Genomic DNA, 56,464 nt, shown 5'->3' on the forward strand with positions numbered 1-56,464 from the left:
CAGGACGGCCTTGCCCTCCATCACCGGCTTCGAGGCCAGCGGGCCGATATCGCCGAGGCCGAGCACGGCCGTGCCGTTCGAGAGCACGGCGACGAGGTTCTGGCGGATGGTGAGGGTGGCGGCCTCCTGCGGATCCTCGTGGATCGCCATGCAGGCGGCGGCGACGCCAGGAGAATACGCCAGCGCCAGATCGCGCTGGTTGCCAAGCGGCTTCGTCGCCTGGATCTCAAGCTTCCCTGGTCGCGGCAGGCGGTGATAGACGAGCGCTCCGGCCTTCAGATCTTCGGACATAGTATCGGCCATGGCTTCCTCCCAACGCTTTGGTCGTTGATAAATTCGTATTCTTTTATTACGAAAATTGGCACGCCAACAAAATAAAACTCAGTAATACATTTCTATATAATTAGAATTCATTCAAATCTTAGCGTAGTTCCTCAATATTGTTGAAAGTCAGACGCATTATCTTGGATTAGATCCGGATGCTCAGAAGAGGCGTACGCCCCTTCTGAACAATTTCCGTCAAAAATCGACGTTGATTGCGACGCCCTTCGCTATGGCGGCGTCGACTGCAGCCGATGCGACCGCGAGATCCTGAAGGCCCACCCCCGTCCCATCGAACAGGGTGATCTCGTCGTCCCGGCGACGACCTGGATGCGTGCCGTTGATGACAGCTCCGATTTCAGTGATCGCCTCTGCTGTCAGCAGGCCGCTACTGACGGCATGCTGCGCCTCGCCAATCGTAACCGACTGAGCGATCTCGTCGGTGAAGATGCTGGCCTTCCCGAGGAGCTCGGCTTCGACCTCCTGCTTGCCCTTGGTATCGGTGCCCATGCAGGCGAGATGGGTCCCGGGACGGACCTGCGCCGCTTTGAGGATCGGCGAGAAGGACGACGTGATGGTAACGATCACGTCGGCTTGGGCGCCGAGTTCGTCCAGATCGACGGCTTCGAAGGGCAAGCCTTTCTCCGCGGCAACCGCTTCGAGCCGGCTCAGCGCCGCGGGCTCGATGTTCCAGCCGACGATCTTCTCAAAGCGGCGCTGCTCGAGTGCAGCCCTCAGCTGGAAAGTCGATTGATGCCCAGCGCCGATCATGCCGAGGACACGTGCGTCGGATCGCGCAAGATGCTTGATCGAGACCGCCGAAGCCGCCGCCGTGCGCAACGCCGTCAGCAAGTTACCGCCAACCACGGCGCGGCAGCGGCCCGTATCGGCGTCGAACAAGAAGATCGTCGATTGGTGATTGGTCAGACCCTTGTCGAGGTTGCCCGGCCAGAAGCCTCCCGACTTGAGCCCTAGCGCCAGGCTCTCGCGGTCGAAGCCCGACTTGAAGCCGTAGAGCGCATCCGCATGCCCGATGGCCTCGCGGATGACCGGGAAGTTGTAGGCCGATCGCCGCGCCATAGAGGCAAATACCCGCTCGACCGCGACGAAGCATTCGCTGGACGAGACGAGTTCGGCGATCCGGAATTCAGGGACAATGATCATAGGCGTTCCTCGGGCGTGCCGTGCCGGAGCATCATGTCCGACACGGCTTTGAGCGACGACTTAGTAGGCTTTACCGCGGGCCGAGATCGGCCAAAGGGTCTCGACCTTGCCGTCGCGTACGCCGACGTACCAATCGTGGACGTTGCAGGTCGGATCGCAATGACCGGGAACCAGACGGAGCTTCTCGTTGATCTTGAGAACGCCGCCCGTATCCTCGACGACGCCATGCTCGTCCGAACACTTGATATACTTCACGTCGTCGCGACCGAACACGAAAGGCAGCCCGCTATCGACCGACTGTGCCTTGAGACCCGCATCGACCACAGCGAGGTGCTGCTTGGCGTGGCTCATCACCGAGGTGAGCAGAAAGAGGGCGTTCTCCCACTCGCCGCCGTCGATGCGCTTCCCGTCCTTGTCCAGGATGCGCCCGTAATCGGCATCCATGAAGGCGTAGGACCCACACTGAAGCTCGTTGAACACGCCTGAATTCGACTCGAAGTAGTACGAGCCGGTACCGCCGCCCGAGACGAGCTCCGGCTTGAGGTCGATCGCGGTCAGGGCGTCCACCGCATCCCGGACCTGGGCGATAGCGGCGTCGAGCTTGGCCTTGCGGTCTACGTAGCTGTCGATGTGCTGCATGGCGCCCTGGTAGGCCTGCAGGCCGGCGAAGCGGAGCCCTGGAGCCGCGGCGATCGCGCGGGCGATCTCGACCACGGCCTCGGTGGTCTTCACGCCACAGCGGCCGGCGCCGCAATCGATCTCGACGAAGCAGTTGAGCGTCGTCCCATGCTTCTGCGCCGCTGCCGACAACTCGGCGACGTTCAACAGATCATCCACGCAGACGACGATCCGGCCGCCGAATTTGGGCAGCCGAGCGAGGCGGTCGATCTTGGCCGGGTTGCGCACCTGGTTCGAAACGAGGATGTCCTCGATGCCGGCGCGGGCGAAGACCTCGGCCTCGGAGACCTTCTGGCAGCAGACGCCAATCGCGCCGCCGAGCTTCATCTGAAGCTTCAGGACGTCGACCGACTTGTGCATCTTGCCATGGGCGCGGTGGCGCATGCCGTGCGCCTTGGCGTAGGCGCCCATCTTCTCGATGTTGCGTTCCAGTGCGTCCAGATCGAGCACTAGGCACGGCGTCTGGATGTCCGCCTCGTTCATGCCCGGCAGAGCAGGAACATCAAAGCCGACTTCCAAGTCGGCAAGCTTCACGTGAGTATTCATGAAATTCCTCCCTAGTTCCATGGCAATTTGTCGAGGTCGACGTTGCCGCCGGTAATGATCAATCCGACACGTTTCCCGGCGAAGACCTCTGAATTTTTAAGAACTGCGGCCAGCGTGACGGCGCTCGAGGGCTCCATCACGATCTTCAAGCGTTTCCAGATCAGCTTCATTGCGGCGACGATCTCTTCTTCGGAGACCGTCTGGATGTCGGCCACGTGGCTGCGAATGAAGTGCCAGGTCAGTTCCTTCAACGGCACTTTGAGACCGTCAGCGACGGTGTCGGGCGCATCATCAGCGATGATGTGCCCTGCCCTGAAGCTTCTGAATGCGTCGTCGGCCTGCTGCGGCTCGGCAGCAAAAACTTCGACATGCGGGGCCAGATTGGACAACGTCAGGCAGGTGCCGGAGATCATGCCTCCACCACCGATCGGGGCGATGACCGCATCGAGCCCCTCGACCTGTTCGATCAGCTCAGCCGAGCAGGTCGCCTGGCCTGCGATGACGCGGTGGTCGTTGTAAGGATGAACGAACTCGGCACCACTTTCGGCGACCACCTCGGCAAAGACAGCTTCTCGGCTCGATGTAGACGGTTCGCACTCGACGACCCGTGCCCCGTATCCCGCCACTGCGTCCTTCTTCGCCTGCGGCGCGGTCCGCGGCATGACCACCGTGCACGGGATGCCGCGACGACCTGCTGCATAGGACAGACAGCTGCCGTGATTGCCGCTCGAGTGGGTGGCAACTCCTCTCCGAGCCTGCTGCTCCGAGAGGCCGAACACCGCGTTCGAAGCACCACGCGCCTTGAATGCGCCAGCCTTCTGCAGGTTCTCGCACTTGAAGAACAGCTCCGCCCCTGTGAGCTCGTTCAACATTCGCGAGGTCAGAACGGGCGTACGGTGAATGTAGGGAGCGATACGCTCACGCGCCGCCAACATGTCGGCCAAGGTTGGGATGTAGAAGGTTCCTTCGGGCGTCATGCCGCTCTCCTCTGCCCTGCACCAATGCCCCGCCGATAATGATCCTGGGCCGCGGCAACGCCGGATCCGAGTCTGACCGGAAGCCCGAGATCGACGAGGACCATCTCAGCGGTAGCGATGCCGGACAGGGTCATGACCTCAGTCAGGCTGCCCAGATGTCCGATGCGAAACACCTTGCCGGCGACCTCACCGAGCCCAGTGCCGAACGAGACCCCATAGGCATTCAGCGCGTGTGATACGACGAGGTTGGCATCAAAGCCGTTCGGCATACGGATGGCGCTGACAGTGTCCGAATAGAGTTCGGGGCGGGCGGCGCAGAGGCTAAGCCCCCAGGCCGCGACGGCGTTGCGAACGCCCTCGGCGATCCGGAAATGCCGGGCAAAGACGTTGTCGAGCCCCTCTGCGAGCAGCATGTCGCCGGCGACACGCAGCCCGTTCAGCAATCCGACCGGCGGAGTGTATGGATATCCGTTGCCGCGATAGGCTTCGCGCATCGCGCGCAGATCGAAGAAGCTGCGGGGAAGCCGGGCGGTTTCCGTGGCGGCCAAAGCTCGCCGGGACAAGCCCACGATCGCAAGTCCGGGCGGCAGCATGAAGCCCTTCTGGCTCCCGGTGACGGCGACATCGACGCCCCATTCATCCATCCGGAAATCCATACAGCCGACCGAGCTGACCCCGTCGACGAACAGGAAAGCCGGGTGTCCCGCCGCATCAACCGCCCGGCGCAGACCGGCGATGTCGGAGCGGACGCCGGTGGCGGTCTCGTTGTGCGTGGCGAGGACTGCCTTGATCTGATACTGCTGGTCGGCAGCAAGGATCTCTTCGATCCGATCGACGGGAATGCCCTCTCCCCAGGCCTGGGGAACGATCCTCACGTCGAGACCGTGACGCTGGCACATCTCGATCCAGCGTTGGCTGAACCTCCCGTGCAATGTCGCAAGAACCGTGTCGCCGGGCGACAGAACATTGGTGACGGCCGTTTCCCATCCGCCGGTACCGGTCGATGGGAATACGAAGATCTCCGCTTGGGTAGTCTTCAAAACGCGCTGCACGGCCTCCAGCGCTGGGTTCAGGATGTCTCCGAACAAAGCGCTTCGATGGTCGATCGTCGGCATGTCGACCGCCTTGCGGATGACATCCGGAATATTGGTGGGCCCGGGAATGAAGATCGGGTTTTGCGTACTCATTTGCCTGTCCTCGTCGTTACCGAGAGCTAGCACACGTAATCTTCCGGATAAATTTTTTTAGATTCATTATTCATTTTTGCGTTCAGCAGTAATTTTGCTTTATTAACAAAGATTTGTATTTTTTCACAGGCAGAAATCGAATTTCATAGAGAGCTTTTTATTCGCAGCGAAACTGCCTATGGGAGCGGAATGGAAAAGCAAATTCGCCGACGGGGACGTCCCAAAAACATCGTCCCGACACAGCCAGCCGGGGGCATTCAATCTCTCGATCGAGCACTCGATGTGCTGGAAGCTCTCGCCAAGCACGATGGCGTGACGCTCACGGAGCTTTCCGACCATCTGCGGCAATCCACGGCGACGATGCACCGGGTTCTCGCCTCGCTCGAACGACGCCAATACGTCGAGATCAATCCGGAGCGGCAGGAGTGGTTCGTTGGGCCCGAGGCGTTTCGGCTCGGCTCGGCCTTCCTGAGGCACACGAACATCGTCGAACGTAGCCGATCGGTCATGCGGGACCTCGTCGCGAAGACCGGCGAGACTTCCAATTTGGGTGTCGAGCGCGAAGGTGTGGTTTTGTTCGTCAGCCAGATGGAGACCCCGGAAACGATCCGCGCCTTCATTCCTCCCGGTACCAAGTCGCCGCTTCACGCCTCCGGGATCGGGAAGGCGTTGTTGAGTTCCTTCGACGACGCGCGGCTGGACAGGTTCGTCAAGACAGCGCGCTTCACGCGCTTCACCGAACGAACGATCGCCAACCCCGAGCAGCTCCGCGCCGTCGTCGAGCAGATCCGGGTGACGGGGTATGCCCTCGATGACGAAGAGAGGACTGTCGGGATGCGGTGCGTTGCCGCTGCCATCCATGACGCCTCCGGAGAAGCGGTGGCAGGCATTTCGATCTCCGGTCCGACGATCAGGATTCCCGATGCCAAAATCCAACAGATCGGGGCTTGGCTGACCAGCGCCGCAAAGGATGTTTCGCGGCGACTGGGCGCCGCGTAGCAATCCCTCCCGACCAATTGCACTCGCAGAGATCATTGAAGCAGCTCTGCATCACGAGACGGAATAGGTCGCGACCAGGATGTCTCGGAAGCCAACGAACGCAGGATCAACGGCCGTGATTGGGCTGACACCGTGCTGCAGCCGGTGATCATCGACGACGATCGTCTCCATAGGTTGCCGCATCTGGAGCTGTGCCACTGCCGAACCCGTGTCATCGACGATCGTCGTCAGGCCACCCGCGACGTTCTCCCGGCTCACAAGCATCATGACTACCCAGTCGACGCCGTCTCGATGCATGCCTTCGGGTGTCGGCAGACCGTAGTCCTGGCCCGTGACCTCGATGCGAAACTGGTGCAGTTCGATGGCCCAGGCCGACGCCGCAAGGTCGCCACGGCACTCCTCGAAAGCCGGCAAGAAGGCCGTGAGAATCTTCAATGTCAGCGGATCGCTCGCGACATCGGACGTCACAGATGCGAATGGACGGTCGATTCCTCCGTTGAGGTGATTGAACGCCTTGGCTTGGTAATGCGGCCGGTCGGGCTGTCGCTCGATACCGCCGTCGAAGCTTCGGAAGACAGCGTGCCGGCGCCGCCGGTACTCGCCACCATCGCGCATGTACGCGTCTTTCTCGAGCGTCGACCAAGTGCTGGCAAATCGGGGCCAGCCGGATAGCGCGGACGTTCCCAGGCGTTGCTGCATCGCGTCGGGACCGAGATAGACGAAGCCGTCTGCGGCAAGGTTAGCCGCAAGATTGCCATTGTCCGGAAACTCGGTCGGGCGGCGTTGCGTCAGCATCGCGATCCTCGAAGGCGCCGGTAAACTGATGGACCGTTCCGGTCGGAGCCACGTCTACAGGTCGTTTGAAGTTCGGGTTGGCAGCATTCAAGCCGTGCCGCCAACCCCACGCTTTCATTCTTTGAGCGAAGCATTCCTGCTTGGCCGCAAGGATGAGCGCTTTCGCGTTCATGCCTCTCTACTCAGCCGGGACGCCCTTCAATGCGGTGCCAGGCGCGTCCTCAAACGGCCGCTCTGGATGCATGGTGAACGCCATGACTGCACCGAGAACGAGCAGACCAATGGAGCCGGCAAACGGCAGGATCCAATTGCCCGTCACATCGACGATCCAGCCGAAGGTCAGGGGCGAAACGATCGCCGCAAATGCCGAACCGAAGTTCATGAGTCCGCTTGCCGTTCCCGCATATTGCGGCGCGATATCCATCGGGACCGACCATATCGGACCGATGACCAATTCGAGGAAGAAGAAGCCGGCGCTCAGAAGTAGCGCGACGTAAGTGAGATCCCTGGTGAAGAAGACGCCAGCGAGGCTTGCCGCGGCTCCCAACATCCCCACGCAGATGACGTTCCGGCGCGCTCTCTGCAAGTCTCCCGTCTTCTTCAAGATACGGTCCGAGACCACGCCGCCGAGGGTGTCGCCAATGACGCCCGCAAAGAACACACCGGAGGCGAACAGTGCCGAATTCTTGATGTCCAGGCCATAGCCGTCCTTGAAGAACGACGGCAGCCAGTTGAGGTACAACCAGAGCGACCAACCGTAGCAGAAGTATGTAATCGTCACTGGCGCCATGCGAGGCACGAGGCGCCCCCACGGAACTGGATTCTTGGGGCCAGCAGCTTTAGCCTCGCGTACGGGAAGCCGATCAAGATCGTCTTGAGTGATATCCTTATGGTTGCGAGGATCGTCACGATAATAAAAGTACCAGACCGCCACCCATACAAAGCTAAGAACGCCGAGCACTACGAACGCGCCGCGCCAGCCGATATGCATCATCATCACCACGACGAGCGGCGGGGTTACAGCGTTGCCGAAGCGAGCGAATGAATGGGTTATCCCTTGCGCAAAGCCGCGTTGATCCTTGGGCACCCATGATTGCATCGCCCTCGTCGCGGTCGGAAAGGTCGCGCCCTCACCGAAGCCAAGGATGAAGCGGACCAGAAAGAGCGACACCACGCCGCCCACGAAGCCGGTGGCAATGGTCGATGCCGCCCAAACGAGGCCGCAGATGAACAGCGTTCGCCGAGCGCCCCACTTGTCGGCCATCGCGCCGCCGATGATCTGGAAGACCGCATAAGGATAGGCGAATGCGGAGAAGATCAGGCCGAGCTGGGTATTGGTCAATCCCAGTTCGGCTTTAATCGCGGGCGCTGCTGTACCAACATTCACTCTATCTACGTATGTGATAAAGTACATCAGGCATAACAGGAACAGTATCATTCCCGGCGCTGTGACACGACGTGGTATCGTGATCATGTCGTTTCCTCCGATGACAGGATCGCGAAGGCTTCGGTCTTGATGCCAAGCTCGACGCGGATGGATCTCAAGCAGTCAGCCGCTATCGGTCGCCCGGTCGATTGGCCGGGCGCGTCCGATCGATTGTTCTTGCTCTCAGCCGAATTCCAGGCCGGCCGCTCAGTCGTCCCGTCCGCTGCGCAGGCTCGACATCGCCGCGAGGACACCGCCACGCTGGTGGCGCACTCCTGCTGCCCCGAGGCCCATTTCGACGCCTGACAGGGCGCCCATCAAGGTCAACTCGTTGGTCTCACCGAGATGCCCGATGCGGAAGACCTTGTCTGCAAGCTTGCTGAGGCCGGCACCGAGGGACATGTCGAAGTTATCGAGCACGACCTGGCGGAAGGCATCGGCTCCCTTTCCATCAGGCATAAGTACCGCGGTCAGGACAGGTGAGTATTCCGACGGCTCCTCACACAGAACCTCAAGTCCCCAACCCTGAACTGCGGCACGAGTCGCCGCCGCGAGCCGTTGGTGCCGGGCGAAGACCTCGGGCAGACCTTCCTCGAGCAGCATTGCCACTGCTTCGCGGAGGCCATAGAGCAGGTTCGTTGCTGGCGTGTACGGAAAGAAACCGTTCGAGTTGGGCTTCAGCATCTCGGACCAGTCCCAGTAGGAACGGGGCAGCGAGTTCGCCTTCGAAGCAGCGAGGGCCTTAGCCGAAATCGCCGTGAAACCGAGCCCTGGCGGCAGCATGAGGCCCTTCTGAGAGCAACTCACGGTGACGTCGACGCCCCACTCGTCGTGCCGGAGATCGGCAGATCCCAACCCCGATATGCTGTCGACGAGCAGAAGCGCAGGGTGACCGGCGCGGTCGATCGCCTGGCGGATCTCAGCGATGCGGCTGGTCACACCGGTCGAGGTCTCATTATGGACGACCATGACGGCTTTGATCGAGTGCGATCGATCTTCGGCCAACTTCGCTTCCACGATCGACGGATCAGCGCCGCGGCGCCAATCAGTGGCGACAAATTCGGTTTCGATGCCCCAGCGGGCCGCCATTTGCCGCCAGAGGCTCGCGAAATGGCCTGTCTCGAACATCAAGACTTTGTCGCCGCTGTTCAAAGTGTTGACGATCGTTGCTTCCCAAGCGCCGGTGCCCGACGAGGGATAGATCACGACGGGTCCTTGGGTCTGGAAGACAGCTCGACAACCCTCGAGAACCTCTTTGCCGAGCTTTGCAAACTCCGGCCCCCGGTGATCGATAACCGGCATATCCATGGCGCGAAGAACGCGCTCCGGCACCGGACTCGGCCCTGGAATCTGGAGGAAATGGCGTCCGGTACGCTGGCTCACGTGTCTCTCCCTGCTGTGCGCGTCCATTTAGAATTCATAACGCGATCCGCTGCACCACAAAATGCATTCATTTTTTGCGGAGGCAAGAACTATTTTGCGTTAGATATGGCTGTCGACGCGTTTCATGCCCCCTGCTAGGGTCGACGAATGAGCCTAGAAACCGTGCCGGATAATGATGCTTCTCGAACTCCGGACCGCATCGACGCGGGTGGAAGACATTCGAGGCCGGACGCGCGCAGCGACCTGAATTCGAAATCGCTGCACGGCGAGGTCCTCACACGGCTCCGCGACTTCATCGTCGAAGGAAATTTGTCAGCCGGGGCTCGTATTCCGGAGCGCGACTTGTGCGAGCGGTTCGGAATCTCACGAACGCCGCTTCGCGAGGCATTGAAGGTGCTGGCCTCAGAAGGACTGGTCGATTTGCTGCCCAATAGGGGCGCCCGAGTGCGCCACCTCGGGGAGCGCGAGCTCGCGGATCTCTTTGATGTGATGGGTGGTTTGGAGTCTCTCGCGGGCCGATTGGCGTGCGAGCGGATGACAACCGAGGACTACGAAGTCATCGAAAAACTTCATCACGAAATGTATTCATTTTTTATTCGCAAAGACTTACACGGGTATTTCGCAAAAAATCAGGCCATTCACGAAAATATAGTTGCGATTACAAAAAATGATGCATTGATATCGACTTATACTACCTACGCCGGCCGGGTAAGACGCGCTCGATATTCTGCAAACCTTGATGAAGATCGTGACCGCTGGGGTGAAGCCATGCGAGAGCACGAGGAAATTCTTGACGCTTTGCGTCGGCGCGATGGAGCAGGGCTGAGCGACATTCTGTTTCGGCACTTACGCAACAAACACAGGGCAGCGGTGAGCCAGGAAATCACCGATCAATAACGTGTAAGGGTGCCGAAGGCGGCCGGGCTTCTAAGTCAAATCAACCGATCACATCCCGCACCTGCAGGATGCTTCCCACATTCTGCATTCATTATTGCTCTTGGTTCGCAAACCAAGCTTCGATCGTCGGCCGGTTCGTGGCTTACATTTTTGTCGGCGAGGTGCCTCTCGAGAGGACAGGCGAGAGGGCCAACATGAGAGGGATTACGGTAAGCGCCGTAGCCGCCGAGGCTGTCGCCGCCCAAGCTGGACCGAAAGCATCGCCGAGCCGACCGTAAAGAAGCGGAGCCGCAACAGCACTTCCCCCGAGTGTGCAGGTATAGAAGACGGCAAAGGCATGCTCCACACGTCCGCCGGTAGCCAGTTCCGGGACGGTCCCGTAAAGCACGGATGATGTACCATTCAGCATGACGCCCAGTAGAGGCAAAAGGACCAAAGCCGGCGCCAGAGGAAGACTGATAACAGCGAGAATGGTGATCGCGGTGCCGGCTTCGGTGAAGATTACGGTCCGGGTCACCCCAACGCGATCTCCCAGCCAGCCGCAGACTGCTTTGCCGAACGCGCCTCCGAGGAAAACCAGCGACAGAGCCAGTCCGACCGTCGGCAGCGCTGCTCCCTTTTCCTGAAGGAGAAACGGCAGATAGAGCAGAAACGCAGGACGAGCGGAGTTATCGAGCACCCCGATCGCCAGGAGGAGCCCGAAGCCGGTTCTTCCGGTTTGCGAGGCGCCTCCAGGATGATCGTCCCTTGATCGTTCAGGCCTCCTTGGAGATTCCAACGAACGATCATTGGGAAGCAGATACGCTATGATGACGGCCACGATCATGCCTAGCCCAGCAATGATCCAGAGTGCCGACCGCCAATTCCAGATCGTGAGCAGATACCCGATCAGAGGCGGGACACTCGCCTTGCCGATATCTCCGGCGAAATTGTAGGTGCCGAGCGGGCCGCGAGCAGATCGCCCATAAGCACGAGCGATCATGGAGGAAGCCAGCGGATGCTGGGTGCTGCTGCCAATGCCGCCTAGCGCAAGCGCAGCGCACAGACCCACAAGCCCGCCCGAGGCACCGGCGAACGCATAGCCTGTTGCGCTCAGAAGCGTTCCAAGAACGAGAACAGTCCGGATGCCGAGGGACTTTGCAAGCAGGGTCGATGGGACCTGAAAGGCAGCCAGGGCTCCGCTGTAGAGCGTCCGCAGCAATGCCAACGTCGCGTAACCGAGCGCGAATTCATTCTGCCAAACCGGCAGCAGCACATAGATCAGATCGGTGTAGCCGTCGTGAAGCGCGTGGTTGATCCCCACACCGAACAGGACGCGCCTAGGATCCGAGACGGGCGTTTGATCGACGGGGATATTTAGGTCTGAGGCTACCGGCATGGGTGTTCGAGGGCCTTTCGAACACATCATGATGCGTGCAGATGGAGCCGACAAACGACTTTGTTTGGGCCTATATGTGAACCAAACTCACGGATCCGCGGCTGCCAATCCGACGTGGCGAGAGATTCGTAATCCGCTTGGTTTCGTCAGAGCGGCTCCGTGGAGAGAGCCAGTGTTTCGTGGTGTCGGATGGAGTTCGTAGCGACGACCTGGCGTGCGAAAATTGTCTTCAGCGCATCCGGGACACCATGGCTGTCGGGCAGCCGGATCGTCATTGGATCCAGAAAGCGTCCGTTGACGCTCACTTCGTAATGCACGTGCGGCCCCGTCGAGAGGCCGGTCGATCCCATATAGGCGATGACTTGGCCCTGTCGCACGGTCGCGCCTACGTGCACCGAGTGCGAGAGCCGCTGGAGATGGTTGTAGGCCGTCGCGTAGCCGTTGGCGTGCCGGATCTCGATGCGGTTGCCGTAACCGCCGCGCGGGCCCGCGAACACCACTGTGCCATTGCCGGTCGCCATGATCGGCGTCCCGGCCTTGTTGGCCCAGTCGATGCCGTTGTGGAAGCGCGCGTAGTGCAGGATCGGATGGATGCGGGTGCCGAAGGGCGAGGTGATCCGACCTTCGGCGATTGGCATGCGAAGCAGGAACCGGCGCAGCGATCCCCCATCCTCGTTGAAGTAATTCACAGTGCCGGTTTCGGGCTCTTCAAATCTGTAGGCTCGGTGTTTCACCCCATCGATGATGAGCGAAGCATAGAGCAGCTCGGCTTGTCCGCCGGCCTTCTCGGCAGGGCTGACCAGTACTTCCAGCCTGTCGGTTGCCTTGACGGCCCGCTTCATGTCCATGCCGAAGACGAAGATGCTGACGATGCGTTCGGCGACCTCGCGGGGAAGCCCGTTGCGCAAAACGGCCTCATATATGCCGGCGTAGAGGTTGCCGGTACTTTCGTCATCCGCATCACTAGTTAGCTCCGGGCTTCGCGTTGTCCCTGCGGGCGCGGCGACCGGGACGAAGCCACCGGCGTCTCGTTCCGCCGCAATCTCCTCGACGCCGCCCACGCCGTACAATGTGACGCGCGCGAGCTGCGCCGTCGTCGGATCGCCGCCATGGTGCATGAGCAGCAGGCTCATGTGTTGGCCTTCGGGGAGCCCTGTCCGCGCATGTTCACTGAGCGCCGACAGGATCGATCGGACACGCGCGGGATCGGCACCGTTCTTCGCGAGGGCCTCCGCGAGGGTCTGGTCGTGCTGGAGCACGATGTCGCGGGTTTCCGTGAGGCCAGTCCGTGAGGCGGGGTCCGCCTTGGCCAGCGTCGTGACGTTCTCAGGCACAACGCGGACCTCGATGGCACGAAATGGGTTCGGTTCATCGGCGTCCTCGGCCGAGGACGAGACGTCGACCGAGGACGCGCTCAAAGCCATCGACAGAAGGCGTTGCGGGGCAAGCGGTCCCGAACCTCGCGGTTCGGCGATCTTCGTCAGGGCGAGTTCTGCTTCGACGAGCGCCGTCACGCCCTCGTCGCTCATGGCGGGAGCATCGTCCCCGATCGGCTCCTCGCCGAGATCCGAGCGCTTGATGCTGATAGCGGTATCGGAACCATCCTCTTCGGCCTCATCAGCGCTCGGCGTGGGATTGTCCGCGGCGAGCTGGCGTGTGGGATCGAAGGGCGGAATGTCTGCGGTATCGTCGTCGCCGGAGGCGAGACTGGCCACGAGGCGAATGAGCGGCTGCACTCGCACGATCTCACGCGCGCCGACTTGGCGTGCGATGGGCGCGGTGAATTCCTCCTTGTCCGATGCCACGAGCTGCCGCCTCACGAGCCGGTCCCCCCGCTTTCCGTCCTCGCCTGAGTCGTCGGATCCTCCACCGCCTCCGCCAACGCGCACGACCGGTCGCGATGCGATGAGAGCGGTGTCGAAGGACAGGCGAAGCGCGGCAACCATCAGGCCGGAGCCGCAGGCAGCGATCAGCATACTCGCGCATAGCCAGCGAACGTTGAGGCGCCGACGATCAGGCGGAGCCTCGCCGAGAAACAGAGGCTCGAAGCGATTGGCCGGGGCAGATCGCGGCAGGACAGGCCTATCGTCCGTCGATTGGTCTCCCGACCGCAACATGCGCGCTCCCCTATGGCCAAGCTTAGCACTTCGGGGCCGAGTGGGGCCTCAATGAGGCTGCAAACAAGGTCGCGCAAAACCGAGGAAGCATGGATGCCGAGTGCCAGACAGCCGGTGCGACCTCGTCGACGGGCTGGCGTCATGAACGACACACGCGCGCTTCAACGCTCCCGCCAGAGGATGGCGATCAGAAGAAGGTTGGCCAGCGCCAACGCCAGGAGCAGCCACCACAGGGAGTCGCTCCCGGCTCTTGCCAGGAGCACGGCCCCCACCGGCGGAGCCAACGCCTGAGCGGTCAATCCTGATCGTGCAAGGCGTCCAACCAGAACCGGGTATCGATCGGGACCAAACAGGGCGAGAGGCACAGTGCCTCTCGCGATCGAATAGATCCCGTTGCCGGCCCCGTAGCATACCAGCCAAAAGCCGATCCCCGGGACCGCAACCGCCAACAGCCCCAAGCCAACGGCGATCAGGACATAGGCTGCGGTCAGCGTCCAGAGTGGGTGATGACGACCCTTGAGCGACACCTCGACCACCCGAGCCCCGACTTGAGCGGGGCCGATGAGAGCTCCGAAGGAAACGGCCGAGGCAAGCGCGACGCCGCGCCCCTGAAGCAACGTAATGAGGTGGACCGAAATCAAGGACATGATTGATCCGCCGAAGACGAGGACTCCCGCGAACAACAGGAGTCGGCGTCGATCCTGGCGAGAGAGGACAGTGCGGGTCGGCAGTCTGGGACCGTCGCCGCTCGGCTGTATCGGGACCGCTGGGACCAGGAACAGAACCAGTGGAAGTGTGATCGCGAGGTGCAACCCGGCATAGGTCAGGCACGCGCCGCGCCACCCCACATGTGCGATCAAGAAGGCAGATAGAGGCCAGCAGACGGTACTTGCAAAGCCGCCCCATAGTGTCAGCGTGGTGATCGCGGGTCGAGCTTCACTGCCGTAGAGACGGCCGAGCGTTGCGAAGGCCGGATCGTAGAGGCCACAGCCCATCCCTAGTCCCATGAGAAGCCAGCCGGCCAAATAGAATGGCAGGGAGGGCGCCAGACCCAGGACGGTCAGGCCTAGGGACAACAAGAGAGCCGCCGACGCCAAGACTGGACGCCCGCCATGGCGGTGGATGATCTCTCCGATCCGTGGCGACGCGCCGGCCGCCACGAGGAGCCCGAGCGAAAAACCACCGACGAGCCAGGACAAAGGCCAACCTGTGTCTTCAGCGACCGGGCCGGCAATCACAGCCGTCAAGTAAAACGACGATCCCCACGTGCAGATCTCGAAAACGCCAAGTGCCGATACGACGACTTGGCGCCCCGGCCCGTCATGCTGGGTCATCGCCGCGGACAGCTCACCAGAAGAGCCGTATGACCGCATAGCAAAGCGCCGCGATCGCGCCAGCAGCGGGCAGCGTCACGACCCAGGCAATGACGATGTTGCTAGCAACGCCCCATCGCACCGCGGAGGTGCGGCGAGCGGCGCCGACGCCTACGATGGCTCCGGTGATTGTGTGGGTCGTCGAGACTGGCACACCGAGCCACGTGGCTAGAAACAGCGTAAGGGCGCCCCCGCTCTCGGCGCAGAAGCCCTGCATTGGGTTCAGCCGTGTGATCCGCGAACCCATCGTATGAACGATCCGCCAGCCTCCCATCAGCGTGCCGAGTGCCATGGCCGCCTGACACGACAGAACCACCCAGAGCGGCACGTGGAAGTCGCCATCGAGCTGCCCTTGCGAGAAAAGCAAGACGGCGATGATGCCCATCGTTTTCTGGGCATCGTTCCCGCCGTGCCCGAGCGAGTAAAGTGACGCGGAGGCGAATTGCAGCACCCGGAAGGTGCTGTCGACGGCGAATGGTGTTTGTCGAACGAACGCCCATGACACCGCCAGCACGAGAAACATCGCCAATACGAAACCAAGCAAAGGCGACAGAACGATCGCAGCGGCAGTTTTGATGAGACCGTTCCAGACAACGGCTTGAAGTCCTGCTTTCGCGATACCCGCTCCGACCAGCCCTCCAATCAATGCGTGTGAAGAACTCGATGGGATGCCGAGTACCCAAGTGACGACGTTCCAAACGATTGCGCCAATGAGAGCGGCGAAAATCACCGCGGGCGTTACGATACCTGCATCGATGATACCGGTGCCGATAGTAGTGGCAACGTGCAGTCCGAAGAATAAAAACGCTATGAAATTGAAAAACGCCGCCCAGAATACAGCGTAGCGAGGGCGCAGAACACGCGTCGATACGATTGTCGCGATGGAATTGGCTGCGTCGTGCAGACCATTGAGGAAGTCAAATAAGAGCGCGATGCCGATCAGGCCGAAAAGCAGCGGCAAAGCGAGAGTCACAGTCTGCACGGCAGCCCCTCAGACGTTCTCGACGACGATTCCGCTGATCTCGTTTGCGACGTCCTCGAAACGATCGACGACTTTCTCCAGCCCGTCGTAAATCTCGCGGCCAATCATGTAGGCCATCGGGTCGCTGTGGCCCTTCGCCTGGTACAGTGCGCGAAGACCTTGCTCCTGCAATTCGTCGGAACGGCTCTCCACCCTCGTGATCGCTTCGGTAAGTTCGCCGAGCCTGCTCGCATTCGCTCCGATCGCGCTCAGAAGAGGCACGGCCTCCGCGGTCAATCGAGCCGCCTCGACGACTGTGCTGCCCATTTCGCGCATCAACGGCTCGAACGACCGGACATCGTAGAGCGTGACGATTTTCACAACTTTATGCATCTGATCGATAGCATCATCCATCGACTGGATCAGATCTTGGATATCGTTGCGATCAAATGGTGTGATGAAACTGCGCCGGAGAGCCTGCAATACTTCTCGTGTGATCTCGTCGGCTTTATGTTCTTCTGTAATGATGATACTTGCATTGCCTTCGACCGCGTCACCGCCAGTGAGCAGAGCATTCAACGCCTCGGACCCTGCAATCAGCGTAATCGCGTGTTGGGTAAAGAGCTCGAAAAACCCGTCTTCGCGGGGCATAAGCGATCGAAACCATTTGAGCATCGTGTTGTCCTGCGCCCTCGAGTTCTACGGATTCGCAGAATCGATTTCGTCTACTCTGAGCACCGCCGGATTTTCTCTCAAGCGTTCTGCAATGGAAGCCACGGTCTGTTTGGACAGGCGTGTGAAGGACACGGTCACATCCTCTAGCTCCGGATCATCGCCTGGACGCACCACGAACTGGCGGATCCGGGACGACCGTTCGCCCGTCGCTTCCTGCAGCGTGTTGATCGTGATCGACCCGCGTCGAACCGAAAGGCAGAGCTCGTGCGTCTTCATGCGGCCACGCCAATGTTCCTCAAGCGGCTTCACGCCAGCCAAGATGCCGAGGACCAGGATTGTCGTAGCGATCGCTGCAACATAGAGCCCCCCTCCGACCGCAAGGCCGATTGCCGCCACGGCCCACAGACTTGCAGCCGTAGTCAGCCCTTTGACGACCTCGCCGCGGAGCAGGATCGTACCGGCTCCGAGGAAACCGATGCCCGAAACGACTTGCGCAGCGACACGCGACGGATCGAGCACGACCGCTGGTTGGCCAAGCACATCACCAAAGCCGAACGCCGACACCATCATGATGAGGCAGGAGCCGACACAGACCAGCATGTGAGTTCGAAGGCCAGCGGCCCAGAGCAACCGCTCGCGTTCGAAACCGATTGCGCCACCCATGACGGAGGCCAGCGCCAATCGCGTGATCAACTCCACATTTCCCAGCATGGCATCCTTGGCCACTCTGCATTTCCGCGCAGTCGAACGTGAGTAGCGGCATGGTCGAGCACGCCCCGAGCGCTAAGTTAGCATCGTTCACTTAGTCGGCAATGCAACGGAGGTGTCTATGAGGACGATAGCGACGATCGCTCTGCTGATCTCGATGGGTCTGGTAGGGCCGGCCTTCGCCAAGAAGGATAGGCCGGGACCGGACTGGATCCCCGCCGATCAAGTTACTCAGAAGCTCAAGGACGCAGGCTACAGCAGCATCACTGAGTTGGAGGCAGATGACGGCCACTGGGAGGGCGAAGGCGTCAAGAACAGTGTGAAAATGGAGTTCCACGTTGACCCGAAAACCGGGGCGATCACCAAGGAAAAGCCAGACAAAGACTGATGGTGTCAGCCACCTCGGGGCAATTGCCGGCGCGGTGCCGCCGGTATTTCTGCTACCGAAGGCAAAACGCCAAAGACACTGTGCCTTCCTGATCGCGGTTCATCAGCGACGAGAGGCCATCCGCACCTACGCGGTCATGGCGACGTCGGCGGAGGCAGCACTGGAGCGGATGAACTCCGAAGTGCTGACGGAAGCCGCCGTCGTCGTCGTCGGTCAGCTGTCTCGCGACTCAGCGCGCCGCTTGAAGCTCAAACCTGGAGACAAGCTGCTGGTTTGACCGGTTGCTGGGGCGATGAGCCCCAGCCGCTTTCCATTGGCGAGATGTCGGCCCCTCGGTGCCGCGGCTTTCATCATGATGGCGCCGATAGCTGCCATGGCTGGAATAAACGCGAAGCAGACGGTCGTGATGACTACACTCCGTCGACATTCGGCCGACAAGCCTTTGCGTTTTGAGCTGGTCGGTCTGCCGCCATGCGTGGCGCTCGCCGAGCCATAGGGCACCTTACGCAGATCTTGCGGCAATTTATCCAATGCAGCCCGACAAAAGTTGAAATCACTCAATTGTATTTAAGCTTCTCTATGTTGTATATTTTAAATGCCCAAACGGATTTTTGTTGGCTGCAATGAATTAAACGCCGAGCGATTGCGAACTGCAATTCGAGGCTCGCCATGATAATTTTCGTTGACGAAATCAGCGAGAACGTTCCCGCTTGAAGATGCCGAATTGACTTAGGAGGATCGCCGAAATTCGATGATCCTCCCGCGCTGGGGCATTGTTGGTGCGCGCTCGCGACCCTGACGATGGGGACCCATCGGTTGGCAGAGAAGAACGCACCATGCGTGACTGTCGCCGATCAATAGATCGGAACACACCGATCCCAGTAGTTGCTGTAGCGATAGCCGTAGCCGCACCCGCCGCCGATGTAGACGACGCGCCGCGGACCGTAGCCGTAGCCGCCCCATCCTCCAGCATGGCGGAAGCCGCCACCGTGACCGCCGAAATGACCGTGGCCGAAACTTCCACCGAAGTGGCCGCCACCATGGCCGCCGCCGAAGTGACCTCCACCGAAGTGGCCGCCGCCGTGGCCACCGCCGAAGTGCCCACCGAAGGCGGAGGCCCCCGTCGTCGCGGCGGCGCCGAGCGGAACTGCAATTGCAGCAGCGATGAGCAGGGACTTGAACGTCTTATTGATCATAACGCTCTCCAATGTTCAGCCAAGCGGTCTGTCCGATCGGCGAATTGGAGACTTAAAGACTTTCACCAATATTGATGTGCCTCGCCGCACGCGGCCAATTGAAGCTTATCGTTGCCGCGAAATCCGTATTTAATCTGAATTCGGCACCGCGCATTCTGGGCGCAGAGGCTCGCACGCGGCCCGGACTGGCACTTTCCTACTGCGCTTTCGATCGTCTGCTGACGATGGGCCAAGTCCAGTTCTCAAATGGAAGCGGGGCCGGCATTCCTCAGTGATTTTCGAAAGCGCTCCGTTTCGCGGCCGACAGACCGAGCGGCGTCAGTCGTGGAAGCGGATGAACGTTCGCCTCCGGCCTCAAGAGGTCGAGACAATGGCGCTTCATCTGCGCGAAGGTGGGATTGACGACGAGGTTGCGCTGGCGCGGCCTGTCGAAGGAGACCGGAAAATCATCGAGGATGCGGCCCGGGCGCGGGCTCATCACCAGCACCCGGTCTCCAAGGAACAGCGCCTCGTCGATGTCATGCGTCACGAAAAGGACGGTGGTCCGCAGTCGCGTCCAAACATCGAGCAGGAGTTCCTGCATTGTCAGGCGAGTTTGCGCGTCGAGTGCCCCGAACGGCTCGTCCATCAAAAGGACGCGCGGTTGGTTGATGAGCACACGCGCGATCTCGACCCGCTGCTGCATGCCGCCTGAGAGCTCCCCAGGATAGCGATCCCCGAATCCATCGAGGCCGACGAGAGAGAGGTACGTACGCGCTTCCTCGAGCCGCCGATCCTTGGCTACGCCCTTCATCTTCAGGCCAAAGGCGATGTTGTCGAGTACGCTCTTCCAAGGGAACAGCGTGTGCTGCTGGAACACGATGCCGCGCTCCGGGTCCGGCCCAGTGATCTCCTCTTCATCGACGGCGACTCGGCCGCGGCTCAGGGAAAGGTGGCCGGCAAGCGCTCCGAGCAACGTCGACTTTCCGCAGCCCGAGGGCCCAAGCAGGCAGACGAACTGACGACCCGGGATCGTGAGATTGATGTTCTCGACGACGTCGAAAGCGGCCGCGCCCTGCCCCAGGCGGATTACGGCATCGGCGACGGCGATCCGTCCTTCCGCATGAGTGCCGATCATCGTTTGTCTCCCGCGCCCTTCCAGGGTGTCGCGAGGCGGCCGAGCCGCCGCACGACCAAACTCGATCCCATGCCGAGCAGGCCGATCAGCAGCATTCCAACGACGATGTCGTCGTAATTCTGCAGGGTGTAGCTCTCCCAGGTGAAGTAGCCGATGCCGTACTGGCCCGAGATCATCTCGGCGGTCACGAGGCAGAACCAGGCCGTGCCCATGCCGATGGCTGCGCCGGTGATGATGCTCGGTGCCGCACCCGGCAGGATGACCTCTCGCAGGATCGCGACACGCCCGGCACCGAGACTGCGTGCCGCGGCGACGAGCCGAGGGTTGATCCCTTCGACCCCGTGCACCGTGTTCAGGAGGATCGGAAACAGAGCCCCCGTGAAGGTGATGAAGGCCATCGACAGCTCGGAGGACGGGAACATCAGGATGGCCAGGGGGATCCAGGCAACGGCCGGGATGGGCCGCAGCACCTCAAGCGGCGTCAGCAGCAGGTCGGTGGCGAGCCGTGAGCGGCCGATGGCGAGGCCGAGCCCGACACCCGCGAACAAAGCTGCCAGGAAGCCGGAGACGACGCGGGCGAGGCTCGCGCCGAGATGCGCACCGAGTTTCGGCGAGTGAAGGAGGTTCCAAGCCGCCTGCGCCGCCTCGATCGGCGTTGGGACGTTGCGGAAGGTGACGATGCCGAGATCGAGCTTCGATGCCGCCAGCAGCTGCCAGGCGATCAGGGTCAGCCCGATGGCGCTGGCACGAAGCGCAACACGCCGCAGTGGAAGCCTTTCGCCAGCCTGGGCCGCCGCGCGGCGGCTCTGGCTGGTGCGCGGCTCGATCAGCGCGGCGGCCGTGCCGAGAGCGGACGCGCTCATCGCGCACTCACCCGCGCCGAGCCGGCCCGCGCCGCCGCGAAATCGACGACGTCGCCGCCATTCGCCTTTGCGTAACCCTCGGCGTCGCCCTTGAGCAGGAAGGCATTCAGGTGTTTGTCCGCATCGCGGACGAACCAGGCCTGGCTCGCGAACAGCTTGATGCCGCTGTTGCGGTCCTGCGCGTAGACCACGCGGGCGTGACCGCCATCCTTCTCGATCGCCGCCAGGGCCGCCAGCGCCGCCTCGGGCGAGGCATAGTGGCGGACATGATCCTCGCCCTTCACCCAGATCTGGGAGAGCCGGGTGGTATCGGTGATGGGCTGGCCGCTCGTGGCGTCGTTCGCCGTGAGTGGGGTCTGGGCATAGTCCTTCAGACGGGCTTCGTAGTCGACGCCTGCATCCTTGGCCGCCGTGCGGATGAAGCGGTCGTCGACGAAACGGTCGAGATCGATGTCGGAATCGGCCTTCTTCAGCAGCTTCAACGTCTCGAAGGACGTTTTCACGGCCTGGCGGTACTCAGGCTTCCAGGTGATATCGCGAGTCTGCAGCCCGAGAGGACCGTGGAAGAGATAGGCGACCTCGGCCTCGATGCCGGTGACCTTCTCGATCAGCTGCGCGTATTTCTCGGGCTCGGCGGCGATGAGACGGTCGGCCTCGATCGCAGCGCGCAGATAAGCGGTGACGATCTCGGGATATTTCTCGGCATAGGCGGCATCGACCAGCGAGCCGTGGAAGGTCGGGGCGTCGGCCTGTGAGCCGTCGTAGATCTTCCGGGCGAAGCCGCGCCACGGAAACAGCTCCGCGAAGGGCACGAAGTCCGCGTGAGCCTCGATCTTGTTGGAAAGCAGCGCGGATCCTGCCAGCTCAGGCGCCTGGGTGATGATGTTGACGTCGCGGGCCGGGTCCCAGCCCTGCGCCTTCACCGCGCGCAGTAGCAGGCCATGGGCGGTCGAGGCGAAGGGCACGGAGATGGTGCGGCCCTTCAGGTCCGCGAAGGACTGAACGGGGGAGTCGGACGGCACGACGACGCCGTTTCCGCTGCCCTTGATGCTGCCGGAGAGAACGGAGATGAACAGGCTCTGCCGCCCGGCCTTGTTGAAGGCATAGCCGTTCAGCGAACCCGGGAAATCGGCCATGGCGCCGAGATCGAGCTTACCGGCGACCATCTCATTGGTGAGCGGAGCGCCACTCGTGAAGTTACGCCATTGGATGTCGTAGCTCGCATCCTTGTACTTGCCGTCATGTGGCAAGTACTTCTCCAGCAGCTTCAACTCGCGGATCAGCAGGCCGCCGGTCGCGCAGTTGATCGTGGTGTCTTGCGTACCGACGGCGACGCGGATCGTCTCGGCATGCGCTGTACCGATCGCGGTCGCAGTGAGGAGGATGGCGGCAAGATTGCGCGAGAAGGTCACGTCGTAGGCTCCAAGGGAGAGACACGGCCGGCGCGACGGGGAGAGATCCAGCCGGCGCGACGACCAGGTCATTGAATCTGTTGGAAGCTAGAGTTTCGCGAGCAATTAATTGCATTTGGAGTACGCGACGGTTGATCTGCGGCGGATAATGTTGGCGCAGAGAAATTATATCTCCTAATACATGGCAACGAGGGATAATGTCTCTTCGAATGCTGGATATTTGGAATGGCTCCAGACCGGCTGCGCTCCATAATCCGCGCTTGCGACTGCCACGCGGCCAAGCCCGGTCGAGGCGCAGAGATTTTGGCTCCATCATGTCGTCGGCGACGATCGCCCTGCCCGAACGCCGCAGACCGGCGCCCCTGATCGCGAGTGCTCTGTTCCTGAGCGAGACGATCGAGGGCCTCGATGACGGCGCGAGCTTTCTCGATCGCCTGGCGCCAGCGGAGACCGTACGCATCCGCGAAGCGGGCCGATCCATCAGCCTTCGTGCGGGTGAGAGCGTCTTCACTCAGGGCGACGCGCACGAGGGCATCTTCCTGATAGAGACCGGGCGCGTGCGGGTATTCTATTCCGGTCCTTCGGGGCGGCAGGTGACGCTAGCCTATTGGACACCAGGCCATTTCATTGGCGGCCCGAGCATCTATGGCGGCGGCTGTCACCAATGGTCGGGCGTCGCCATCGAGCCGGTGAAGGTGACCGTGCTCTCGAGCGCGACGCTGCGCAGCCTGATCCGCCAGATGCCGAACTTCGCCCTGTGTCTGATCGAGGCTCTCGAAGCGAAGGGCCGCTGCTACACGGCGATGGCGCAGATGCTCGGCACCCGCTCGGTGATCGAACGGCTGGCGCAATTGCTCCTGAATCTCGGCGATCTTTACGGGACCACCGAGAACAGCGCCGTCGTGATCCGCCGCCGCATCACGCATGACGAAATCGCGGCGCTCGTCGGCTCGACCCGGCAGTGGGTGACGATGATGCTGAAGCGGTTCCAGCGTGAGGGAGTGATTGCGATCGACTCGCATCACATCAGGCTGGTGCGGCCGGGCCGTCTGCAGGAAATTGTTCTGACGGAAGGCTGAACTTTGGCTCGACTTCGAGACTGACTGCATCGGGTTTGCGGACGCGTTTCACGCTTACGACGATCTGATCGATGCCCTCGGAGCGGGCGCGAATACTCGGACAAGTCTGAGCGCATTAGCGGAGATCCGCCCTCAGATCGCGCACGCCGCGCCCCAGTCGGCGGCGCAAGAGCACGCGCAGCGTGGCACCGTCGACATAGCCGACCTCGGCGGCGATGGCTTCGAGATCGAGGCCGCTGCCGTGCAGCAAGGATTGGGCGCGCTCGACCCGCAGGTCCTGGACATAGGCGAGCGGTGACTTGCCCAGCACCGCCTGGCACCGCCGCTGCAGCGAGCGCGGACTCGTCGCGAGCGCATCCGCGGCCTCCCCCAGGGAGAAACCACCGCTCAGGTGATCCCGAGCCCAGCGCTCGAAGCGCAGGACGAGGGGGTCGGCCTGAGCGAGGTGGTTCGGGATGATGTAGGGGGCCTGCGCCGAGCGGATATCCGCCAGCAGGTAGCGCGAAACCAGGGCCGCCAACTCGGGGCTGGCCTTGCGGATCAGCCAGAGCGCGAGATCGAGGTGCCCCATCGCGGCGCCGGCGGTGACGCCGATCTCCGAGGGCACCAGCATCCGGGATTCGTCGAGCAGCACCCGCGGGTAGCATTGCCGGAAATACGGCGCGAGCGACCAGGTCGTCGTCGCCTCGCGGCCGTCGAGGAGGCCGGCTTCGGCGAGCAGGAAGGTGCCGATGCAGGAGGCGGCGATGGAGATCCCGGCCGCGTGCCATCGTTGCAGCTGGGCCTTCGCGTCCCGGACATCCGGCCGCTCCAGCGCAGCCGCGAGCGCGTCGGGCGTCGTCGCCTTGAGCGCCGGGACGATCACCCAGTCCGGCTTGAGGTCGGGGTCGATGACGTCGACCGGGACGATCAGCCCCTGCGCCGTGCGTACCTTCCGCCGGACCCCCACGGTCGTCACCTCGAAATGCGGGCTGCCGCCCATCACCCTCGTCGAGAGGCCGCGGGCCGTCGCGAAGGCGTCGAGCGTCACGGTCAGGCCCGTATCGAACAAGCCCTCCAGGGCGAGGATGACGATGTGCATGGCGTGAACGATACCAAAGTTGTCAGTTACGACACTACAGCGAAGTCCGGCCCGGAGCTATTTCCAGTGTCCATCGGGACCGGATGGTGCGCGGAGCCAAGAGGCTTCCCGCTGCGGTCAAACGCCTGAGCCGTCGCGCGTTCTTCCAGCCCGCGCCGGAGCGCATAAGTGGCACGAACGACAACGATGAGGGCGATCGCGCCACCAGGACCGGATGCCGTCGCGGCTCCCGAGACTGCCCCGCAACGACCTGGAGACCACTCATGAAGTTCTTCGCGATCGGTTCGATCACCAAGCCCCTCTCCGACGAGCAGCGCCAGCAGATCATGCCGAAGGAGGTGCCCGCGACGCTCAAGCTCTATCTCGACGGCCGGATCGAGCAGTTCTGGTATCGGCAGGACAAGCCCGGCGTGATCTTCCTGGTGGAAGCCGGCTCCGCGGAGCAGGCCCAGACCGCCGTCGAGGCCCTGCCGCTCGTGACCGAGGGGTTCGCCCAATACGAGGTCTTCCCCGTCGGCCCCCTCGCGCCCCTGGGCATGCTCATCCAGCCGCGCTGAGGCGCAACCCGCGCCGCGCTCCCGGCGAGGCCCCATCGGAGATGGCCGGTCGGATGATCAACCGTCCCCGGTGAGCGGCCGCCGGGGGCTCGTGCCCAGCCTTCGTTCTCATCACCCGCACGTAGGTGCAGCCATGGACCGACGCCTTCTCGTTCTCGCCCTCGGCATGTTCGCGCTGGGGACGGACAGCTTCGTCGTGGCCGGCGTCCTGCCGGCCGTGGCGAAGAGCTTCGACATCGGCATCGGCGCGGCCGGTCAGATGACGACCGTCTACGCCGTGACCCTGGCGCTGCTCGCGCCGACCATCGCGGCCCTGGCGGCGCACGTGCCGCGCAAGCGGCTCCTGCTGACGGGCCTCGGGGTCTTCGTTCTCGCCAATCTGGGCACCGCCTTCGCCCCGAGCTTCGCGATCGCCCTCGCGACGCGCGCGCTCGCCGGCCTCGGCGCGGCCATGTTCTTCCCGACGGCGACCGGCTCCGCCGCCTCGATCGTTCCGCCGGAAAAGAGAGGGGCCGCGCTCTCGATCGTGGCCACCGGCATGACGGTCTCGACGGCGCTCGGCGCGCCGATCGGAACCCTGATCGGCGGCCTCGGCGACTGGCACTGGACCATGGTCTTCGTCGCGGCTCTCGCCGCGCTGTCCGGGCTCGGGGTCCTGGCCTTCCTCTCCCATATCCCGATGCCGCCGGCCGTTTCGCTCGGGCAGCGGCTCGCGCCCCTCGCCGATGCGCGCGTCGGGCTCACCCTGGCGACGACCTTCCTGTTCTTCACGGCGGCCTTCACGATCTACACATACTTCGCCGCCGTGTTCGGACGGGCGACCGGGCACGATCCGGCCAAGCTCGCGGCGCTCCTCGTCGCCTGGGGCGCGGCCGGGACGGTCACGAACCTGTGGTCCGGCCGGCTGGTCGATGCGGTCGGGTCCCGCAAGGTGCTCGCGGCCATGCTCGCCATGGTGCTCGCCGACTTCCTGTTCCTGCCATCGACCAGCGCCGCGCTGTGGTCGGCCTTCCCGGCTGCCATCCTCTGGGGCGCCTGCGGCTGGGGCTCGTCCGTCCCGCAGCAGCACCGCATCGTCGGCATCGCGCCGCAGATCGCGCCGATCATCCTGGGTCTGAACAACTCCGCCGTCTTCCTCGGCACCACCGCGGCGGGACTCGTCGGCGCGGCGGGCATCCAGGTCCTGGGAGCCGATCGGCTCGGATATCTCGCGGCCGCCCTCGTCGCCGCCGCCATGATCGTGTCGGAACTGGCGGATCGGCGGATCGGCGCGGCGAAGGCCGCAGGCACACCGGATCGGCCGGCGCCGGCACCCGTCGCCATGCCCGAGGAGGCGAGGGCCTGACGCGCAACCGGCGCGCCCCACTTGCCGAGGACGGGGCCTGCAATCCAACCCGGCCGCCATGCCGGCCACGAACGAGGATATGAGATGTCGACAGCTTTCCGAACCGCCGCCGCCCTGATCCTCGGCCTCGCCGTCTGCGGACCGGCGAGCGCACAACCCGCGCCGCCGCCAGTCCCGACCACCAAGATCCTCGCCATTGGCACGGTCGATCCCGGCGCGGACATCGCAAAGATCCGGGAGATCCTGCCGACCGAAGTCAAAGAGACCGTGGGCCTCTACCTCGATGGCAAGATCGACCAATGGTACTCGCTGCAGGGGCGCGCCGGTGTCGTCTTCATGTTGAACGTTACCGACACAGCAGCCGCTCACGAAATGCTGGCGAAGCTTCCACTCGGCCAAGCCCATCTCATGAGTTTCGAGCTCATCCCGCTCGCTCCGCTCAATCCGTTACGCAGGCTATCGGGGATGTCGGCGAAGCAGCCGTAAGGTTAGTTTGGCTCAGCACGAACGGACATGTAGCGCGGTCCAACAGCGCTCTCCGCTCATGTGCGATTCGACACAGCCGCCCCGGTGATCCCATCCGACGCCATTGACGGCCGCCTTCCGTAAAAATACATGACGAACGTAATTTATAAACCGGCGTGCGGCTAGAGGGCTATGGGATGAACGCGAGAGTGTTCCTGGTGTTGGCTCCGCTGGCTCTGTCTGCATGCACGCAGGCCGAAACGGCGTCATCGCCCCCGCCACCGCTGGTCCAGACGATTGAAGTTCGCCCGGGCGAGGGTGGCATCGCCCGCTACACTGGTGTGGTCCGCGCCCGGACGGAGAGCAATCTCGGCTTCCGGGTCACGGGAAAAATCTTTGAGCGCCTCGTTGATCCCGGTGACCGCGTGAAGCGGGGGCAGCCCCTCATGCGGCTCGATCGAACCGATTTCGTACTTGCCCTGAACTCGGCGAAGGCCGCGACGGAGGCAGCCCGCGCGCAAATGCTCCGGACCCGAGCCGACGAGGAGCGTAGCCGCAAGCTCGTCAGCGACGGTTGGACCTCGCGGCAGACCTACGATCAGAACAAGGCCGCGGCCGATGCGGCGGCAGCCCAGCTTGCCGCGGCCGAAGCTCAGTCGGGGCAGATCGAAAACCAGGCCGGCTATTCCGAGCTGCAAGCCGACGCCGACGGAGTCGTGATGGATGTGCCTGCCGAGCCCGGGCAGGTCGTCACTGCCGGCCAGACCGTCGTGCGGCTTGCCCGCGATGGCGCGAGAGAGGCTGAGATCTTCCTGCCAGAGGGCAGCGAACGCACGGCACGATCGGAAGCAAAGGCAGCGCTCTACGCCGATGCTGCCGGAGCGACCTACCCTGCTCGCCTGCGCGAGCTCTCTGCCATGGCAGACCCTGCCACACGCACCTACAGGGCCCGCTACATCCTGTCCGGAGGCGGTGAGACGGCACCACTCGGCGCGACGGTGACCCTGCAACTCAAACTGGCCGATGCCCAGCGCTCCGGTTCCGTCGCGGTGCCCCTCGGCGCGGTCTTCGACGACGGAAAGGGATCTTCGGTATGGCGGATCGACGGTGAAACCGTCGTGCCACAGCGAGTCACCGTATCGCGGATGGGCGATGAGACTGCCGAGGTCGCCGACGGCCTCAGCGCCGGTGACCAGATCGTGTCGCTTGGTGCCCACCTGCTCAAGGCCGGCGAGAAGGTCCGCGTTGCCCCGGTCAGCATGACGGGAGTTGTGCGATGACCGGGTTCAATCTGTCCGCTCTCGCGGTTCGCGAGCGGGCCGTCACGTTGTACCTCCTGATTGCCGTGGCGGCCGCCGGCTTCTTCGCCTTTGAAAAGCTCGGCCGAGCCGAGGACCCGACCTTCACGGTGAAGACCATGTCGGTCTCGGCCGCATGGCCCGGCGCGACGACGGGAGAGATCCAACGCCAGGTCGCCGACCCGCTGGAGAAAAGGCTGCAGGAGTTGACCTACTACGACCGCGTCGAGACCACGGTCCGACCCGGGCTGATGCTGATGAAAGTCTACCTGAAGGACTCGATGCCGCCTGCGAAGCTGCAGGAGGAGTTCTATCAGACGCGCAAGAAGCTCTCCGATCAGGCCGCGACCCTGCCGCGCGGCGTGATGGGACCGCTCTTCAACGACGAATTCTCCGACGTCTACTTTGCCCTTTACGCCCTGCAGGCCCGCGACCTGCCACATCGTCAACTCGTGCTGCGGGCCGAGGACCTGCGCCAGCGCCTCTTGCGGGTGCCGGGTGTCGAGAAGATCAACATCCTGGGCGAGCAGGCTCAGAAGATCTTCGTCGAGGTCTCATACCAGCGTCTCGCGACGCTCGGGATATCGGGCCAGCAGCTTCTCACGGCTCTGGCCAACCAGAACGACGTCACGCCGGCCGGATTCGTCGAGACGGTGGGTCCGCGGGTCTACCTGCGCCTCGACGGGGCGATCGACAGCCTTGATGTCCTGCGCAACCTGCCGGTAGCGGCGGGCGACCGCAGCCTCAAGCTCGGCGACATCGCGGAGATCAAGCGCGGTTACGAGGATCCGAAGGTCTTCGCCATCCGCAATGACGGCGAGCCGGCCCTGATGCTCGGCCTCGTGATGAAGCCGGGTTTCAACGGTCTCTCGCTCGGAGAGGCCCTCAATGCCGAAGAAGTTGCGATCCATCACGAACTTCCGACCGGTCTCACCTTCGCGAAGATCACCGACCAGGCGAAGGTCATCGACGACGCAATCCATGAGTTCATGGTGAAGTTCTTTACCGCGCTCTCGGTGGTCATTGTGGTGAGCCTGCTGACGCTCGGTTTCCGGGTCGGGCTGGTGGTTGCGCTCGCTGTTCCCCTCACCCTCTCGGCCGTGTTCGTGGTGATGATGCTGACCGGTCGCGACTTCGACCGGATTACGCTGGGTGCCCTGATCCTCTCGCTGGGTCTGCTCGTCGACGATGCGATCATCGCGATCGAAATGATGGTGGTGCGAATGGAGGAGGGTGCGGACCGGATCGCGGCCGCCACTTACGCCTGGAGCGCCACCGCCGCGCCGATGTTGACGGGCACTCTCGTCACCATCGCTGGCTTCCTACCGATCGGCTTCGCACGCTCGTCCGCCGGTGAATACGCCGGCAACATCTTCTGGGTGGTCGGCTTCTCGCTGATCGTCTCCTGGATCGTTGCCGTGACCTTCACCCCGTACCTCGGCGTGAAACTTCTGCCCGAGATCAAGAAGAAGGAGGGAGGCCATGAGGCGATCTACGCCACCAAGAACTACCAGCGCTTGCGGAGGCTCGTACGGTTCTCGGTAGACCACAAATGGCTCGCCGCCGGTATCACGGTCGGGCTGTTCGGCGTGGCCATTGCAGGCATGGGCAAGCTCGAGCAGCAATTCTTCCCAAACTCGGAGCGAGCCGAGTTGATCGTCGAGGTCACGATGCCGACGGGGTCCGCCTTCGGCGCGACGGAGGCGACCGTAAAGAAGGTCGAGGCCGCGGTGCGGGAGCAGCCGGAGGCGCGGGAGATCACGAGCTACATCGGACAGGGCATGCCGCGTTTCGTGCTCTCCTTCGACCCCGAACTGCCGGATCCCGCCTTCGCGCAGATCGTCGTTCAGAGCGAAAGTAGCGCCGCCCGCGATGCCCTGCGGGTCAAGGTTCGCAAGCTCGTCGACGACGGACGCTTTCCTGAGGCGCGCGTGCGGGTCCTGCAGATCGTTTTCGGACCGCCGATCCGCTTTCCCGTGGCGTTCCGCGTCGTGGGACCGGATATCGACGTGATCCGCGGCATCGCCGATCAGGTGCGCGAGGTCATGCTCGCAAACCCGAACATGCGCCTCGTCCACCTCGACTGGGGGAACAAGACGCCGAGCCTGCATCTCGCGCTCGATCAGGAGCGCCTACGTTTGATCGGCCTGACCCCGAAGGAGGCCGGACTCCAACTCCAGAGCCTTCTGAATGGAACACCGGCGACTCAGGTCCGCGAGAACCTGCGCACCGTCGACGTCCTGCTGAGAAGCCCCGGGCCGGAGCGGCGCTCGCTCGGCGAGATTGGCGATATGACGCTCGCCACGAAAGATGGGCGCCAGGTTCCGGTCTCTCAGGTCGCTCATCTGGAGAGCCGCAGCGAGGATGCCGTGCTCAAACGCTACAATCGCGAGAGCTACATCCAGGTGCAGGGCGACGTCCTCGACGGCAAGCAGCCTCCGGACGTGACGATGCAGATCCTGCCGCAGCTCGCCGCCCTCAAGGCAAAGCTGCCTCCGGGCTATCGCATCGATACGGCCGGCGCGGTCGAGGAAAGCGCCAAGGCGATGACAGCATTGGTCTCGATCTTCCCGCTCATGCTGATCGTCACGCTGACCGTGATCATGTTCCAGGTGCGCTCGTTTTCGACCATGTTCATGGTCTTTGCGACCGCTCCTCTCGGCGTGGTTGGAGCTGTGCCGACCCTTCTGCTCTTCCATCAGCCGTTCGGGTTCAACGCGATCCTCGGTCTGATTGGTCTATCGGGCATCCTGATGCGAAACACCCTGATCCTCGTCGATCAGATCCACCATGATCGTGAGGCAGGCCTCTCGGACTACGAGGCCATCGTCGAGTCGACGGTGCGTCGCGCGAGACCTGTCATCCTCACGGCGGCCGCGGCCATGCTCGCCTTCATCCCCCTGACCCATTCGGTGTTCTGGGGGGCTCTGGCCTACGTCCTGATCGGCGGAGTCGGTGTCGGCACGCTGCTGACGTTACTCTTCCTGCCGGCTCTCTATGCGCTCTGGTTTCGCGTCAAGCAGGCACCGAAGATCGATCCTTCGCATCAGCCGGGCATGGTCCCTTCAGTCTCCCACTAACGATCGTCGATGGATCGTAAAATGTTAGTCGTCATATATATGAGGCGTAATTGTTGAGGATCGCCCATGCCACGCGTCTCGCAGGAACAGGCAAAGCTCAATCGCGCGCGGGTCGTCGAGGTCGCGGCGACCTTGTTTCGCGAACGTGGGCTGCACGGAGTCGGAGTGGCCGACATCATGTCCGCCGCCGGGCTGACGCATGGCGGCTTCTATGGGCAGTTCGCGAACAAGGACGCCCTGGCCGTCGAGGCGTTCGAATGCGCGCTGTCCCAGGATCGCCGAGGCGACATCGAGGCCTTGGTGGCTGAGTACCTCTCCGCCGAGCACGTGAGAACGCCAGGAACCGGTTGTCCGATCGCAGCACTCGCCAGCGACGTGGCTCGAGAGATGCCAGATAGCGCGGTGCGCCACCGCTTCACTCAGGGGGTCAGGCGATTTTCAGAGCTCATAGGCAAACTTCTGCCGCGGAGTTCGGCCGAACGGCGCAGGCAGCGAGCTCTTGCCGCGATCTCGACTCTTGTCGGGGCTGTCATTCTCGCGCGGGCCGTCGACGATGAGCAGCTGTCTGGCGAGTTGCTCGATGCGGCGAAATCTGCAGTCGTGCCTCAGTAACGTGGATCGCACTACGGCCTGTCGAGGGGCAATCTCCTCCGCTCAATCCAAGCATTGACGCCTTCGATGGAGCGGAAGTCCTCGAGTGCGTGGACACGCGCTCCAGGAAGCGCGTCGCGCGCCATGGTCGCGAGACTGCGGCCGGGCCCAAGTTCAAGTACGGATTCGGCGCCCAGTTCGCGACACGCCTCCAGGCAGCCGGCCCAGTCGATGGTCTGAGAAATCTGGCGCGCGAGCTTGTCCAATCCGCCAGCCGGGTCGAAGAGCGTTGTTCCATCAAGCCCTTGAATGAGCCGCGGCGCGCCTGGAGGGGGTCGCTGCAGCGTCTCCCGAGCAAGGGCTTGGGCAAAACTCTGGCTTGCGTCGACGAGCAACGGCGTGTGCGAAGGGGTACGGACCGGGAGCAGGATGGCGCGCTGGGCACCAGCGGCAGCAGCTTGGGTGCAGACGGCCTCGAGCGCTGTGCGCAAGCCTCCGACAACCGCGCTGTCGGGGGCGTTGCGTATGGCAAGCTGACACGCGTGGCGCTCGGCCAGTTTCGTAACGGTATCGAGGCTCAATCCGCGGATTCCTGCGAGCCCGTAGCCCTCGCCAGAGGCAGCATCCATTGCCTCTGCCCTGACGGCGGCAAGGCGTAGAACTGAACCCGGTTCGAGCCGTCCCGCGCAACCCCACGCAGCGAGATCGCCGATGCTGTAGCCGGCGACGACCAAGCGTGAAGGTTTTGACTGATCGATAATTTTCCAGGCTGCGAGCGCAGCAGTGCAGCACAGGATCTGGCCCGTGCGATTGCCGTGAAGGTCGGCGTTCGGTTGTTCGACGAGGTCGCGCGGGTCGATGCCAAGCAGCGAGGCAGCAGCCTCGAACACGGGTTGCGCCTGCGGCGCGTCCTCCGTGAGATCGAACATCCCGGGGTGCTGCGCCCCCTGTCCAGAGCACAGCAGCGCTAGCATGACGCTGGGCCTGCGGGAGGATCGGTCCGGGGATCCCAGCCGGATGTTCCGCGGGAGTGCCCAGCATGCTCATGGCATGCCACGAACAGCGTCATGGCGAGCAGATCAGCCGCGCCGCCGGGGCTGAGCCGCCGGGCTTTGAAATCGCGATGAATTGCTTCCGCCTGCTCCTGCCAATCGGGTTGGTCGACCCCGCCGCTATCAAGAAACTCGGCGGCGGCGCTGCGGGCGAAAGCGAGACCGTTCGAGCCCCCGCGATGGAGGAGATTGGTGTCCTCGGTCGCCGCGGTCAGAGCGAAGCAGGCTTCGACACGGGCTGCCTCGGGATCGCCAGGTCGGAGGGCCATTCCGCGCCGGAGGGCTGGGAGGCCGATTCGGTAGACAGTCGGGAAGCCGGCGGCGGCCTCGGCCGGGGCTCCGCCGACGCCGTGCCGGCGGCGGACGCGGGCACCGGGAGCGTGCAGGAGGACGGGCCCGTTCAGAATACCCTTCGCGTGGGTGCGGGCTACGTGGGTACCGAGGGCGCCGGGGCGGATCGGCGAGACACCGGCTCCGAGGGCGCCGGCGGCGGAGGCGAGGAGGCCGAGGCCAAAGATGGCGCCGCGATGCGTGTTCACGCCGCCTGTCGCCGCGAGCATGGCTGTCTCCGCCGCGAGGCCAATGCAGCGCAGACCGTCCATGGGGAGGCCCCGGCTGCCGGCTTCGGCGAGCTCTTGGAAATAGGGTTCTAGGGCGGCGGCGCTGGCCTCGAAGGTGGCGGCGTCCATGTCGTCGTGGCTACCGCTGTCGACGTGGCTGACGAGGCCGGGCTTGGGATAGGTGTCGAGTTCGAGCCGCAGAGCCTCCACGGCGGAGCGGGCGATGAGGCCGGCGTCGCAGGCCGGCCGGAGGGCAAAGGCGGAGGCAGCGCTCACGCGGACGCCCTCCCCTTCAGTGAGGCGACGGCGCGCATCTCCAGGCGGTCACGATGCTTGGCGAGGACGTCGCCCGTCTCGGGGGCGTCCAGCACTTCGCGCCAGTGCAGGCCGGCGCCGTCGGGCAGGAGGATTTCGCCGTCGAGGCGCATCGGGGCGGCCTCTGCGATGCGGGCGAGCGCGGCGAGGAAGCCGGCTGGGATGGTCTGCGTCGGCAGCGACCAGAGAACGTCGAGGTCCGAGGTGGCGGCGAGATAGGTCAGGCCGGTGGCGGCCTGCCAGAGCAGGCTGCCGAAGGGGCGTGGCGTGAGGCCATGCTCGGCGCCGAGGGCGATCAGGGCATCGAGGGTGGTGTGCCAGGCCTCGGGCGCGACAGTGCGGGCGTCGGCGAGCGCGAGGACCGGATACAGCGAAAGGTCGTCGGGCGAGAACGCGAAGCCAATACGGCGCTTGCCGTCGGCAGGCGGCAGCGGCAGGCCGAGGGGGATGCTGTCGCGCGGCTCGCCGGGGAAGAAGCGGCGGACGATCAGCGGTCGGCCGGCCTCGGCCCAGCCGGCGAGCTGTGGCACGCCGTCGAGATCGGGACGCTGGCGCAGCATGGCCGCCCAGGCAGCGGGGTCGACGCGGACGAGGTCGTGGCGATGTGGTTGAGGGGAGAGGGTATCCCCGCCCATCTCAGCCTCCTCGCGCCTGCCGCTGCACGCGCTCGGCGATCTCGCGGGCCACAGGACGGCCGCCGCGCTCTTCTCCGAGCGTATCGCGTGTATCGCTTGCCGGCAGCGCGGCGATCAGCTCGCGGACTTGCCCGTCGAGCGGCTTCTCCGCGTCGAGCACCACATGCACCGCGCCGGTGGCGACCATGTTGTCGAGGCCGGGGGCGAAGACCGGAGTCGACTTCGCCATCTCCTGCAGCTTCTCCAGGGGAAGCTTGGTGACGCGGGCGACGGATGGCAGGTCCATCACGCTGGGATTGGCTCCTGGCAACGCCGCGAGCACCCGCGTCGCGAGCGCCGTGGCGATGAACGCGCCGGCCGCCGAGTGGCCGTAGATCAGGCCGATGGTCGGGTGGCCGAGGCGGTCGGCCAGCAGCAGCGCCTTGGCGAGATGCGCGAGGCATTCGTTGAGGCCGAGGAGCTCGTCGCGCCGGCTCATGCGCTGGCTGTCGGAATCGATCGCGACGAGGATCGGCGCCCGGTCGCCGGTCCGCACGACGTCGAGCACGGCGGCCGAGAGCGCCAGCGCGCCCTCGACACCGAGCGGCGTGTCGCCGTCGACGCCGATGACGTGGAGCGGCTTGCCGTCGAGGCTACCCTGCCCCGTGACGAGACCGTCAGCGACGGTGACGGCATGGCCTCGCGGGAAGACCGACGACAGAATCTCAGCGAGCGTCATGGGAGGCCTCCGTCACGCTGGCCACTGTCTCCGCAAAAGCGGCATCCGTCATGGCCGGCACGGCATCGGGATCGTTGACCCCGAGCCGCGCCCAGATCTCGGTGGCGTCGCGGCAATCGCCGAAGCGCTTTACGCGGGCTTCAAGCCGGGCCTGCTCGGCCTCCAGCATGGCGAGGTCGAAGGCCGGTGCGGTGCCGATCAGTCGGATTGCCGCCTCGCGAAACGCCGCGACGGTGTCGGCGCAATAGGCGTCGGCCCCACCGGTCAGGCGGCGATGCTTGCCGCCCATGGTGCGCCAGACCAGGGCGCGGTCACGGGAATCGAACTCTTCGGCGCCCTTGTTGGTCTCGATCACCTCCGGTCCGGAGACCGAGATGCGGCCCTGTTCCGAGACGGCGAGCCGCGAGCAGGTGCCCGCAATGAGCCCTCCCCCGCCGTAGCAGCCGGCCCGACCGCCGATCAGGCCGATCACCGGGATGCCGGCGGTGCGGGCATCCGCGATGGCGCGCATGGTCTCGGCGATGGCGGTTTCGCCGGCATTGGCCTCCTGGAGACGCACCCCACCGGTATCGAACAGGATCAGCACGGCGGCCGGCTTCGCCGTGATGGCGGCGCGCAGCAGCCCGACGAGCTTGCCGCCATGGATCTCGCCGAAAGCCCCGCCCATGAAGCGGCCTTCTTGCGCGGCGACGAGCACAGGCCGCCCGTCGAGCTTCGCCCGCCCTACGACGATGCCATCATCGAAAGCGCGCGGCAGGTCGAAGAGCGGCAGGTGTGGGCTCATCGCCCGCTCGGCCGGGCCGAGGAACTCCTCGAAGCTGTCCTCATCGACGAGACCGGCGACGCGCTGGCGGGCGCTGGCCTCGTACCAGCTCTGGGAGCCGGGATCGGTCACGATTCTCATGCTGACGCCTCCATCAGCCGGGCGCCCTGGGCCAGGCGCAGGGAGACCGTGTCGGGGCGCGCGCCGCCATCGTTGATGCTGATGCGCAGGCCGCCGGGTTGCGCGCGGGCGACGAAGTCGGCCACCACCGCCTCCCAGACATCGCCGTAGCCGCCGATCGCCGTCTCGATCGCGATCTCGCAGGAATCGGGCGGCAGGACCCGCTCCAGCAAGACTTCGAGGTTGCCGGAGGCGACCACACCGATGATCGCCATTGGCTTGGTGCCGGCGGCCGGCTTCGTGGTGCTGTGGCGGAAGGTCAGCGATTCCATCGGCTTTGCCTCACCAGTTCCGGAACCGGGCCGGCGGCTCGTAGAGGCCGCCCGACCAGTGGACGAGATCCTTGATCGACTTAGCCGCGAGCAGCGAGCGGTCCGCGTCGAGCGGCTCGATGCCGAGGTCTTCCGGCCGTCTGATCACGCCGCGCTCGCGCAAGGCTTGCACCATGGCGCGGTCGCGCCCGCGCCCAACCTCAGTGTAGCCGGCGACGCCGCGGATCGCCTGCTCACGCTCGTCGGCATTGCGGCAGAGCAGGAGATTGGCGATGCCCTCCTCCGTAACAATGTGGGTGACGTCGTCGCCGTAAATCATCACCGGCGCGAGCTCGAGCCCGGACTTCTTGGCCAGCTCCAGCGCGTCGAGCTTCTCCACGAAGGTCGGCACGAGCTTGTCGCCAAAGGTCTCGACGAGTTGCACCACGAGCTTGCGGCCGCGCATCAGGGCCCGGTCGCCGACGATTTCGGCTTCGTGGCCGGCCTTCATCCAGGCTGCGGACGGGTGGCGGCGGCCATGCGGGTCGGAGCCCATGTTCGGCGCGCCGCCGAAGCCCGCCACGCGGTTCTGCGTCACCGTCGAGGAATGGCCGGCGAGGTCGATCTGCAGGGTCGCGCCGATGAACATGTCGCAGGCATAGAGACCGGCCGTCTGGCAGAAGGCGCGGTTGGAGCGCAGCGAGCCATCGGCGCCCGTGAAGAACACGTCCGAGCGTTCCCGGATGTAGCGGTCCATGCCGACCTCAGAGCCAAAGCAGTGGACCTGCTTCACCCAGCCCGACTCGATGGCCGGGATCAGGGTCGGGTGCGGGTTCAGCGCCCAATGCGTCGCGATCTGACCTTTGAGCCCGAGCTTTTCCGCGTAGGTCGGCAGCAGCAGCTCGATCGCCGCTGTGCCGAAGCCGATGCCGTGGTTGAGCCGGCGCACGCCGTACTCGGCATAGATCCCCTTGATCGCCATCATCGCGATCAGGATCTGCGTCTCGGTCATCGCCGCCGGGTCGCGGGTGAAGAGCGGCTCGACGTAGAACGGCTTGTCGGCCTCGATGACGAAGTCGATCCGGTCGCCGGGAATGTCGACGCGCGGCACCTTCTCGACGATCTCGTTGACCTGCGCGATCACCACTCCGTTCTTGAAGGCGGTCGCCTCGACCACCGTCGGCGTGTCCTCGGTATTCGGCCCCGTATAGAGATTGCCGTCGCGGTCGGCCGAGACGCCGGCGATCAGCGCGACGTTTGGTGTGAGGTCGACGAAGTAGCGCGCGAAAAGCTCGAGATAGGTGTGAACCGCCCCGAGCTCGATCTGCCCGCCATAGAGCATCTTTGCGATGCGGCCGCCCTGCGGGCCGGAATAGGAATAGTCGAGGCGCTTGGCGACGCCGGTCTCGAACACGTCGAGATGCTCCGGCAACACGATGCCCGACTGAACCATGTGCAGGTCGTGGATTTTCGAAGGGTCGCAGGCGGCGAGGCCGCGAGCGAGGCAATCGGCCTGCTTCTGGTTGTCGCCTTCGAGGCAGACCCGGTCGCCGGGCTTCAGGACTGCTTCGAGCAAATCGACGACCGAGGTCGCCTGCACCACCTTGCCCTGCGCGTGGGCGCGGCCGGCCGCGATGCGCGCGTCGCGGGCCGTCTTCTCGCTGCGCCAGTCCGTCATGCGCTGCCTCCAGGGCTTCCGCGTACACCGAGCGGGTCGATTCGCACCGTCCGGCATTCAGGTGCCGGCTTCGATGCCCATTAGGTATCCGCTATTGCGAAACTGTCAATATCTTGCATACTGAAACGACTCAAAAATAGAAATACAAATACAGGACGGAGACATGCCATGGCCTGCGCATACACACGGCCGAGCTTCCCCAGTCGTCACGGGCAGGAGGCCTGCCGGTCATGATCATCCTCGGTGTCGCACTGCTGGCCGTCTGCACGCTGATCGGCGTGTTCCTCGGCGATCTCCTCGGCGTCGCGCTCGGCGTGAAGGCTAATGTCGGCGGTGTCGGCATCGCCATGATTCTGCTGATCGCGGCGCGCGTCTGGCTCAAGAATCACGGCCGGCTCGGCAAGGGCGTGATCTTCGGCGTCGAGTTCTGGGCGGGGATGTACATCCCGATCGTCGTCGCCATGGCCGCGCAGCAGAACGTCGTCGCCGCGGCGAGCGGCGGCCCCATCGTGATTATCGCCGCGGTCGGATCGCTGGTTCTGTGCTTCGGCGCCGTCGCGTTGCTCAGCCGGCTGAGCCCCGGCGACGCAACGAGCGAGGCCTTCGCGCATGGCGGCTCCATCGTCGGCGGCGCTGCGAGCGACGAACCCGAGGCGCATCCGGCGCCCTCCCCTTCGGCCAAAACCGTCCCCGCCGCGAAGGAGTGAGCGCCATGCTGCATATGATCGAGCACGTCTTCCTCGAGCAGAGCCTGGTCGCCGCCTTCGCGGTGGTCGGCGGCCTGATACTGTTCTCGAACTTCGTCGCGAAGCATCTCACCGCGGGCCGGGTCCACGGCTCGGCCATCGCCATCGTGCTCGGACTGGTACTCGCCTACTTTGCGGGGCTCTACACGGGCGGCAAGAAGGGTGTCGCCGACATCCCGGCGCTTGCCGGGATCGGCCTGATGGGCGGAGCGATGCTGCGCGACTTCGCCATCGTCGCCACGGCCTTCGAGGTCGATGTGGTCGAGGCACGCCGCGCCGGCCTGCTCGGCGTGATCGCGCTGGCGCTCGGCACCATCCTGCCCTTCATCGTCGGCACGCTGACCGCAGTAGCCTTCGGCTATCACGATGCCGTCTCGATCACGACGATCGGAGCCGGCGCCATCACCTACATCGTCGGCCCGGTGACGGGCGCGGCCATCGGCGCGGATTCGACGGTGATGGCCCTCTCCATCGCCACCGGCGTCACCAAGGCGGTGATGGTGATGGTGGGCACGCCGCTAGTCGCCCGCCTGATCGGCCTCAACAATCCGCGCTCAGCGATGGCGTATGGCGGGCTGATGGGCACCGTGAGCGGCGTCGCCGGTGGACTGGCCGCCACCGATCCGCGGCTCGTCCCCTACGGAGCGCTCACGGCGACCTTCCATACCGGCATCGGCTGCCTCGTCGGGCCGTCGATCCTGTTCCTGGCGGTGCGGGCGATCGTTGGCGGCTGAGCCACAAGCGCGCCGAAGCGGATGCCGGATCGATGGGCTTCTCTCGCCGTAACGAATGGTCGGCTCGTTATGCCGACCAGCCGTAGTCGCTCGCGTGGCTCACATTGCGGTGGAAGGCGAGCCGGCGATCGTATTCCAGGGGATCCTTCGGCTGCACGAGCGCGCCGGGCGGCACATTCAGCCAATCGACGAGCCGCGTGAGCATGAAGCGCATCGCCGCGCCGCGCGCCAGGATCGGCAGCGCCTCGACCTCGCGCGCCTCGAGGGGACGGCGCTCCTGGTATCCGGCGATCATCGCGGCGCCCATGTCGCGGTCGTAGCGGCCATCCGCCTCGAAGCACCAGGCGTTCAGGCAGATGGCGAGGTCATAGGCGAGCGCATCGGTGCAGGCGAAGTAGAAGTCGATGATCCCCGACAGTTCATCTCCAATGAAGAACACGTTGTCGGTGAAGAGGTCGGCGTGGATCACGCCCGAGGGCAGACCGTGCGGCCAGGACGCTTCCAGCAGTGCCAGGTCCGCCAGAGTGCGCGCGCGGAGCCCAGCGGCGACGGTGTCGGCCTGCTCGCTGGCCTGCTCGAAGAGAGGTCGCCATGCAGCGACGGACAGGTTGTTTGCGCGGGTCATCCCAAAGTCGCGGCCGGCATGGTGCAGGCCTGCGAGCGCCCGGCCGAGTTCGCGGCAATGGTCGGCCGTCGGACGCTTGACGGAGACGCCGTCGAGGAAGCTGATGATCGCGGCCGGACGGCCACAGAGCGCGCCAAGTGCCGTGTCGCGACGGTTCTTCACCGGCTGCGGGCAGGACAGTCCTGCGCGGAAGAGGTGCCCCATCAGGTTGAGGAAGAAAGGTAGGTCCTCCTCGTTCACCCGCTTCTCGTAGAGCGTGAGGATATAGGAGCCGGCCGTGGTGTGCAGGAAGAAGTTCGAGTTCTCGACGCCCTCGGCGATGCCCTTGTAGGACAGGAGCGAACCGAGATCGTACTCGGCGAGGAAAGCGGTCAGCGCCGCGTCGGAAACCTCGGTATAGACGGCCAAGGCGGATCGCCCCTCGCTGCTCAACCCAAAACAAAGGGCGCCGAGTCCGGCGCCCCTGTCGTTACGGCATCTCTGCCGGAGACTACTCGGCAGCCTCGCTGCGCAGCTCACGCGGCAGCGGGAAGGACATGTCCTCGATGGTCACCGAGACCTGGTCGACGCTGACGTCGTAGCGCGCAGCGAAGGCGTCGATGATTTCCTCGACCAGCACCTCCGGTGCCGAGGCGCCGGCGGTCAGGCCGAGGCGACGGATGTTGCCGAAGGCCTCCCAGTCGATCTCCTCAGCGCGGAGCACGAGACGCGTGATCGGGCAACCGGCCCGCTCAGCAACTTCGCGCAGACGCTGCGAATTCGAGGAGTTGGAGGAGCCCACCACGATCAGAGCGTCGACCTGCGGAGCAACCTCCTTAACCGCCTCCTGGCGGTTGGTGGTGGCATAGCAGATGTCGTCCTTGTGCGGCCCGGTGATCATCGGGAACTTGGTCTTGAGCGCCGCGACGATGTGCTTGGTGTCGTCGACCGACAGCGTCGTCTGGGTGACCCAGGCGAGGTTGCCCGGATCGGCCACCTCGAGCGCCTCGATCTGCTCGAGATCCTCCACCAGCGTGATCGAGCCCTTGGGCAGCTGGCCCATGGTGCCGACCACTTCCGGATGGCCCGAATGGCCGACCAGGAGCACGTGGCGGCCGCGCTTGTGATGGATCTCGGCCTCGCGGTGCACCTTGGTCACCAGCGGGCAGGTCGCGTCGATCGTGGTCAGGCCGCGGCTGACGGCGTTGGCCGGCACGGTCTTGGCCACGCCATGCGCGGAGAACACCACCGGGGCGCCCTCGTCGGGCACCTCGTCGAGCTCGCGCACGAACACGGCGCCCTTCCGCTTCAGCGTCTCGACCACGTACTTGTTGTGGACGATCTCGTGGCGGACATAGACCGGAGGTCCGTAGATCGCGAGCGCACGCTCGACCACGTCGATCGCGCGCACCACGCCGGCACAGAAGCCGCGTGGCGCGCAAAGCAGGATCTCCAGCGGCGGCTTCTCGCCGGTGATGGCGGGCTGCGGAACCCGATCGGGGTCCGCGGTCAGGTTGATGGTATCGGCGCTCATGATCCCGAGGATGTGGAGAGGCGGGTAGTGTGCTGTCAACCGGCAGAGCGGCTGAACTCCGAATTAGCACAAGCTTCCTACCACAATCATTGGCTAGCGTGACCCCCGCGTGACGAACGGCACGGCGCGGCCCTCGCATGCCGCCCGGCGGCGAGCTAAGGGAGCAACATCCCGCCCTTCGTGGCACGTCACAGTTCCGGGAGCCCCATGGCGAGCGCCACGACGCACGCGAGCTTCCTGCCGCCTGTCCTGACCTTCCTGTCGGCCGCCGTGGTCGGCGTGCCGATCTTCCGGCTGCTCGGGCAGAGCGCCGTGCTCGGCTATCTCGTGGCCGGCGTCGCGATTGGGCCGTTCGGGCTGTCGCTGATCGCCGAGCCCGAGACGGCGACGAGCGTGGCCGAGATCGGCGTGGTGCTGCTGCTCTTCATCGTCGGGCTGGAGCTCGAACTCTCGCGCCTCGTCTCGATGCGGCGCGACATCTTCGGCCTGGGCGCCGCACAGCTCGCCCTCTGCTCGCTGGTGCTGGCCGGAGCGGGATTCGTTTTCGGGCTTTCGCTCGCCGCGGCGGCCGTGATCGGCATCGCGTTGGCCCTCTCGGCCACCGCCGTGGCGCTTCAGCTGTTGGAGGAGCGGGGCGACCTCGGCACAGCCTATGGCAGCCGTTCCTTCGCGGTGCTGCTCTTTCAGGACATCTCGGTCGTCGCCATCCTGGCCGTGCTACCGCTGCTCGCCTCGGCGGGTGGAACGCCCGAGGGCGGCTGGATCGAGGGGGCCTTGCGCTCCACGGCCGTCGCGGGCCTCGGCATCGTCGTGGTGGTCCTAGTTGGGCGTTACGGCCTGAATCCGTTCTTCCGCCTGCTCGCCGCGGCCGGCGGCCGCGAGGTGATGACTGCGGCGGCACTTCTTGTCGTGCTCGGCACGGCAATGCTGATGGAAAAGGTCGGCCTGTCCATGGCGATGGGTGCCTTCCTCGCCGGTGTCATGCTGGCCGAATCGAATTTCCGCCACCAGCTCGAAGCCGATATAGAGCCGTTCCGCGGCATGCTGCTCGGCTTGTTTTTCATGAGCGTCGGCATGTCCATCGACGGCGGCCTGCTAAAGGCGCATTGGCCCGAGCTGGTCGGTGCGACGGCGGCAGCGATTCTTATCAAGGTCGCGCTCGTGGCCGGCCTGTTCCGGCTGTTCGGCTCATCCTGGCTCGACGCCGTACGCGGCGGAGCCGTCCTGGCGCCGGCGGGCGAATTTGCCTTCGTAATCCTGCCGGCGGCAGGCGAGTTGCACCTGCTCGACACCTCCGCGACGCGCTTCTCGGTGGCACTGGCGGCGCTGACGATGATCGTCGGCCCGCTCGCGGCGAAGGGTCTCGACACTTTGCTTGCGCGGCGGCCCGAGACGGTGGCTGCCCCTGCTGACGCCATCGAGCCTACTGAGGCACGTGTCCTGGTCATCGGCTTCGGACGGTTCGGGCATCTGCTGACGCAGGTTCTGCTGGCGGAAGGCATCAGCGTCACCGTCATCGACAAGGACGTCGAGCAGATCCGTAACGCTGCCCGCTTCGGCTTCCGGGTCTATTACGGCGACGGGACGCGGCTCGATGTCTTGCGCGCCGCCGGCATCGGTCGGGCTGAACTGGTTTGCATCTGCATCGACGACGCGGCTGCCTCTCTCAAGATCGTCGACATCGTGCACGAGGAATTCTCGAACGTACGGACGTATCTGAGGGCCTACGACCGCAATCATGCCATCGAACTGATGAACCGCGACGTGGACTACCAGATCCGCGAGACCCTCGAATCCGCCTTGCGGTTCGGCCGGGCCGCCCTGGAAGGCCTCGGTCTCTCGGAAGAGGCAGCGGCCGCGCGGGTCGAAGATGTCCGCAAGCGCGACATCGCCCGCCTCGTTCTCCAGCAAGCCGGGGCACTCCCTGAGGGAGGCGGTTGGATGCGCGGCCCTGCGCCAGAGCTGCGGCCCGAACCGCTGACCGAGCCCCAGCGGCCCTCCCGCGCGCTAAGCGCCGAGACACGCGGCCTCATCGAGTCGGAGCGCCGCGAAGCGGCGATGCGCGAATTGGAGCCGGAAGACGCGGCAACCGATGGATAGCGAGCATCCGGCACCCGATCACCCCGAGCTGACCAAGCCTGCCGTTTCGCCGCCCGGGACTGCCCGGTTTCTCTCGGGCTCGATTCTGCGGCACGTGGTCGTGATGAGCGCGACGGGAGCGGTCGGCCTGATGGCCATCTTCCTGGTCGACCTGCTCTCGCTGATCTACGTGTCGAAGCTGGGCGATCCGCAGCTCACCGCCGCCGTCGGCTTCGCATCGATCGTTCAGTTCTTCGCGATCTCGATCAATATCGGCCTGATGATTGCCGCCGGGGCCCTGGTCTCGCGGGCGATCGGGTCCGGAGACGAGGCGTATGCCCGGCGGATCGCGAGCTCGACCCTGATCCACTCACTCGTCGTCTCTGGCGCGCTCGTCCTGACTTTGCTGCCGCTGCTCGACCCGCTGCTCCGGGCGATCGGCGCCGACGCACATACTCTGCCGATCGCCAGGCGCTTCCTCTGGATCGCGCTGCCGTCGAACCTGTTGATGGCGCCCGGCATGCTGTTCACCGGCTTGCTAAGAGCTGTGGGAGCGGCGCGCGAAGCCATGTGGGTGACGCTCGGGGGCGCCATTGTCACAGCCATCGTCGACCCGATCCTGATCTTCGCGGCCGGGCTCGGCGTCGATGGGGCGGCGATGACCGTCTGCCTCGCCCGGACGACCTTTGTCATCATTGGCTGGATCGGCGTACGCAAGCACCGGATGCTTCAGCCGCCGAAGGCGACCGAGGTTCTCGACGATGGCCCGGTAGTGGCACGCATCGCTCTGCCCGCGATCCTGACGAACCTCGCGCCCGCCATGGCGAGCGCCTTCGTCGCCCATGCGCTCTCGGGCTTCGGCACGACGGCCATCGCAGCGAACGTCGTGATCGACCGGCTTTCGCCGGTCGCCTTCTGCGGGCTCTTCGCCATGTCCGGCGCAATCGGCCCGATCCTCGGCCAGAACTGGGGTGCCTCTCGCTTCGATCGGATGCGGGGCGTCCTACGCGAGGGCGCTCTCGTCGGCGCTGGCTACGTCATCGTGGTTTGGCTGGCGCTGATGGCCTGCGCGTGGCCACTCGCCCGGCTGTTCGAGCTGAGCGGCGTCGCCGCCGACCTCCTCGTGTTCTTCTGTTTCGTCAGCGGTCCGATCTGGTTCTGCAACGGGTTGCTCTTCCTTGGGAACGCCTCCTTCAACAATCTTGGATTTCCGCTGACCTCGACGGCGCTGAACTGGGGCCGGGCAACACTCGGCACCGTGCCCCCTGCCTTACTCGGCGGCATGCTGTTCGGGCCCCGTGGTGTCATTGCCGGGATTGGCGTCGGCTCCTTCGCCTTCGGGCTTATCGGCATCACGCTCGCGACCCGAACGATCGGCACCCTGGAGCAGCGCGCCCGAAAGATCGCGGATTCGCTCAGTGAACGAACGCCAGTCGCGAGCGGCACGGGGAAGAAAATGCCCATCTGAAGGGTATCGCGAGACGACATTCCCGTGCTTTGTTGACCAAAGCGGGCCTTGGCGCTGGCGATTTTATTGCCGATGCGACAGATTCGGAGATGAAATCTCCGGATCTGCCGCGCAGCGTCCGAGTCAGAGTACCGCTCATGTTCAACCTGTTCGACATTCTGCAGAACCAGGCCGGCCCCGGCATGCAGACGATCGGACAGCAATTCGGCCTCACGCCCGAGCAGAGCCGGAGCGCCATGAACGCGCTGATGCCGGCCATCGCAGCTGGCCTTCAGCGCAGCGCGGCGAGCGACCCGATGGGCTTCGGGCGCATGCTGGGCATGGTCAGCCCAGACTCGTACTTCGCCCCTACATCCAAGCCGCAAGCTCCGACACAGCCCGATCTCCTTGGCCAGCTGTTCGGCTCGCCGATGCTGAGCCAAGCCGTGCTCCAGCAGGCTTCGGCCGCCAGCGGTATCGGCCAACAGGCCCTGCGTCAGATGCTGCCCGTGATGGCTGGCATGGTAGTCGCCGGCATCGTCCACGTGCTGGTCAACCAGCCGCCTCCGCCTCCAACCCCGACTCAGAGCAGACCTGCTCCGCCGCCGCCCGATCAAGGCTTCCCGATGGCCGCCTTCTGGACCGACTGGATTAACCAGTTCGCCGGCGGCTCCGCGCCCACGCCCCAAACCGAGAAGAAGCCGTCCTCGCCGACGCGCGACGAGCCTGCACCACCGAAGGCACCAATCATTGCGGACGAGCCGGCAGCGGAGAAGACGGCGAAGGCCGATGGCATGGACGAGGCGCCCTTCGAGGCCATCCAGCAGATGTTCCAGACCGGTGTTCAGGTCCAGGAGCAGAACGCGAAGGCCATGCAGGACATCTTCGACGCTTTCTGGAGCAAACCGACCGAGATGCCGCCGGCGGATCCGGCCGAAGCCGGAGTTAAAACGCCTGATGCCAACGAAGGACAGACGACACCGGAGTCCAAGATCGGCGGCAAACAATCCGGCCGTCGCAAAGGCAAATAGGCGCGTTGGCAAGGTCGAACATGGTGTGCGGATTGTTTGCCGCACGGGCCGTGGCTCGAACGTTGCCGTTACTGCGCGCTGACGCCGATCATGATCGTATTCCAGAGCTGCGTCATCGCCGTCCGTATTGACGGCGTCACAGCGAGCGCGATCAAGCCGCCGATCAGCCCGTATTCGATGGCGGTCGCGCCGCTGCGATCGTTCGCGAACCGAGCCAGCACTGAACGTCGCGGCGCGTCCTTTATGGGTTCGATGGGGACAGGGCTACTCACGTCGGTCGAACCTCGGCCAGACTGCAACTCGTCTCGATAGCCGTTGAACGATTGCAGACATCTTAACCCGATCCAGCAATCTCAAGTTTTCACACAGAATCTCGCGAGACCAGCAAGCGGAGCTACTCGGTTCCCACAGCTTTCCGAAGGGCGTCGATTCGCTTCGACGCCTCGGCCTTGTCGAGACTGGCATCGAAGGCGTTCGGGTCCTTGGCCTGTTCCGACAGGGTCTTGAGGTAGGAGGCTTGGGCACCCGTCATCGGTTCGCCGCCCGTCGTCCACTCATCCGGCTCCTTGATCCGGTTCGAGGACGAGTCGGGATCGATCTTGGGATTCTCGTGCGCTTCGTTCGCCGCTCTTGCCATTGGTCACCACGCTTGTTCATGGATTGTTCTGGTGAACTCCTCTCATCCGTAACAGTTCCGAGCCTCTCCAACGCCTCAAACGCAAACGAAGCCGGAGACCTTGGCCTCCGGCTTCGTTTGGTCGATTGCGTAGCCGGCGGAGGCCTTCAGGCAGCCTTTGCCCGCGGCTGCACCTCGGCGGTGTAGTCGTCCATCAAGGTCTTGGTCATTGCGGCCGGCGTGAACCGATAGGGGCCGATCTCGGAGACTGGCGTCACCTCGGCAGCCGAGCCGGTGATGAAGCACTCCGAAAAGCCCTCCATCTCTTCGGGCCGGATGCGGCGCTCGATCAGTTCGTAACCGCGCCGCTTGGCCAGTTCGATGACCGTCTGACGCGTGATGCCGTTGAGGAATCGGTCGGCGGTCGGCGTGTGGATGACGCCGTCCTTGATGAAGAAGATGTTCGCGCCGGTGCACTCGGCGACGTTGTCTTCCCAATCGAGCATCAGCGCGTCAGCATAGCCCCTGTTCTCGGCGCGATGCTTCGAGATCGTGCAGATCATGTAGAGACCGGCCGCCTTGGAGGCCGAGGGGATCGTGCGCGGGTCGGGCCGACGGTAGTCGGCGAGATCGAGGCGGATGCCCTTCATCTTGGTGGCCGGGTCGAAGTAGCTCGGCCACTCCCAGGCGGCGATGGCGAGATGAATGGTGTTGCCTTGCGCGGAGACGCCCATCATCTCCGAGCCGCGCCAGGCGATCGGGCGCAGATAGGCGTCCTGCAGCCCGCTCGTTTTGAGCACGAGTTCCTTGGCAGCCTCGATCTCCTCGACCGAGTACGGCACTTCGAAGTCGAGATATTGCGCCGAGCGCTTCAGGCGCTCCGCGTGCTCACGGCTCTTGAAGATGACGCCGCCATAGGCACGCTCGCCCTCGAACACCGACGAGCCGTAATGAAGCCCGTGGCTGAGGACGTGAATCTTCGCGTCCCGCCACGGCACCATGACGCCGTCGACCCAGATGGTGCCTTCGCGCTGGTCGAACGGGATCACGGACATGGCGGGTTCCTCTTGCGCGGCCTCAGGCAGCCGCGGGGTCAAACGGCGGGCCGAATGGGATGATCCTCGGGGCGGCGCCGGAAGGGTTGACGCCTAACAACGAGGCTGAGATATGTCAACAACACTGACTTATCCGTGCTGCATGCCAGATCATCGGCTTGCGGCGCCTCATCGCCCGTCGAGGTCGCAACCGCCGTGCCCCACCGAGCGACGACAGACACCGCCGAACTCGCCGAGGCCGCTCCGATCATGGAGCCGCGCTTCCCCGATCGCAACGACGGCGACGACCTGATCGAACTCCTGTTTTTCGCCTACCGCGACTTCGTCGCAGATCCCGACCGCATCCTGGCGGAGTACGGCTTCGGACGGGCGCATCACCGCGTGCTACACTTCGTCGACCGCTATCCGGGTCTCACGATCGCCGAACTCCTGGATATCCTGCGCATCACCAAGCAGAGCCTCAACCGGGTGCTGAAGGACTTGATCGAGCAGGGCTACATCGCGCAGCGCACCGGCACGAATGACCGGCGCCAGAGGCTGCTCTTCTGCACCGAGGCCGGCATCCGCTTCGCCGAGGAACTCAGCCGAGTGCAGATGCGCCGCGTCGCCCGTGCTCTGGTCGATCAGCCGGGACGAGGTGCGAACGACGACCCTGGCGCGGCCCTCGCCTCGGCTCAGGGCTTCCTTCTCGCGATGATCGAGCCCGAGGAGCGTGCAACGGTCCGCCGCCTCATGGCGCGCCGCATTCAGGCCGCCCGATGACGGCCGCACCACCGAAGCCGCGCACCGAGCTTCCCGACCATGCGCCCCACGTGCTCGTCGTCGATGACGATCGCCGAGTGCGTGAGCTGCTGACACGCTTCCTGACCGAGCAAGGGTTTCGCGTCACCGCTGCGGGGGACGTTCCCGAGGCACGCTCCCGCTCGAAAGCCTTCGTCTTCGACGCCCTCGTGCTCGACGTGATGATGCCCGGCGAGAACGGGTTCGACTATGCGCGGCAGGTCCGTGAGACCTCCAACGTGCCAATCCTGATGCTGACGGCCCGCTCCAATTCCAACGACCGCGTCATGGGGCTCGAGATCGGTGCCGACGACTACCTGCCCAAGCCCTTTGAGCCGCGCGAGTTGATCCTGCGCCTCAACAACATCCTCAGGCGCGGAGCACCCGCCGGGCCGACGCGCGTCAGCGGCGGCGAGGTGAGCTTCGGACCGTTCACGTTTAAGATGGACCGCGGCGAATTGCGGCGCGGCGACGAAGCCGTGAAGATCAGCGAACGCGAGCGCGAGATTCTCACCATGCTGGCGGAAGCCCGCGGCGGCAATGTCGAGCGCGATGCCCTGGCCGGGGGCTGGGCAGGCGAGCGCACCATCGACGTGCAGATCAACCGCCTGCGCCGCAAGACCGAGGTCGATCCGGCCAACCCCACCTATCTCCAGACGGTGCGTGGCGTCGGCTACCGCCTCGCGGTCGACTGACGCGAGACCGTTATGGCCGAGGGGCGCACCATCGAGGGCACCATCGTCGATGTGAGCCCCGACCCACCGGAGCAGATCTCGGCGCGCCGACGCGGACCCTGGCGCCGCCTCTCGCGTCTCATCGGCGACGCGCTGCCGAAGGGGCTCTACGCCCGCTCACTGATCATCATCATTGCGCCGATGGTGCTTCTGCAATCGGTGATCGCCTACACCTTCATGGAGCGCCACTGGCAACTCGTGACCCGGCGCCTCTCTTCCGCCGTCACCGCCGACATCGCCGCACTGATCGACATCTACGAGACCTACCCGCAGGATAAGGATGCTGAGACGCTCGCCCGCATCGCGGGGGACCGGCTGAACCTCGATCTCGACATCCTGAAGGGTGCCAAGCTGCCGCCGCCGGGACCGCGGCCGTTCTTCTCGATTCTCGACGAGGCGCTCTCCGAAGAGATCAAAAAGCAGATCAAGCGCCCGTACTGGATCGACACCGTCGGCCGCTCGAATCTCATCGAGATCCGAGTTGCCATTCCCGACGGGGTGCTGCGGGTAACGGCGCGGCGCAGCCAGGCCTATGCCTCCAACTCCCACATTTTCCTGGTCTGGATGATCGGCTCCTCGCTGGTGCTGCTCGGCGTCGCGATCCTGTTCCTGCGCAACCAGATCAAGCCGATCCTACGCCTCTCCGCGGTGGCCGAGAGTTTCGGCAAGGGCCGCGAGATCGAGTTCAAGCCGCGCGGCGCCCGAGAGGTTCGCCAGGCGGGTCATGCCTTCATCGAGATGAAGCGGCGTATCGAGCGCGCTATGGAGCAGCGCACGACGATGCTCAACGGCGTGAGCCACGACCTGCGCACGATCCTGACCCGGTTCAAGCTCTCGCTCGCCCTGGTGGAGCAGAGCCCCGACGTGGAGGATCTGCGCCGCGACGTCGACGAAATGAGCCGGATGCTCGAAGGCTATCTCGCCTTTGCACGCGGCGACTCGGCGGAGACTGCCGCCGCCACCGACATGCGGGCACTGCTCGAAGACCTGCGCACGGATATCGAGCGCCTTGGTGCCCATGTGAACGACGTGACGCTCGAAGGGCGGCCGATCGTTACCGTGAGGCCCGACGCGTTCCGTCGCTGCCTGTTCAATCTCGCCGCCAACGCCGCGCGCTACGGCGATACCGTAGCCATCGGCGGGCGTGTCGATGGGCGCTCCTTCCTCGTCTCCATCGATGATGACGGCCCCGGCGTGCCGCCGGAGAGCCGCGAGGAGGTGTTCAAGCCTTTCGTGCGGCTCGACGATTCACGCCAGGACGCCGGCGGATCGGGGCTTGGCCTCGCCATCGCCAGGGACATCGCCCGGACGCATGGCGGCGACGTTTCGTTGCACGATTCGCCGCTCGGCGGCCTGCGTGCGACCGTTCGGATCCCGGCTTGAGCCGGCCGGAATAACGAACGTTCGGGACGCGTGTCCCACCTGTCCCAGGCCGTCCCACGCCCGAAAGTCCCAATTCCCGCGAATCGGCCTCCACGCGAGACAATTGACATCATAACGCTACTATGCTAATTTTCCTATATCTGCTGTTGTCTCAATCTCAACTTGACGCCCTAGGCCCCGGCCGCTGCGAGCCTGGTTTCGACCATTCCGCGATAGCCTGACCCGAACAGGCGCCAATGCACCAGTGCCGGCCAAAGCTGGTAGATCGGCACTCGCTCTGCGAAGCCGGGCTCGGCGGGCCCGTAGGCCTCGCGAAACGCCGGCCCTGGCCCACCGAATAGCGTCAGCATGGCAAGGTCGACCTCCGCATGGCCGTAATAGCAGGCTGGGTCGATCAGGCCCGAGACGCGACTCCCTTCGGTGAGCACGTTGCCGCGCCAAAGGTCGCCATGCAGGAGGGCTGGGCGCGGCTTCGCCGGCAGGTGGTCGGCGAGACGCGCGGCGAGCGTTTCGATCCGGCGCGCGAGGAGCCCGTCGAGATGCGGACAATGGCAAAGCAGCCGGCGTTCGGCCCAGAAGGCGGGCCAGTTCGTCATCCATCCGTTCTCGATCGCGACCTCGCCTAAAGCGTAATCGCACTCCCAGCCGAAACGGTCTCCCGTCGCCGCATGGAGCCGGGAGACGACATGGCCGAGATCGCGATCGGCATCCCCTCCCCCCTCCGGCAAGCAAGCCATCACGATGGTTGCGGAATCCGCCCCGAGCACATCCGGCGCAGGTGCCCCGGAGGCGTGGATCGCGCGCAGCATCGCGGCTTCGACGAGCGGGGCCGGCCCATCTTTCGCGATGGCCCGGCGCCCGTCGTCCAAAAGAATCCGGATCACGCTCGACAGGTTGCCACCGCCCACCGGCTCTGCCCGCGCGAGTCTGCGGCCGAGCAGCGCCGCCCCGCGCTCGGCGAGCCCGCTCATCGCTTCAGTCGGTCCACGAGCGCCCGGGCGCCCTCGGTGACGTCGCCCCAAGTCGTCTCGAACCCGGCCTCGTCTCCGTAATAGGGATCGGCCACGGCCTCACCGCTGCGACCCGGCACGTGATCGAGCAGGAGAGACAGCTCTGCGCCATCTGCTGGACGCATCCGCTTCAGCGCGGCGAGGTTTTTGCGGTCGAGAGCCACGATGTGGGTGAACCGCGAAAAGTCCTCCGCCTGCACCTGGCGGCCCTGATAGCCGGAGATGTCGACGCCATGCCGTAGGGCCACTGCTTGCGCCCGAAGGTCCGGCGGCGATCCGATGTGCCAGCCGCTCGTGCCCGCAGAATCGATCTCGACGTCGAGCCCGCGCAACTCGGCCTCGCGCCGAAACGCAGCCTCGGCCAGCGGCGAGCGACAGATGTTGCCGAGGCAGACGAACAGCACGGCCGGTTTGCGGGTGGGCATCGACGTCTCATCGGTTGACGGCAGTGATCACGACCTGAATGCGGCCGCCATCGCGCTTGGTCAAAAACAAAAAAGGCTCGCCGGCAAATCTGCCGGCGAGCCTTCGAATACGGTCCGTCTGCCGACGCGATCAGACGATCGGGACGATCATCAAACCCCGCCGGCCCTGCCGAACCCTGCGCCATGGAGCACAGGGCCAGCCGATGGGTTCACCACTTGTAGCTGATGGTACCCAGGATGCGGCGCGCTTCGCCGTAGTAGCAGTTGTTCGGATCCTGGCAGGCCGAGACGAAGCGCTTGTCGCCGAGATTCGCCCCCGTGATCGAGGCGCGGACGCCATTGCCGAAGTCGTAGTGAACGGTGGCGTCGTAGAGCAGGTAGTCGGGCACGACCAGCTTGCCCTGGACCGCGTTGTCGAGCGCGTAGGAGGTGCCGACGTAGCGCACGCCGCCGCCGAAGCCGAAGCCGCGCATCGGTCCATCCGGAATGGTGTAATCGGCAAAGAAGTTGGCGAAGACTTCCGGCACGCCCGTCGGCGTGCGGCCGATCAGCGAGGCCTGAGCACCCGAGGTGTACTTGAGGTCGTAGGCCGTAACCGAGGCGGTCACGTTCAGGCCGTCGAAGAGATTGGCGACGAACTGAGCCTCGACACCCTGAGAGTTCACCGCGCCGTTCTGAGTGAAGCTGGTGATGCCCGGCACAACGGGGATCAGCGGGTTGCTCCGCGTGAGATCAAAGGCGGCGAAGGACAGCATCCACTTCTGGCCGATCGGTGCCAGACGGAAGCCCACTTCCACCTGCTCGCCGTTATCCGGCTTGAAGGCGGCACCGGTCAGAGCGTCGGAACCGATCTGCGGCTGGAACGACGTCGCGTACGAGACGTACGGCGCGAGGCCGAAGTCGAAATTGTACACGCCCGCGATGCGGTAGGTCAGAGCCTGGTCGTCGCGGTTGGTGTCGTTGCCGAACGACAGCTTGGTCACGCTGGTCGAGGCGAAGTCCTGCCGCAGACCGCCGATGATCGAGAAGTTGTCGGTGACCTTGATCTGGTCCTGCGCGTACAGGCCGACCTGCTGGAAGTTGTCCCGATCGATCAGATACGACGAGACCGGCAGCGGGGTCACACCGTAGACGGGATTGATGATGCTGATCCCGGGAACGCCGGCGCCCGAGAAGCCGGAACCCTGATTGTCGTTCAGGTGGTAGTTCTTGTAGTCGACGCCGAACAAAACCGAATGACGGAACAATCCGTCAGAGAAATCGGCCTGGGCCTGATTGTCGACCTGGAACAGATTGACGGTCGAATTGTCGCGAAACTGGTAGCGAGCCAGCTGGGTCTCGTTCGTACCGGCGAGATAACCGAGCTGTCCGACGAAGGAGTTTTGGAAAGCCTGGCTGTACGAGTAGCGGGCGTTCTGACGGACCGTCCAGGTGTTGTCGATCGCGGTCTCGAATTCGTAGCCGATGAAGGCCTGCTCGCGACGGAAGGTGTTGAGCTTGGTGTCGCCCACGTTGAGCGAGCGTGGGATGAACAGCCCGCTCGCATTCGGCACGGCCGTGCCGCTGTAGGGCAGGAAGTTCGAGGTGACCCCCGACCAATCCTTCTGGTAGCTCGTCAGCAGCGTGAAAGAGGTTGCGCCATCGGGCCGATAGGTCAGCGCAGGCGCGATATAGATGCGGTCTGCATCGACACCGTCGACCTGGGTTCCGCCACCGCGGCCGATGCCGGTCAGGCGATAGAACCAGTGACCGGAATTATCGGCCGGGCCGCCGAAATCGAACGCGCCATAGGCGTTTCCGAACGAATCCGCGCCGGCTTCGACGTAGCCGAACGGCGTGCTGGTGGGCCGCTTGGTGATCGTGTTGATCATGCCGCCGGGGGTACCGGAGCCGAACAGCAACGAGGACGGGCCGCGCAGAACGTCGACGCGCTCCAGGCCGAAGGGATCGGTGCGGAAGTAGTTGAAGCCGTAGTTCAGCAGCTGCAGACCGTCCTTGTAGAGGCCGTAGTCATGCGCCACGAAGCCGCGAAGCAAGAACCAGTCGAGGCGCGCGTCGTTGCCATACACGCCCGAATAGACGCCCGGCGTATACTGGGTCGCCTGTGTCAGGGTCTGGGCGCCCGTCGCGCGAAGCTGCTCCTGGCCGATGACGCTGACGGATTGCGGGGTCTCGAGCAGCGAGGTGTTGGTCTTGGTCGCGGTCGAGCTGCGGGTCGCGACGAAACCGTCGATCGGGCCCTTCGGATCTTCGGTCACCACCTGGCCAGGGCGCACGATGGTGCTCGCCGGCAGGCCACCGCCGGGCAGCGAGCTCGCACCGATCGACTTCGGGCCAGCCTGACCTTCCACCGAGATCTCGTTGAGCTGGGCAGAAGCCTGCGCCCAAACGGCGGTGCTGCTCAGCGTAAAAGCAACCAGCGACAAACCAGCGAGAGCCGCTGATCGAATAGAGACTAGTCTAGAAGACGGCACAGACGCGACAGATGACATGAGACCCCCAGGAGCGGCACAGCCGCCCTCGATCAGCCGCACTCCCCGTTGCGGCCGCTGTTGTTTGGAATGATAATAAGATACTGAAGCCTTTTGGCTTTCTGGCTCTGGGATATGGAATAGCCACGCTTCTCGCAAGGCAGCCAAGCACTCTGTTTCCGGCGTGTTGCTGCCCGGCCACGGCAGATTTTCGAAGACTACAACTCTGGTTTTTCCCTGCTCCGGCGCCTGCACTTCGCGGCGCTCAACCAAGAGTGGTAGATGAACCCCAAAAGACACATGCGACAGCTTTTGAGTAGAGAAGCTGAAACGCTCTATTCCCCACTGGTTTCAGAGCGGGGGTAACCTGTGGAGAGCGAGGCTTTAGCTTAACGAATTCAACTTGAGGACTGATCGGCCTGGTGAGAGACCTCTTTTGTCGCCCCCTCTTTTAGAACTTTTCCAGATTTCTGCTTCAGCGGCATAGTGGCCATCCTTGGCATCAACTGGCGGCGAGGCATCGGGCCCTCGCACTGCGCCCGCGACGGGGCTGGGCCAAAAGCCGCTGCGTGCAAGTAAAGACCGAGCAATCATCTTGACCCATCGGGCCGAGAGCGGGCCAGCCTTCACCGAGGCAGCCGCGCTTCCCCGATGATCCGTCGGGCAAGCGCCGGATAGTCACCGTCGAAATGGTGGCCGCCGTCGATGAGGAGGCGGCGCGTGCCCGCGAGGCTCGGGTCGAGGCACGGCGTCGTGTCGTCTTCCTTCGAACCGTAGACGCAGAGCACCCGTTCGGCAGGAAGCGCCGCGAGCTGCGGCAGAACCGCATGCGCGCCGCCATAGCCGAGCCAGCCTTTCACCGAAACGCTGAAGCTCGTACTGCGTCCCGGTGCCAGCAACGCGATCAGCCGGGTGCGATCACGGATCGATGCAGGCAGGTAGCTCCAGGAGAACGGAAACAGATCGGCGCCGAAGGAGTAGCCCAGCACGATCACCGGTAGCGTCCCGTCGGGATCGGCGCCGCGCAGCATCGCCGCGAAATCCGCCGCCACTGTCTTGGGCTCACGGTCGGTCCAGAAATAGCGGAGCGCGTCGAGCCCGACCACGTGGATGCCATCGCGGGTCAGGTGTTCGCCGATGGTCTTATCGATGTCGCGCCAGCCGCCATCGCCGGAGAAGAACACCGCCACGGCCCTGGCCTTCCCCGTCGCAGGCAGATCGACAAGCGGCAGGCCGCCGATACCTGCATCCTGCGCAGCGATCGCCGCGGCGGCATCAACGACGGCCGAGACGCGACGGGCAGGATCGGTCTCGGCATGCCGTTCGACCGCGAACGGACCAGCGCCCGCGGCCGCGTCGGGAGCGGCTGCCATGGGGGCCGCGCTCACGACGGTAAGCTGAGCCTGCGTCTTCACCGGCAGCGGGTAGGCATAGCCGCCGGACACCGGGACCGGGGCCGCCACGGGGGCCTTGTCGTCGCAGATCGGGCGCGCAGTCGCGAAGGATTCGGCGGGATCGAGCGCGACGCCTCCGCCGAGGGTAGCGGCGAAGGTCCGCCCCAGGATCGCCTCAGTGAGCGCGCCCCCCTCACCGAGCCCGACGAGAA

53 protein-coding genes and 1 pseudogene (1 of these 54 cut by a window edge) are annotated in these 56,464 nt (G+C 64.4%); 19 read left to right on the forward strand and 35 right to left on the reverse strand.

Features of this window, described 5'->3' with window-relative positions; genetic code table 11:
* The 5 genes and pseudogenes from HCU64_RS09860 to bhcA form a co-directional block, all read right to left on the reverse strand.
* Positions 1-303, reverse strand: a pseudogene (locus tag HCU64_RS09860) (NADP-dependent malic enzyme); the annotation flags it as partial.
* A 216-nt stretch (positions 304-519) separates the two neighbouring features.
* Positions 520-1,485 (reverse strand): iminosuccinate reductase BhcD, encoded by a 966-nt coding sequence (gene bhcD, locus HCU64_RS09865; protein WP_233383685.1) that lies wholly within the window; start codon positions 1,483-1,485, stop codon positions 520-522.
* Between the two features lie 60 nt (positions 1,486-1,545).
* Positions 1,546-2,709 carry a 3-hydroxy-D-aspartate aldolase BhcC gene (bhcC, locus tag HCU64_RS09870; RefSeq protein ID WP_233383686.1) on the reverse strand — a complete coding sequence of 388 codons (1,164 nt, stop codon included), beginning with the start codon at positions 2,707-2,709 and terminating at the stop codon, positions 1,546-1,548.
* Between the two features lie 11 nt (positions 2,710-2,720).
* Complete coding sequence (gene bhcB, locus HCU64_RS09875) at positions 2,721-3,686, reverse strand: beta-hydroxyaspartate dehydratase BhcB (RefSeq protein ID WP_233383687.1); 966 nt, start codon at positions 3,684-3,686, stop codon at positions 2,721-2,723.
* Positions 3,683-4,873, reverse strand: a complete 1,191-nt coding sequence (gene bhcA / locus HCU64_RS09880) for an L-aspartate--glyoxylate aminotransferase BhcA (RefSeq protein WP_233383688.1) — start codon at positions 4,871-4,873, stop codon at positions 3,683-3,685. The genes bhcB and bhcA overlap by 4 nt, the downstream gene beginning before the upstream one ends.
* 189 nt (positions 4,874-5,062) lie before the next feature.
* Here bhcA and bhcR point away from each other — a divergent pair, with 189 nt between their 5' ends.
* Entirely contained in the window at positions 5,063-5,872 is an 810-nt protein-coding gene (bhcR, locus tag HCU64_RS25605; protein ID WP_233383689.1) for an HTH-type transcriptional regulator BhcR, read from the forward strand.
* Between the two features lie 51 nt (positions 5,873-5,923).
* Here bhcR and HCU64_RS09890 read toward each other — a convergent pair whose 3' ends face one another.
* The 3 genes from HCU64_RS09890 to HCU64_RS09900 form a co-directional block, all read right to left on the reverse strand.
* Positions 5,924-6,667 carry a 2OG-Fe dioxygenase family protein gene (locus tag HCU64_RS09890; RefSeq protein WP_233383690.1) on the reverse strand — a complete coding sequence of 248 codons (744 nt, stop codon included), beginning with the start codon at positions 6,665-6,667 and terminating at the stop codon, positions 5,924-5,926.
* 178 nt (positions 6,668-6,845) lie between these two features.
* On the reverse strand, positions 6,846-8,141 hold the full coding sequence (locus tag HCU64_RS09895; RefSeq protein WP_233383691.1) for an MFS transporter: 1,296 nt from the start codon (positions 8,139-8,141) through the stop codon (positions 6,846-6,848).
* 159 nt (positions 8,142-8,300) lie between these two features.
* Positions 8,301-9,476 carry a pyridoxal-phosphate-dependent aminotransferase family protein gene (locus tag HCU64_RS09900; protein WP_233384258.1) on the reverse strand — a complete coding sequence of 392 codons (1,176 nt, stop codon included), beginning with the start codon at positions 9,474-9,476 and terminating at the stop codon, positions 8,301-8,303.
* Between the two features lie 147 nt (positions 9,477-9,623).
* Here HCU64_RS09900 and HCU64_RS09905 point away from each other — a divergent pair, with 147 nt between their 5' ends.
* On the forward strand, positions 9,624-10,373 hold the full coding sequence (locus HCU64_RS09905) for a GntR family transcriptional regulator (protein ID WP_233383692.1): 750 nt from the start codon (positions 9,624-9,626) through the stop codon (positions 10,371-10,373).
* 142 nt (positions 10,374-10,515) lie between these two features.
* Here the strand turns inward: HCU64_RS09905 and HCU64_RS09910 are convergent, their stop codons facing one another.
* The 6 genes from HCU64_RS09910 to HCU64_RS09935 form a co-directional block, all read right to left on the reverse strand.
* Entirely contained in the window at positions 10,516-11,751 is a 1,236-nt protein-coding gene (locus HCU64_RS09910; RefSeq protein WP_233383693.1) for an MFS transporter, read from the reverse strand.
* Positions 11,752-11,897: 146 nt separating this feature from the next.
* On the reverse strand, positions 11,898-13,571 hold the full coding sequence (locus tag HCU64_RS09915; protein ID WP_233383694.1) for a M23 family metallopeptidase: 1,674 nt from the start codon (positions 13,569-13,571) through the stop codon (positions 11,898-11,900).
* A gap of 458 nt (positions 13,572-14,029) precedes the next feature.
* A complete protein-coding gene (locus tag HCU64_RS09920) occupies positions 14,030-15,202 on the reverse strand; it encodes an MFS transporter (RefSeq protein WP_233383695.1) in 1,173 nt (390 codons plus the stop codon).
* 13 nt (positions 15,203-15,215) lie between these two features.
* Positions 15,216-16,223, reverse strand: a complete 1,008-nt coding sequence (locus HCU64_RS09925) for an inorganic phosphate transporter (RefSeq protein ID WP_233383696.1) — start codon at positions 16,221-16,223, stop codon at positions 15,216-15,218.
* Between the two features lie 9 nt (positions 16,224-16,232).
* Positions 16,233-16,877 carry a DUF47 domain-containing protein gene (locus tag HCU64_RS09930; protein ID WP_233383697.1) on the reverse strand — a complete coding sequence of 215 codons (645 nt, stop codon included), beginning with the start codon at positions 16,875-16,877 and terminating at the stop codon, positions 16,233-16,235.
* 24 nt (positions 16,878-16,901) lie between these two features.
* Positions 16,902-17,588: an MgtC/SapB family protein gene (locus HCU64_RS09935; RefSeq protein WP_233384259.1), complete on the reverse strand. Its 687-nt coding sequence runs from the start codon at positions 17,586-17,588 to the stop codon at positions 16,902-16,904.
* 118 nt (positions 17,589-17,706) lie between these two features.
* Here HCU64_RS09935 and HCU64_RS09940 point away from each other — a divergent pair, with 118 nt between their 5' ends.
* Positions 17,707-17,973, forward strand: coding sequence for a PepSY domain-containing protein (locus HCU64_RS09940; protein ID WP_233383698.1), 267 nt, complete (start codon positions 17,707-17,709; stop codon positions 17,971-17,973).
* Positions 17,924-18,250, forward strand: coding sequence for a hypothetical protein (locus HCU64_RS09945; protein WP_233383699.1), 327 nt, complete (start codon positions 17,924-17,926; stop codon positions 18,248-18,250). Before HCU64_RS09940 ends, HCU64_RS09945 begins: the two co-directional genes overlap by 50 nt.
* Positions 18,251-18,827: 577 nt before the next feature.
* Here HCU64_RS09945 and HCU64_RS09950 read toward each other — a convergent pair.
* From HCU64_RS09950 to HCU64_RS09965, 4 genes are all read right to left on the reverse strand, one after another.
* Positions 18,828-19,169 (reverse strand): hypothetical protein, encoded by a 342-nt coding sequence (locus HCU64_RS09950; RefSeq protein WP_233383700.1) that lies wholly within the window; start codon positions 19,167-19,169, stop codon positions 18,828-18,830.
* Between the two features lie 268 nt (positions 19,170-19,437).
* Positions 19,438-20,286 carry an ABC transporter ATP-binding protein gene (locus HCU64_RS09955; protein ID WP_233383701.1) on the reverse strand — a complete coding sequence of 283 codons (849 nt, stop codon included), beginning with the start codon at positions 20,284-20,286 and terminating at the stop codon, positions 19,438-19,440.
* Positions 20,283-21,149, reverse strand: a complete 867-nt coding sequence (locus HCU64_RS09960; RefSeq protein ID WP_233383702.1) for an ABC transporter permease — start codon at positions 21,147-21,149, stop codon at positions 20,283-20,285. The genes HCU64_RS09955 and HCU64_RS09960 overlap by 4 nt, the downstream gene beginning before the upstream one ends.
* The gene (locus tag HCU64_RS09965; RefSeq protein WP_233383703.1) at positions 21,146-22,561 is read right to left on the reverse strand and encodes an ABC transporter substrate-binding protein; all 1,416 of its coding nucleotides are present in this window, start codon (positions 22,559-22,561) and stop codon (positions 21,146-21,148) included. Before HCU64_RS09965 ends, HCU64_RS09960 begins: the two co-directional genes overlap by 4 nt.
* A 314-nt stretch (positions 22,562-22,875) precedes the next feature.
* Here HCU64_RS09965 and HCU64_RS09970 point away from each other — a divergent pair, with 314 nt between their 5' ends.
* Positions 22,876-23,640 (forward strand): Crp/Fnr family transcriptional regulator, encoded by a 765-nt coding sequence (locus tag HCU64_RS09970; RefSeq protein ID WP_233383704.1) that lies wholly within the window; start codon positions 22,876-22,878, stop codon positions 23,638-23,640.
* 115 nt (positions 23,641-23,755) lie between these two features.
* Here the strand turns inward: HCU64_RS09970 and HCU64_RS09975 are convergent, their stop codons facing one another.
* Positions 23,756-24,721 carry a GlxA family transcriptional regulator gene (locus tag HCU64_RS09975; RefSeq protein ID WP_233383705.1) on the reverse strand — a complete coding sequence of 322 codons (966 nt, stop codon included), beginning with the start codon at positions 24,719-24,721 and terminating at the stop codon, positions 23,756-23,758.
* A 263-nt stretch (positions 24,722-24,984) separates the two neighbouring features.
* Here HCU64_RS09975 and HCU64_RS09980 point away from each other — a divergent pair, with 263 nt between their 5' ends.
* From HCU64_RS09980 to HCU64_RS10005, 6 genes are all read left to right on the forward strand, one after another.
* Positions 24,985-25,278, forward strand: a complete 294-nt coding sequence (locus HCU64_RS09980; RefSeq protein WP_233383706.1) for a YciI family protein — start codon at positions 24,985-24,987, stop codon at positions 25,276-25,278.
* A 133-nt stretch (positions 25,279-25,411) separates the two neighbouring features.
* On the forward strand, positions 25,412-26,623 hold the full coding sequence (locus HCU64_RS09985; RefSeq protein WP_233383707.1) for an MFS transporter: 1,212 nt from the start codon (positions 25,412-25,414) through the stop codon (positions 26,621-26,623).
* Between the two features lie 84 nt (positions 26,624-26,707).
* Positions 26,708-27,109, forward strand: coding sequence for a hypothetical protein (locus tag HCU64_RS09990; RefSeq protein ID WP_233383708.1), 402 nt, complete (start codon positions 26,708-26,710; stop codon positions 27,107-27,109).
* A 176-nt stretch (positions 27,110-27,285) separates the two neighbouring features.
* A complete protein-coding gene (locus tag HCU64_RS09995) occupies positions 27,286-28,368 on the forward strand; it encodes an efflux RND transporter periplasmic adaptor subunit (RefSeq protein ID WP_233383709.1) in 1,083 nt (360 codons plus the stop codon).
* Complete coding sequence (locus HCU64_RS10000) at positions 28,365-31,466, forward strand: efflux RND transporter permease subunit (protein WP_233383710.1); 3,102 nt, start codon at positions 28,365-28,367, stop codon at positions 31,464-31,466. The genes HCU64_RS09995 and HCU64_RS10000 overlap by 4 nt, the downstream gene beginning before the upstream one ends.
* Before the next feature lie 66 nt (positions 31,467-31,532).
* Positions 31,533-32,078, forward strand: a complete 546-nt coding sequence (locus HCU64_RS10005) for a TetR/AcrR family transcriptional regulator (protein ID WP_233383711.1) — start codon at positions 31,533-31,535, stop codon at positions 32,076-32,078.
* An 11-nt stretch (positions 32,079-32,089) separates the two neighbouring features.
* Here HCU64_RS10005 and HCU64_RS10010 read toward each other — a convergent pair whose 3' ends face one another.
* The 7 genes from HCU64_RS10010 to mdcA are packed head-to-tail and all read right to left on the reverse strand — an operon-like array spanning position 32,090 to position 38,209.
* Positions 32,090-33,031 (reverse strand): malonate decarboxylase subunit epsilon, encoded by a 942-nt coding sequence (locus HCU64_RS10010; protein ID WP_267922288.1) that lies wholly within the window; start codon positions 33,029-33,031, stop codon positions 32,090-32,092.
* On the reverse strand, positions 33,025-33,945 hold the full coding sequence (gene mdcB, locus HCU64_RS10015; RefSeq protein WP_233383713.1) for a triphosphoribosyl-dephospho-CoA synthase MdcB: 921 nt from the start codon (positions 33,943-33,945) through the stop codon (positions 33,025-33,027). The genes HCU64_RS10010 and mdcB overlap by 7 nt, the downstream gene beginning before the upstream one ends.
* A complete protein-coding gene (gene mdcG, locus HCU64_RS10020; RefSeq protein WP_233383714.1) occupies positions 33,942-34,619 on the reverse strand; it encodes a malonate decarboxylase holo-[acyl-carrier-protein] synthase in 678 nt (225 codons plus the stop codon). Before mdcG ends, mdcB begins: the two co-directional genes overlap by 4 nt.
* 1 nt (position 34,620) lies before the next feature.
* Positions 34,621-35,337, reverse strand: coding sequence for a biotin-independent malonate decarboxylase subunit gamma (gene mdcE, locus HCU64_RS10025; protein ID WP_233383715.1), 717 nt, complete (start codon positions 35,335-35,337; stop codon positions 34,621-34,623).
* Entirely contained in the window at positions 35,324-36,241 is a 918-nt protein-coding gene (locus HCU64_RS10030; RefSeq protein ID WP_233383716.1) for a biotin-independent malonate decarboxylase subunit beta, read from the reverse strand. Before HCU64_RS10030 ends, mdcE begins: the two co-directional genes overlap by 14 nt.
* On the reverse strand, positions 36,238-36,552 hold the full coding sequence (gene mdcC, locus HCU64_RS10035) for a malonate decarboxylase acyl carrier protein (protein ID WP_233383717.1): 315 nt from the start codon (positions 36,550-36,552) through the stop codon (positions 36,238-36,240). The genes HCU64_RS10030 and mdcC overlap by 4 nt, the downstream gene beginning before the upstream one ends.
* A gap of 10 nt (positions 36,553-36,562) precedes the next feature.
* Complete coding sequence (gene mdcA / locus HCU64_RS10040; protein ID WP_233383718.1) at positions 36,563-38,209, reverse strand: malonate decarboxylase subunit alpha; 1,647 nt, start codon at positions 38,207-38,209, stop codon at positions 36,563-36,565.
* Positions 38,210-38,439: 230 nt separating this feature from the next.
* Here mdcA and madL point away from each other — a divergent pair, with 230 nt between their 5' ends.
* Together madL and madM are read left to right on the forward strand one after the other, a co-directional pair.
* A complete protein-coding gene (gene madL / locus HCU64_RS10045) occupies positions 38,440-38,916 on the forward strand; it encodes a malonate transporter subunit MadL (RefSeq protein ID WP_233383719.1) in 477 nt (158 codons plus the stop codon).
* Positions 38,917-38,921: 5 nt separating this feature from the next.
* Positions 38,922-39,689 carry a malonate transporter subunit MadM gene (gene madM / locus HCU64_RS10050; RefSeq protein ID WP_233383720.1) on the forward strand — a complete coding sequence of 256 codons (768 nt, stop codon included), beginning with the start codon at positions 38,922-38,924 and terminating at the stop codon, positions 39,687-39,689.
* A gap of 67 nt (positions 39,690-39,756) precedes the next feature.
* On the opposite strand, the gene HCU64_RS10055 is transcribed toward madM, so the two are convergent.
* Both HCU64_RS10055 and ispH read right to left on the reverse strand, forming a co-directional pair.
* Positions 39,757-40,722 carry a homoserine kinase gene (locus HCU64_RS10055; RefSeq protein WP_233383721.1) on the reverse strand — a complete coding sequence of 322 codons (966 nt, stop codon included), beginning with the start codon at positions 40,720-40,722 and terminating at the stop codon, positions 39,757-39,759.
* Between the two features lie 82 nt (positions 40,723-40,804).
* The gene (ispH, locus tag HCU64_RS10060; protein WP_233383722.1) at positions 40,805-41,827 is read right to left on the reverse strand and encodes a 4-hydroxy-3-methylbut-2-enyl diphosphate reductase; all 1,023 of its coding nucleotides are present in this window, start codon (positions 41,825-41,827) and stop codon (positions 40,805-40,807) included.
* 207 nt (positions 41,828-42,034) lie between these two features.
* Between ispH and HCU64_RS10065 the strand changes: the two genes are divergently transcribed.
* The 3 genes from HCU64_RS10065 (at position 42,035) to HCU64_RS10075 (ending at position 46,384) form a co-directional block, all read left to right on the forward strand.
* Positions 42,035-43,927 (forward strand): monovalent cation:proton antiporter-2 (CPA2) family protein, encoded by a 1,893-nt coding sequence (locus HCU64_RS10065; protein WP_233383723.1) that lies wholly within the window; start codon positions 42,035-42,037, stop codon positions 43,925-43,927.
* Entirely contained in the window at positions 43,920-45,374 is a 1,455-nt protein-coding gene (locus HCU64_RS10070; protein WP_233383724.1) for an MATE family efflux transporter, read from the forward strand. The genes HCU64_RS10065 and HCU64_RS10070 overlap by 8 nt, the downstream gene beginning before the upstream one ends.
* 89 nt (positions 45,375-45,463) lie before the next feature.
* Positions 45,464-46,384: a DUF937 domain-containing protein gene (locus HCU64_RS10075; RefSeq protein ID WP_233383725.1), complete on the forward strand. Its 921-nt coding sequence runs from the start codon at positions 45,464-45,466 to the stop codon at positions 46,382-46,384.
* A gap of 68 nt (positions 46,385-46,452) precedes the next feature.
* Here the strand turns inward: HCU64_RS10075 and HCU64_RS10080 are convergent, their stop codons facing one another.
* The 3 genes from HCU64_RS10080 to HCU64_RS10090 all read right to left on the reverse strand — a co-directional run bounded on the left by HCU64_RS10080 (position 46,453) and on the right by HCU64_RS10090 (position 48,055).
* Entirely contained in the window at positions 46,453-46,656 is a 204-nt protein-coding gene (locus HCU64_RS10080; RefSeq protein WP_233383726.1) for a Flp family type IVb pilin, read from the reverse strand.
* A gap of 122 nt (positions 46,657-46,778) precedes the next feature.
* On the reverse strand, positions 46,779-47,021 hold the full coding sequence (locus HCU64_RS10085; RefSeq protein ID WP_233383727.1) for a DUF3072 domain-containing protein: 243 nt from the start codon (positions 47,019-47,021) through the stop codon (positions 46,779-46,781).
* 146 nt (positions 47,022-47,167) lie between these two features.
* Positions 47,168-48,055: a branched-chain amino acid aminotransferase gene (locus HCU64_RS10090; protein ID WP_233383728.1), complete on the reverse strand. Its 888-nt coding sequence runs from the start codon at positions 48,053-48,055 to the stop codon at positions 47,168-47,170.
* Positions 48,056-48,304: 249 nt separating this feature from the next.
* Between HCU64_RS10090 and HCU64_RS10095 the strand changes: the two genes are divergently transcribed.
* From HCU64_RS10095 to HCU64_RS10105, 3 genes are read left to right on the forward strand one after another with little or no spacing between them, the layout of a single operon-like run.
* Positions 48,305-48,817, forward strand: coding sequence for a MarR family winged helix-turn-helix transcriptional regulator (locus HCU64_RS10095; protein ID WP_233384260.1), 513 nt, complete (start codon positions 48,305-48,307; stop codon positions 48,815-48,817).
* Entirely contained in the window at positions 48,814-49,530 is a 717-nt protein-coding gene (locus tag HCU64_RS10100; protein ID WP_233383729.1) for a response regulator, read from the forward strand. The genes HCU64_RS10095 and HCU64_RS10100 overlap by 4 nt, the downstream gene beginning before the upstream one ends.
* Positions 49,531-49,542: 12 nt before the next feature.
* Complete coding sequence (locus tag HCU64_RS10105; RefSeq protein ID WP_233383730.1) at positions 49,543-50,952, forward strand: ATP-binding protein; 1,410 nt, start codon at positions 49,543-49,545, stop codon at positions 50,950-50,952.
* A 170-nt stretch (positions 50,953-51,122) separates the two neighbouring features.
* Here the strand turns inward: HCU64_RS10105 and HCU64_RS10110 are convergent, their stop codons facing one another.
* The 4 genes from HCU64_RS10110 to HCU64_RS10125 all read right to left on the reverse strand — a co-directional run.
* Positions 51,123-51,923, reverse strand: a complete 801-nt coding sequence (locus HCU64_RS10110; protein WP_233383731.1) for a fructosamine kinase family protein — start codon at positions 51,921-51,923, stop codon at positions 51,123-51,125.
* Positions 51,920-52,387: a low molecular weight protein-tyrosine-phosphatase gene (locus HCU64_RS10115; RefSeq protein ID WP_233383732.1), complete on the reverse strand. Its 468-nt coding sequence runs from the start codon at positions 52,385-52,387 to the stop codon at positions 51,920-51,922. Before HCU64_RS10115 ends, HCU64_RS10110 begins: the two co-directional genes overlap by 4 nt.
* A 209-nt stretch (positions 52,388-52,596) precedes the next feature.
* Positions 52,597-54,738, reverse strand: a complete 2,142-nt coding sequence (locus HCU64_RS10120) for a TonB-dependent siderophore receptor (RefSeq protein ID WP_233383733.1) — start codon at positions 54,736-54,738, stop codon at positions 52,597-52,599.
* A 746-nt stretch (positions 54,739-55,484) separates the two neighbouring features.
* Positions 55,485-56,464, reverse strand: partial view of an AcvB/VirJ family lysyl-phosphatidylglycerol hydrolase gene (locus HCU64_RS10125; RefSeq protein ID WP_233383734.1) — the 3' portion only. The gene runs 397 nt beyond the window's last position; only the last 980 of its 1,377 coding nucleotides appear in the window; its start codon lies beyond the right edge, outside the window; the stop codon is at positions 55,485-55,487.

Source organism: Methylobacterium sp. C25, assembly GCF_021352225.1.
Lineage (GTDB): Bacteria > Pseudomonadota > Alphaproteobacteria > Rhizobiales > Beijerinckiaceae > Methylobacterium.

Coding starts and splice junctions, on each gene's coding strand:
- bhcD (WP_233383685.1), bottom strand. CDS start 1,485: ATGATCATTGTCCCTGAATTCCGGATCGCCGAACTCGTCTCGTCCAGC.
- bhcC (WP_233383686.1), bottom strand. CDS start 2,709: ATGAATACTCACGTGAAGCTTGCCGACTTGGAAGTCGGCTTTGATGTT.
- bhcB (WP_233383687.1), bottom strand. CDS start 3,686: ATGACGCCCGAAGGAACCTTCTACATCCCAACCTTGGCCGACATGTTG.
- bhcA (WP_233383688.1), bottom strand. CDS start 4,873: ATGAGTACGCAAAACCCGATCTTCATTCCCGGGCCCACCAATATTCCG.
- bhcR (WP_233383689.1), top strand. CDS start 5,063: ATGGAAAAGCAAATTCGCCGACGGGGACGTCCCAAAAACATCGTCCCG.
- HCU64_RS09890 (WP_233383690.1), bottom strand. CDS start 6,667: ATGCTGACGCAACGCCGCCCGACCGAGTTTCCGGACAATGGCAATCTT.
- HCU64_RS09895 (WP_233383691.1), bottom strand. CDS start 8,141: ATGATCACGATACCACGTCGTGTCACAGCGCCGGGAATGATACTGTTC.
- HCU64_RS09905 (WP_233383692.1), top strand. CDS start 9,624: ATGAGCCTAGAAACCGTGCCGGATAATGATGCTTCTCGAACTCCGGAC.
- HCU64_RS09910 (WP_233383693.1), bottom strand. CDS start 11,751: ATGCCGGTAGCCTCAGACCTAAATATCCCCGTCGATCAAACGCCCGTC.
- HCU64_RS09920 (WP_233383695.1), bottom strand. CDS start 15,202: ATGACCCAGCATGACGGGCCGGGGCGCCAAGTCGTCGTATCGGCACTT.
- HCU64_RS09930 (WP_233383697.1), bottom strand. CDS start 16,877: ATGCTCAAATGGTTTCGATCGCTTATGCCCCGCGAAGACGGGTTTTTC.
- HCU64_RS09935 (WP_233384259.1), bottom strand. CDS start 17,588: ATGCTGGGAAATGTGGAGTTGATCACGCGATTGGCGCTGGCCTCCGTC.
- HCU64_RS09940 (WP_233383698.1), top strand. CDS start 17,707: ATGAGGACGATAGCGACGATCGCTCTGCTGATCTCGATGGGTCTGGTA.
- HCU64_RS09950 (WP_233383700.1), bottom strand. CDS start 19,169: ATGATCAATAAGACGTTCAAGTCCCTGCTCATCGCTGCTGCAATTGCA.
- HCU64_RS09955 (WP_233383701.1), bottom strand. CDS start 20,286: ATGATCGGCACTCATGCGGAAGGACGGATCGCCGTCGCCGATGCCGTA.
- HCU64_RS09960 (WP_233383702.1), bottom strand. CDS start 21,149: ATGAGCGCGTCCGCTCTCGGCACGGCCGCCGCGCTGATCGAGCCGCGC.
- HCU64_RS09970 (WP_233383704.1), top strand. CDS start 22,876: ATGTCGTCGGCGACGATCGCCCTGCCCGAACGCCGCAGACCGGCGCCC.
- HCU64_RS09975 (WP_233383705.1), bottom strand. CDS start 24,721: ATGCACATCGTCATCCTCGCCCTGGAGGGCTTGTTCGATACGGGCCTG.
- HCU64_RS09980 (WP_233383706.1), top strand. CDS start 24,985: ATGAAGTTCTTCGCGATCGGTTCGATCACCAAGCCCCTCTCCGACGAG.
- HCU64_RS09985 (WP_233383707.1), top strand. CDS start 25,412: ATGGACCGACGCCTTCTCGTTCTCGCCCTCGGCATGTTCGCGCTGGGG.
- HCU64_RS09990 (WP_233383708.1), top strand. CDS start 26,708: ATGTCGACAGCTTTCCGAACCGCCGCCGCCCTGATCCTCGGCCTCGCC.
- HCU64_RS09995 (WP_233383709.1), top strand. CDS start 27,286: ATGAACGCGAGAGTGTTCCTGGTGTTGGCTCCGCTGGCTCTGTCTGCA.
- HCU64_RS10000 (WP_233383710.1), top strand. CDS start 28,365: ATGACCGGGTTCAATCTGTCCGCTCTCGCGGTTCGCGAGCGGGCCGTC.
- HCU64_RS10005 (WP_233383711.1), top strand. CDS start 31,533: ATGCCACGCGTCTCGCAGGAACAGGCAAAGCTCAATCGCGCGCGGGTC.
- HCU64_RS10010 (WP_267922288.1), bottom strand. CDS start 33,031: ATGCTAGCGCTGCTGTGCTCTGGACAGGGGGCGCAGCACCCCGGGATG.
- mdcG (WP_233383714.1), bottom strand. CDS start 34,619: ATGGGCGGGGATACCCTCTCCCCTCAACCACATCGCCACGACCTCGTC.
- mdcE (WP_233383715.1), bottom strand. CDS start 35,337: ATGACGCTCGCTGAGATTCTGTCGTCGGTCTTCCCGCGAGGCCATGCC.
- HCU64_RS10030 (WP_233383716.1), bottom strand. CDS start 36,241: ATGAGAATCGTGACCGATCCCGGCTCCCAGAGCTGGTACGAGGCCAGC.
- mdcC (WP_233383717.1), bottom strand. CDS start 36,552: ATGGAATCGCTGACCTTCCGCCACAGCACCACGAAGCCGGCCGCCGGC.
- mdcA (WP_233383718.1), bottom strand. CDS start 38,209: ATGACGGACTGGCGCAGCGAGAAGACGGCCCGCGACGCGCGCATCGCG.
- madL (WP_233383719.1), top strand. CDS start 38,440: ATGATCATCCTCGGTGTCGCACTGCTGGCCGTCTGCACGCTGATCGGC.
- madM (WP_233383720.1), top strand. CDS start 38,922: ATGCTGCATATGATCGAGCACGTCTTCCTCGAGCAGAGCCTGGTCGCC.
- ispH (WP_233383722.1), bottom strand. CDS start 41,827: ATGAGCGCCGATACCATCAACCTGACCGCGGACCCCGATCGGGTTCCG.
- HCU64_RS10065 (WP_233383723.1), top strand. CDS start 42,035: ATGGCGAGCGCCACGACGCACGCGAGCTTCCTGCCGCCTGTCCTGACC.
- HCU64_RS10070 (WP_233383724.1), top strand. CDS start 43,920: ATGGATAGCGAGCATCCGGCACCCGATCACCCCGAGCTGACCAAGCCT.
- HCU64_RS10075 (WP_233383725.1), top strand. CDS start 45,464: ATGAAATCTCCGGATCTGCCGCGCAGCGTCCGAGTCAGAGTACCGCTC.
- HCU64_RS10085 (WP_233383727.1), bottom strand. CDS start 47,021: ATGGCAAGAGCGGCGAACGAAGCGCACGAGAATCCCAAGATCGATCCC.
- HCU64_RS10090 (WP_233383728.1), bottom strand. CDS start 48,055: ATGTCCGTGATCCCGTTCGACCAGCGCGAAGGCACCATCTGGGTCGAC.
- HCU64_RS10095 (WP_233384260.1), top strand. CDS start 48,305: ATGGAGCCGCGCTTCCCCGATCGCAACGACGGCGACGACCTGATCGAA.
- HCU64_RS10100 (WP_233383729.1), top strand. CDS start 48,814: ATGACGGCCGCACCACCGAAGCCGCGCACCGAGCTTCCCGACCATGCG.
- HCU64_RS10105 (WP_233383730.1), top strand. CDS start 49,543: ATGGCCGAGGGGCGCACCATCGAGGGCACCATCGTCGATGTGAGCCCC.
- HCU64_RS10110 (WP_233383731.1), bottom strand. CDS start 51,923: ATGAGCGGGCTCGCCGAGCGCGGGGCGGCGCTGCTCGGCCGCAGACTC.
- HCU64_RS10115 (WP_233383732.1), bottom strand. CDS start 52,387: ATGCCCACCCGCAAACCGGCCGTGCTGTTCGTCTGCCTCGGCAACATC.